We start from the raw sequence: 55,758 nt of genomic DNA on the forward strand, positions 1-55,758 counted from the left end.
CCTGGCGGTACACCCACTTCTCCGGCAGGAAGTTGCGCAGGAAGTTGGAGATCGGGTCCTTCGCCGGCAGGGTGATCACGTAGGACGGCGAGCGCTGCAGCATGGTGACATGGGCAGCCTTGTCGGTCAGCGAGGGGATCAGCGTGACGGCGGTGGCGCCGCTGCCGATCACCACGATGCGCTTGCCGCTGTAGTCGAAGTTTTCCGGCCACAGCTGCGGGTGGATGACCTGCCCGGTGAAGCTCTCGCGCCCGGCGAAGTCCGGGGTGTAGCCAGCGTCGTAGCGGTAGTAGCCAGTGCACATGAAGAGGAACTGCGCGCTCATGCGCACCGGTTGTTCCTCATCACCGCGCTGCACAAGCAGGTTCCAGCGCGCGCTGGCGCTGTCCCAGTCGGCCTTGAGCACGCGGTGGTGGTAGCGGACCTTGTCCTCGACGCGGTACTCGCGGGCGGTCTCGCGGATGTAGTTGAGGATCGACGGGCCGTCGGCGATGGCCTTGGGGTCGGTCCAGGGCTTGAAGTTGTAGCCCAGGGTGTACATGTCCGAGTCGGAGCGGATGCCCGGATAGCGGAACAGGTCCCAGGTGCCGCCCATGGCCGCGCGGCCCTCAAGGATGGCGTAGGACTTGCCAGGGCACTGCTTCTGCAGGTGACAGGCTGCGCCGATGCCGGACAGGCCGGCGCCGATGATCAGTACATCCAGATGCTCGGTGGACATGTTAGGGGCTCCTTGTTGCCGCGCCCTGAGAGTCTAGGCGGGAATGCGTCCCGACACCCTACAAGGAGCCCCGCTGGCGCCACGCCGACCTTTAGTCGTGCGTGGCGCCGATGCGGTTACAGCTGCCCTTGCACCCAGTCACGGACCTGGGCGTAGGGGTAGTCTTCCAGCGTCGCGTAGCCCGGCAGCGTGCGCGCGCGCATGCGGGTGAAGGTGGGCACGCTGATGCCGCAGAGGAAACGCGTCACGCAGTCGGCGCTGGGCTCCATGCCCCGGGCGCTGCGGTATTTCTCCAGGAAGGCGGCGCAGCGACTGTGGAGCGACTGGCCGTCCAGCGGCGGCAATGCGGGCGGTTCCGGCAACCGGGCGACGCGGCCGGCGCAGACCGAGCAGTGCCCGCACTGGCGCGGCGCCTGCTGGTCGCCGAAGTACTGGGCCAGGCGCCAGCTCAGGCACTCCGAGCTGCCCAGCAGCTCGAGCATGGCGCCGATACGGGCGATCTCGCTTTCCTCGTGGCGCTTGAAGTAGCGGTGCAGCTCCTCGCTCAGGTTATCTACAGAGAAGGACGCATCGCGCACCGAGTAGACCTCGGTCATCTGCTTGCTCTCCAGCTCGGCCCAGCCGCGCTCCTGGAAGTAGTCCAGCGCCTTCACCACCCGCGCGCGTTCGGCGCCGTGGCGGCTGTAGAGGGTGTCGAAATCCAGGGTCGCCCAGGTGCGAGCGCGGGCCGAAGTGGTGAGGATGGCGTCGACGAACTGCCGCCGCTCGCCCTGGAAATGATTCAGAAGCTCAGCGGCATCTATCAGCAGCTTGTAGCGATATTCGGCGAAATAGGCGAAACGCGGGGCGATGATGCCGCGCAGCTCCAGCTGCACCAGCAGCGTCTTCAACGGCAGCTGACGGATATTGGACTGGTCCGACAGCGGCACCAGCATGGTTTCCCACTGACCACCCCCCTGATCTCCAGCCGCCTGGCGAATCTCTTCCAGCACGGTGCGAATGCCCTCGCGCTCAGGCGTGTCGCCGTAGACGAAATTCTCCAGCACGTTGAGGCTGTCGCGGTTGGCCAGCACCAGGCACTCCGAACGCTGGCCGTCACGCCCGGCGCGGCCGATCTCCTGGCTGTAGTTCTCCAGCGACTTGGGCAGGTCGTAGTGCACCACCTGGCGGATGTTGCTCTTGTCGATGCCCATGCCGAAGGCAATGGTCGCGACGATACAGTTCAACCGGCCTTCCATGAAGCGGCGCTGGATGCCCTCGCGCTCCGGGTGTTCCATCCCGGCGTGGTAGGCGCAGGCGGGAATGCCACGCTCGGCCAGGTGCGCGGCGACTTCCTCGGCGGTCTTCTGCTGGGTGACGTAGACGATGGCCGGCTGCCCGGTGCGCTCGCCCAACCACTGCACCAGCCGTGTGCGGCGGGCGGAACTGGCCACCGGCTCCACCTGCAGGTCGAGATTGGCGCGGTAGAAGCCGGTGGTGACCACGTCGGCTTCGGCGATGGCGAACTTGCTGCGCATGTCGGCGATTACCGCTGGCGTCGCCGTGGCGGTGAGCAGCAGCACCTGGGGAATGCGGAACTGCTTCTGGTAGTCCGGCAGCTTCAGGTAGTCGGGGCGGAAGTTGTGGCCCCATTCGGAAATGCAGTGCGCCTCGTCCACCACCAACAGGGAAATCGGCACCTCGCCGATGAAGTTACGGAAGCGCTCGTTCTTCAGCCGTTCCACCGAGATCATCAGCACCTTCAGCTCGCCGCTGCGCGCGCGGGCCATGGTTTGCGCGGTCTGCTCGCGGCTCTGCGCGGAGTCGATGCTGGCGGCGGCGATGCCGTGGCGGGCGAGGAAGGCGAGCTGGTCCTGCATCAGCGCCAGCAGTGGCGAGACCACCAGGGTCAGGTGCGGCAGCAGCAGCGCCGGCAGCTGGTAGCACAGCGACTTGCCCGAGCCCGTCGGGAAGATCGCCGCCGCCGAGCGCCCGGCCAGCACCGCGCTGACCGCTGCCTCCTGGCCGGGGCGGAACTGGCGGAAGCCGAAGATGCGTTCGAGGGTGTCGTGCATGGGGATAACTCCGTTGCCTGTCATGGACGATCCCGTGAGCCTAGGAGCGACCATTGTAGGAGCGAGCTTGCTCGCGAACAGCCCAACTCCGGTTCGCGAGCAAGCTCGCTCCTACGAAGAGCACCTCGGAGCAGGACCGTTCCCAGGCACCAATGAAAAAGCCGCCCGAAGGCGGCTCTTTTGAAGCACGGGCTCGCTTACAGCTGCGGGCCGGCGTTCTTGATGGCGTCGCTCACGTCGAACTTCTGGAAGTTGTCGATGAACTTGCTGGCCAGGCCCTTGGCGGCTTCGTCATAGGCGGCCTTGTCTTCCCAGGTGTTGCGCGGGTTGAGCAGGACGGTGTCGACGCCCGGAACGGCCTTGGGCACGTCCAGGTTGATGATGTCCAGATGCTCGGTCTCGGCACCGATCAGAGCACCGCTCTGGATGGCGGCGATCACGCCACGGGTGGTCGGGATGTTGAAGCGCTTGCCGACGCCGTAGCCACCGCCGGTCCAGCCGGTGTTGACCAGGTAGACCTTGGAACCGAAGGCCTTGATGCGCTTGATCAGCAGCTCGGCGTAGACGCCAGCCGGGCGCGGGAAGAACGGTGCGCCGAAGCAGGTGGAGAAGGTCGACTTGATGCCGCCGCCAGAACCCATTTCGGTGGAACCGACCAGCGCGGTGTAGCCGGACAGGAAGTGGTAAGCCGCCTGCTCGTTGTTCAGGATCGACACCGGCGGCAAAACGCCAGTCAGGTCGCAGGTCAGGAAGATCACGGCGTTCGGTTCGCCGCCGAGGTTCTGCTCGGAACGCTTCTCGACGTTTTCCAGCGGGTAGGCCGCGCGGGAGTTCTGGGTCAGGCTGTCATCGGCGTAGTCCGGAGTGCGGTTTTCGTCGAGGACGACGTTTTCCAGCACGGCGCCGAACTTGATGGCTTTCCAGATGACCGGCTCGTTCTTCTCGGACAGGTCGATGCACTTGGCATAGCAACCGCCTTCGATGTTGAAGACAACGCCTTCGCCCCAGCCGTGCTCGTCGTCGCCGATCAGGTAGCGGCTTTCGTCGGCGGACAGGGTGGTCTTGCCGGTGCCCGACAGACCGAAGAACAGGGTTACGTCGCCTTCTTCGCCGATGTTGGCGGCGCAGTGCATCGGCAGCACGTCTTTTTCCGGCAGCAGGTAGTTCTGCACGCCGAACATGGCCTTCTTCATTTCACCGGCATAGCGCATGCCGGCGATCAGCACTTTCTTCTGGGCGAAGTTGAGGATCACGCAGCCATCGGAGTTGGTGCCATCACGCTCGGGCACGCACTCGAAGTTGGCGACGTTGAGGACCTGCCACTCTTCGCGGCCGGCCGGGTTGTACTGCTCGGGCTCGATGAACAGCGCACGGCCGAACAGGTTCTGCCAGGCAGTAGCGGTGGTCATCTTCACGGCCAGGTAGTGGTCGTGGGCCGAACCTACATGGACGTGGGAAACGAAATGGTCCTGGGCGTCATTGAAGGCCTGGACACGGTCCCACAGGGCATCGAACTTGTCGGCCGGGAACGGACGGTTGATGGCGCCCCATGCGATGGAATCCTTGCTGCCCGGCTCTTCGACGATGAAACGGTCGGCAGGCGAGCGGCCGGTGCGGTGGCCGGTTTTCACCACGAGCGAGCCGTTGTCGGCGAGTTCGCCTTCGCCGCGGCGAATGGCTTCTTCCACCAGTTGGGCAACGCTGATATCGGTGTAAACGGCTTTATTGGCTTGCGTCATGTGGGTCCCCGTCGGCCGAAGCCGAGTCCTCCAAACATTGCGTAGTGACTTCTGATTCCCACTACCGCGGAAAAAAGTCGCGGGATTATGCCAGAAAAGAACTGTTCTCGTGCAGCCTCTGATCTGGCAAGAGCGCCATTGGTTCGGCTATCGGACAAGTCGATGCGGTCAATGGCGGGTTTCTGACGGTGTCTGGCTTCCGCCGCCCGAGAACAGCTGGGCCACGTCCGAACCGTCGAACTGGTAGCGCTGGTTGCAGAACTGGCAGTCGATGACGATCTCGCCATCCTCTTCGGCCAGCAGACGCTGCGCATCCTCCAGACCAAGACTGACCAGTGCGTTGGCCGAGCGTTCCCGCGAGCAACTGCAGCGGAACACCAGCGGCTGCGGGTCGAACAGGCGCACGTCGTCCTCGTGGTACAGGCGATGCAGCACGGTGGCGTTGTCCAGGCCCAGCAGCTCCTCGGCGGTGAGAGTGTCGGCCAGGGTGCTGACGTGCTGCCAGCTGGCTTCCCGCGACTCGGCGTCGCGCTGACGGTCAGCCGGCAACTGCTGCAGCAGCAGGCCACGGGCGCGACGGCTGTCGGCGTTCAGCCAGAATCGAGTCGGCAGTTGCTCGGAGGTCGCGAAGTAGGTCGAGAGGCAATCGGCCAGGGTTACACCTTCCAGCGGCACGATGCCCTGGTAGCGCTTGCCGTTCTTCGGATCGACGGTAAGGGTCAGTACGCCCTCTGGCATCAGCTCGGGCAGGCCGGCGGTATCGCCGATGGCGTCCGCGTCGTAGCGGGCCAGGCCACGCACTTCGCGGTTGCTGGAGCATTCCACCATCAACAGCGGTACAGCGCCGTTGGAGCGTGCCTGCAGCACCAGCAGGCCGTCGAACTTGAGGGTGCCGCACAGCAGCGCGGCGGCGGCTAGCATTTCTCCCAGCAACTGGGCGACCGGCTGCGGGTAGGGGTGCTTGGCCAGCACTTCGGCGAAGCTGCGGTCGAGCTCTACCAGCTCACCACGGACATCGGTGTTGTCGAACAGGAAACGCTGACTTTGATCGATCTGGGACATGCTTGGCACAACGCTGCGATAGGCACAAATAAATGACAAGTTGATGGCAAAGGCCTATAAAGCGCGCTTTGCAGCACCCACCCATGTTCGGGGGGTTCCGTAAGGGGGTATCGATTTTATGGACAAAACCACGCCGTTCCAAGCCACCTGGTCCTGGAAGCCCTTCATCGCCTGCCACCTGCTGGCGGCAGCCCTGCTCCTGCTGTGGATCTGGGAGCCCGCTCGCAGCGCGATGGACCTGTTCGATTTCAGCCTGTTCAGCCTGCTCAACCAGCCGCTGGCGACCAACGAAGCCTGGCGCCTGACCTGGGCCGTGGCGAGCACCCGGCCGTTCGACCTGCTGGTGGGGGTGATCCTGCTGCTGCTGATGATCCGTGGCGACTGGATCTTCAAGGCCACGCAGGTCCGCGCGGCGACCTTCGGCTTTTTATGCGCAGCCGTCGTGCTGGTGGTCGTGCGCATCCTCTACGCCAAGGTCGCCCACAAGCTGGGCTGGCAGCACGCGAGCATTTCCAGCATCGCGCCGGATGCCGTACGCCTGGAACACTTCTTCCCGCAATGGGAAGACACGCCCTTCGAGGTGAAGGACGAATCCGCCCGCAGCTTCCCCGGCGACCACGCCTCGGTGCTGCTGATCTGGGCGCTGTTCCTCACCCTGTTCGCCCGCAACGCCCTGCAGTGGATGGTGATCTGGGGCCTGGCGCTGCTGTTCATGCTGCCGCGCCTGGTGGCCGGCGCGCATTGGGGCCAGGACGACTACATCGGCGGCGTGCAGATGGCGCTGGTGGCCCTGGCCTGGAGCTGCTTCACTCCCTTCGCCGCCAAGGGCAGCGCCGCCCTGGTTCGCTGGACCGACCCGCTGTTCCGCCTGGCCGCGAGGATTCCACTGGTCAACCGCTTGAGCGTCATCACGGCCTGACGGCTACCTGATCCCGGCGAGGGCCCGTCGCCCTCTCCGGTCGATCATTCCTGATCGCGGAAGCTGAACAACTGGCGGCGCTGCTTCTTGGTCGGCCGCCCGTCGGTCTGCACGCCCAGCGCTCCGGCCTTGCGCATTGCCGAAGCGTCCTCGCGGCGTTTCAGGCTGTCAGCGGTCTCTTCATAGAGCAACTGCGCTTCGGGCGCGCCACGGCGCACCATGGACAACGCCTTCACCACCACGGTGCGCTCGTCGAAGCCGGTGCGGATCACATACTCCTCGCCGACCTTCGGCTCCTTGCCCGGCTTGCAGCGCTCGCCCCGGCAATGCACCTTGCCACCGTCGATGGCTTCCTTGGCCAGGGAGCGGGTCTTGTAGAAGCGCGCCGCCCACAGCCACTTGTCCAGGCGGACCTTGTCGTCGTCTTTTTCGCTCACTTCACAACCTCGTCATGCGGGTCTGAGAGTGTACCCCGCGCCCCGCTGGCGGGGCACAAGCGGCCTGACTAGAATGCCGGCAAACGCCGGGGACACCAGCCTTGAAGACTTTCGACCAGCTGTCGGTAATTGGTCTGCGCGAATGGATCGCCCTGCCCGAACTAGGCATGGTCGGCCTGCGCGCGAAGATCGACACCGGCGCCAGCACCTCCAGCCTGCATGCCAGCGACATCGTGCCCTTCGAGCGCGACGGCCAGAGCTGGGTGCGTTTCGTCGCCCACCTGGGCACCCAGGTGCAGCGCCGCCACCGCTGCGAAGCTCCGGTGGTGACGATGAAGACGATCAAGAGTTCCAACGGCCAGGCCCAGACCCGTTACGTGATCCGCACCCTGCTAGCCCTGGGCGACCGCGCCTGGTCGGTGGAATTCACCCTGGCCTGCCGCAAGACCATGCGCTACCGCGTACTGCTAGGCTCCAAGGCTCTCGTGCAGGGCCAACTGGTGGTCAACCCCGGCGTCACCTACGTACAAGACAAACCCCTCATCATGGTTCCCGCCACCCTTCCAGGTGATCAATGAAAATTGCTGTGCTGTCGCGCAATCCGCGCCTGTATTCCACCCGTCGGCTGGTGGAGGCCGGGCAGCAACGCGGCCACGAGATGGTGGTGATCGACACCCTCCGCGCCTACATGAACATCGCCAGCCATAAGCCGCAGATCCACTATCGCGGCAAGCCGCTGGAAGGTTTCGACGCGGTGATCCCGCGCATCGGCGCCTCGGTGACTTTCTATGGCTGCGCCGTGCTGCGCCAGTTCGAGATGATGGGTGTCTTCCCACTCAACGAGTCGGTGGCCATCGCCCGCTCCCGCGACAAGCTGCGCTCGCTGCAGTTGCTGTCGCGCAAGGGCATCGGCCTGCCGGTGACCGGCTTCGCACACTCCCCCGATGACGTGCCGGACCTGATCGAGATGGTCGGTGGCGCGCCACTGGTCATCAAGCTGCTGGAAGGCACCCAGGGTATCGGCGTGGTGCTCTGCGAGACAGAGAAGGCCGCCGAATCCGTGCTGGAGGCTTTCATGGGGCTCAAGCACAACATCATGGTGCAGGAGTACATCAAGGAAGCCGGCGGCGCCGACATCCGCTGCTTCGTGGTCGGCGATAAGGTGATCGCCTCGATGAAGCGCCAGGCCGCGGCCGGCGAGTTCCGCTCCAACCTGCACCGTGGCGGCAGCGCCAGCCTGATCAAGATCACCCCGGAGGAGCGCATGACCGCCATCCGCGCCGCCAAGGTGATGGGCCTGCACGTCGCCGGCGTCGACATCCTGCGCTCCAACCACGGCCCGCTGGTGATGGAGGTAAACTCCTCGCCGGGGCTGGAAGGCATCGAGACCACCACCGGCAAGGACATCGCCGGGGTGATCATCGAGTACCTGGAGAAGAATGGCGGGCCGCATCTGGCGCGGACCAAAGGCAAGGGATGAGCCGGGCTTTCGCGACGCATGCGTCGCGCCGGCGAACGCCAGGCCACGGATGGCCTGGCAGGGGTCTCAGAGAGGCACGTGGTCACGACAGGGATGTCAGGATTGCCCTCTCAGAAAGCGCTCTCCAGCCAAACGGCGGATAAGCGTCCCGCTTTATTCGCCCTACCGGAGCGCACCTCCTGCCTGCGTTGCCAGGCTGAACCCTTCGCGAGCAAGCTCGCTCCTACAGGCTCCTCCCACCGCTATCGGATGTACTCATGCCCGCTCCCCGCCCCCACGCCGAACTCACCTGGTCGCCCATCGAGGGCCGCGTCGCGCTGGTTGCGCCGGCCTCGGCGATTGCCGAAGAGGTGCTGGAAGCCACCCTGCGCCAGCTGGAGGTGCAGGGCATCGACTACCACCTGGGCGAGCACGCCGACGCCCGCTACCGCTACCTGGCCGGCACGCCGGAGCAACGCCTGGAAGACTTCCACGCCGCCTTCGAGCGAGAAGACGTCAGCGCCGTCTGGTGCCTGCGTGGCGGCTACGGCTGTGGACAACTCATCCCGCAGCTGGACTGGCAGCGCCTCAAGGCCGCCTCGCCGCGCCCGCTGATCGGCTTCTCGGACATCTCCATCCTGCTCAGCGCCTTCCACCGCCAGGGCCTGCCGGCGATCCATGGCATGGTCGCCACCGGCCTCGGTCTGCAGCCGTTGAGCGCACCCAGCGAGCAGCGTGAACGCCTGGCCTCGCTGGCCTCGATCAGCCACGTACTGGCCGGCGGCCCCGGCAAGCTGGCGGTGCAGCACCTGGCAGGGCCGAAGGCGGCTGTAGAAGGCGAACTGATCGGCGGCAACCTCACCGCACTGGCCTGCATGGCTGGCACAGCAGGCGCGCTGTACGTGCCGGACGGCGCGATCCTTATCCTCGAAGACGTCGGCGAACCCTACTACCGCCTGGAGCGCAGCCTCTGGCAACTGCTGAACAGCCTGGACGGCGCACGCCTGGGCGCGATCTGCCTCGGCACCTTCACCGATTGCCCGCGCAAGGGCGTGGCCCACAGCCTGGAAGAAATCTTCGCCGAGTACGCCGCGCAGCTGGGCGTGCCGCTCTACCACGGACTGCCCAGCGGCCACGGCGCGCACAACCGCGCCTGGCCCTATGGGCGCCAGGCGGTGCTGGAAGGCAAATCCCTGCGCTGGGATTAGTGCGCGTCGCGCGGCAGCAGCAACCCCAACGGCAGGCAGACTCGCGCTTCCACACCACCGCCCTCGCGGTTGCGCAGCTCGATGCTGCCGCCGTGCTGTTCGGCGATACGTTTGACGATAGCCAGACCGAGGCCGGTGCCCTTGCCGCCGCGCGCTTTGTCGCCACGGAAGAAGGGGTTGAAGATGTTTTCCAGCTCCTGCGGATCGACCCCCGCGCCACGGTCCAGCACGCTGAGCACCACGTAGGGCGCGCCGCCACCGCCCGCCACGTGGGCTGCCACTTCGACCTTGCCGCCGCCGTGGTTCAGGCCGTTCTCGATCAGGTTGCCAAGCAGGCGCTTGATCGATACCCGGCGGAAGCGGAACAGCGGCAGCGTCTCCAGGCACAGGCGCACGCGGTTGCCGCTCTGGTTGAAGGCGTCGGCCACCTCGCGGATCAGGTCGGCGAGGTCGCCCTCTTCCACCGACTCGTCGCGGCCATCGCGGATGAAGGCGAGGAACTGGTCGAGGATGGCGTCCATGTCCTCGATGTCACGGACCATGTCCTCGACCATTTCGCGGTCGCTGTCGGGCATCAGTTCCAGTGACAGGCGCAGGCGCGTCAGCGGCGTGCGCAGGTCGTGGGAAACCCCCGCCAGCATCAGCTCGCGCTCGCGACCGGCCTGCTCGACATCGTCGGCCATCTGGTTGAACGCGCGGTACACCTCGGCCATCTCGCTGGGCGTTTCCGGCCCCAGCGGCAGGCGCACGCTGCGCCCCTTGCCGAACTCGCGGGAGGCGAAGACCAGGCGCTTGAGCGGCTGGCTGAGCAGGCGCACGAAGATCCAGGCGGCAGCGGTGGACAGCAGGCCGATGCCGAGGAACCAGCCCAGCACGCTCCAGATCTGCTGGCCGCGCAGCGGGTGCGGGTAGAGCGGCACGCCGATCCAGCCGTCACCCAGGGTCGGCGCGCGAACCCAGAGCATCGATGGATGGTGGATACGCAGGCGGGTCTCGGTGTCGATGCCCAGCTCCATGCGCATCTGCCGCTGGAAGATTTCCGTGTAAGGCCAGTGCACTTCCTCCGGCTGCCCCTGTTCGTGGGGCGCCCACTTCAACCCGGCGGACTGGGCGATGGCCTCGCGCGACTTCTCGTCCGCCGCCCAGTAGGCGCGCACGGTCAGCGCCGCGCCATGGCTGTACTGGCGGTCGACCAGCATGTCTTCGTTCATCAGCAGGTACACCAGGGTCAGCGCCTTGGAGAACAGCACGACGATGAGCACCAGCCAGAGGGTGCGGGCGAAGAAGCTTTGCGGGAACCAGAGGGGTGTTTTCAAGAGGGCGTTACCAGCGGAACACGAACGGCCGGGGCGAAGGACTCCGCCCCGGCGGGGTCAATCACTTGCGGGCGGCGCCGTCCGGCACGAATACGTAACCCACGCCCCAGACGGTCTGGATGTAGCGCGGCTTCGACGGATCGGGCTCGATCAGCCGGCGCAGGCGGGAAATCTGTACGTCGATGGAGCGCTCCAGGGCGTCCCACTCGCGGCCGCGAGCCAGGTTCATCAGCTTGTCGCGGGTCAGCGGCTCGCGCGCATGCTGCACCAGGGCCTTGAGCACGGCGAACTCACCGGTGGTGAGCATGTGCACTTCCTCGCCCTTCTTCAGCTCGCGGGTAGCCAGGTGCAGCTCGTAGTCGCCGAAAGTGACGACCTCGTCCTCGCCCGCCGGCGCGCCCGGCACCAGCGGCGCCTGGCGGCGCAGCACGGCCTTGATCCGCGCCAGCAGTTCGCGCGGGTTGAAGGGCTTGGCCAGGTAGTCGTCGGCGCCCTGCTCAAGGCCTGAGATACGGCTGGACTCGTCGCCCTTGGCGGTGAGCATGATGATCGGGATCTGGTTGTTCGACTCGCGCAGGCGCTTGCACGCGGAGAGGCCATCCTCGCCGGGCATCATCAGGTCCAGCACCACCAGCTGGAACAGCTCGCGGGCCAGCAGGCGGTCCATCTGCTCGGTGTTTTCGACGGCGCGGACACGGTAACCCTGCTCATCGAGGAAGCGTTCCAGCAGACGGCGCAGGCGGGCGTCGTCATCGACCACGAGGATCTTTTCGCCTTCCGGCAGGGTGGCAGCGTTGGTCATGGAAACTCCCAGAATCTGATTCGACGGGCATTATCGCCCAGCCGCCGCGCATCACGGCCTGTCCATTGTTAGCAGATTTTTCCCCGACCAGTCGCCCACCCGGTGAAATTGTCGTGGGTATAATGCGGCGCTTTTGCGGCGGGGCGTTGTCACAGAGCCTGTCGAATGACCGGGAAGCCCGGCATTGGCGCTCTGTTATGGGCCTTTCGATGATCCTGCGAGCTAGCGCAGCAGATCATGCGCCCCGTTTTCGATTGTCTTGTCAGGTGGATTCATGGACAGCATCAACACCCGTATCGCCGAAGAGCTTTCCGCACTGCCCTCCGGCCGCGTTCAACCGCAGCAAGTCGCCGCTGCCGTCGCCCTGCTCGATGAGGGCTCCACCGTCCCCTTCATCGCCCGTTACCGCAAGGAAGTCACCGGCAGCCTGGACGACACCCAGCTGCGCATGCTCGAAGAGCGCCTGCGTTACCTGCGCGAACTGGAAGACCGCCGTGGCGCGATCCTCGCCAGCATCGAGGAACAGGGCAAGCTGACCCCGGAACTGGCCCGCGAGATCAAGCTCGCCGACACCAAGACCCGCCTCGAAGACCTCTACCTGCCCTATAAGCAGAAGCGCCGCACCAAGGGCCAGATCGCCCTGGAAGCCGGCCTCGGCGAGCTGGCCGACGCGCTGTTCAACGACCCGAGCCTGTCGCCGGAAACCGAAGCCGCGCGCTTCGTCGATGCCGAGAAGGGCTTCGCCGACACCCGTGCCGTGCTCGAAGGCGCCAAGTACATCCTGATGGAGCGCTTCGCCGAGGACGCCACTCTGCTGGACCGCCTGCGCGGCTTCCTCAAGGACAACGCCACCCTCACCGCACGCATGGTGCCGGGCAAGGAAACCGAAGGCGCCAAGTTCAGCGATTACTTCGAGCACGACGAGCCGCTCAAGAGCGCCCCGTCGCACCGCGCCCTGGCGATCTTCCGTGGGCGCAACGAAGGCATCCTCAGCGTCGCGCTGAAGGTCGGCGAAGAGCTGCCGGGCACTTCGCACCCCTGCGAGATCATGATCGGCGAGCGTTTCGGCGTCTCCAACCAGGGCCGCGCCGCTGACAAGTGGCTGTCCGAAGTGGTGCGCTGGACCTGGAAGGTCAAGCTCTACACCCACCTGGAAACCGACCTGCTGGGCGAGCTGCGCGACGGCGCCGACGCCGAGGCGATCAACGTCTTCGCGCGCAACCTGCACGACCTGCTGCTGGCCGCCCCGGCCGGCCCGCGCGCCACCCTGGGCCTGGACCCGGGCCTGCGCACCGGCGTGAAGGTCGCCGTGGTCGATGCCACCGGCAAGCTGCTGGACACCGCCACCGTCTACCCGCACGTGCCGAAGAACCAGTGGGACCAGACCATCGCCGTGCTCGCCGCGCTGTGCGCCAAGCACCAGGTGGAACTGATCGCCATCGGCAACGGCACCGCCAGCCGCGAGACCGACAAGCTGGCCGCCGAACTGATCAAGAAATACCCGGCGCTCAAGTGCACCAAGATCATGGTCAGCGAAGCCGGCGCCTCGGTGTACTCGGCTTCCGAACTGGCCGCGAAGGAATTCCCGGAGCTGGACGTATCGCTGCGCGGCGCCGTCTCCATCGCCCGCCGCCTGCAGGACCCGCTGGCCGAGCTGGTGAAGATCGAGCCCAAATCCATCGGCGTCGGCCAGTACCAGCACGACGTGTCCCAGCTGCAGCTCGCGCGCAGCCTGGACGCGGTGGTGGAAGACTGCGTGAACGCCGTGGGCGTGGACGTGAACACCGCCTCCGCCGCCCTGCTGGCGCGCATTTCCGGCCTCAACAGCACCCTGGCGCAGAACATCGTCGCGCACCGTGACGCCAATGGCGCGTTCCGCACCCGCGACGACCTGCGCAAGGTCAGCCGCCTGGGCGACAAGACCTTCGAGCAGGCCGCCGGCTTCCTCCGCGTGATGAACGGCGACAACCCTCTAGACGCCTCCGCGGTGCACCCGGAGACCTACCCGCTGGTGCAGCGCATCGCCGCCGACACCGGCCGCGACGTGCGCTCGCTGATCGGCGACTCGGGCTTCCTCAAGCGCCTGGACCCGAAGAAGTTCACCGACGAGCAGTTCGGCCTGCCCACCGTCACCGACATCCTCAAGGAACTCGACAAGCCTGGCCGCGACCCGCGCCCGGAGTTCAAGACCGCCGAGTTCCAGGACGGCGTCGAGAGCCTGAAGGACCTTACGCCCGGCATGGTGCTCGAAGGCGTAGTGACCAACGTCACCAACTTCGGCGCCTTCGTCGACATCGGCGTCCACCAGGACGGCTTGGTGCACATCTCCGCGCTGTCGGAGAAGTTCGTCAAGGACCCGTACGAAGTGGTCAAGGCCGGCGACATCGTCAAGGTGAAGGTCATGGAAGTGGACATCCCGCGCAACCGCGTGGGCCTGTCCATGCGCATGGGCGACACCCCGGGCGAGAAGGTCGACGGCCCGCGTGGCGGCGGCCGTCCCGGCAACGGCGCGCCGCGTGGCGAGCGCAGCGCGGCCCCGCGCCAGCAGGAGCAGGCCCCGGCGAACAACGCCATGGCCTCGCTGTTCGCCAATGCCAAGCAACTGAAGAAGAAGTAAGGAAAGTCCATGAGCGAAATGCCCGCCCGCGAGCTGATGATCAGTCGCTTCAGCGAAACCATCGGCGTGCAGCCGATCCGTGTCGCTGACGGCGAAGCCGAGGTGCTGCTGCCGATGGCAGAGCACCTGCGCAACCGCGGCAACGTCATGCACGGCGGCGCACTTTTCACGCTGATGGACATGACCATGGGCCTGGCCTGCTCCAGCGCCCATGGTTTCGACCGGCAGAGCGTCACCCTGGAATGCAAGATCAACTACATCCGCGCGGTCGCCGAAGGCGAAGTGCGCTGTGTGGCGAAAGTCCTGCACGCCGGGCGCCGTTCGCTGGTGGTCGAGGCCGACATCCACCAGGGCGACAAGCTGGTCGCCAAGGGACAAGGCACCTTCGCCCAGCTGTAAATAGCGTCAGCGCAACTGACCTATGCTGTAGTCCGGAGCCCGCGAAAGGCGGGCGCCGGCGCGGCGTCTTCCCGAGCCAGGCGACCACGCCGGTTGTGTTCTCCCCTTGTAGACCGCCCAGTCCACCCCCATAGTGGGGCGATTGCCGTGTGAAGGACTTCCAACTTGAGCGACCAACTCTCCCGCCGCCTGGCCCTGCTTGGCGATGCCGCCAACCTGTCCCTGCTCACCCAGTGCCTGCACGGTATCGAGCGCGAATGCCTACGCATTGATGAGCGCGGCAAGCTCGCCCTGACCCCGCACCCGCGAGCGCTGGGCTCGGCGCTGACCAACCCGCAGATCACTACGGACTACTCCGAGTCACTGCTGGAGTTCATCACCCCGACGTCTACCAGCGTCGAGGAGACCCTGGATGAACTGGGTGAAATCCACCGTTTCGCCAGCGGCAAGCTCGACGGCGAATACCTGTGGAGCCCGTCCATGCCCTGCGAGCTGCCGGATGAAGACACCATCCCGATCGCCCGCTACGGCAGCTCGCACATCGGCCGCCTGAAGTACGTCTACCGCAAGGGCCTCGCCCTGCGCTACGGCAAGACCATGCAGTGCATCGCCGGCATCCACTACAACTTCTCCCTGCCCGAGGGCATCTGGGAGCTGCTGCGCCAGGAAGAAGGCAGCGAGAAGAGCGCGCGGGATTTCCAGTCGCACCGCTACATCGCGATGATCCGCAACTTCCGCCGCTACAGCTGGTTGCTGATGTACCTGTTCGGCGCCTCGCCTGCCCTGGACGCCGGGTTCCTGCGTGGCCGTCCGCACGGCCTGGAAGCCTTCGACGAGCACACCCTCTACCTGCCCTACGCCACCAGCCTGCGCATGAGCGACCTGGGTTACCAGAACAACGCCCAGGCCGGCCTGACACCCTGCTACAACGACCTGGACAGCTACATCGACAGCCTGCGCCGCGCGGTCAGCACGCCGTACGCGCCGTACGAGAAGGTCGGCACCAAGGTCGACGGCGAGTGGGTGCAGCTCAATACCAACATCCTGCAGATCGAGAACGAGTACTACTCGAGCATCCGCCCCAAGCGCGTCACCTACACCGGCGAGCGCCCGATCCAGGCGCTGATGGCCCGTGGCGTGCAGTACGTCGAGGCGCGCTGCCTGGACATCAACCCCTTCCTGCCGCTGGGCATCGACGTCACCGAGGCCCGCTTCCTCGACGCCTTCCTGCTCTACTGCGCGCTCTCCGACAGCCCACCGCTGGGCGGTTGCGAGTGCGGCTCGGCCACCAGCAACTTCCTCAAGGTGGTCAAGGAAGGTCGTCGCCCGGGCTTGAAGCTGGAACGCGGCGGCCAGCAGGTCGAGATGAAGGAGTGGGCGGGAGCCCTGCTCGACGGCATCGCGCCGATCATCGAGTTGCTCGACCGCGCCAATGGCAGCGACCTGCACGCGCAGAGCCTGGCCGAGCAGCGCGCCAAGGTGGCTGACGCCGACCTGACGCCTTCGGCGAAGGTCCTGGCGGAGATGCGCGAACGGGGCGAGAGCTTCGAAGCCTTTGCCCTGCGCTACAGCCGCCAGCACGCCGAAACGCTGCGGAGCGAACCGCTGTCGGCTGAAGAGCAGGCACGCTTCGAAGACATGGCCAATCAATCGCTGGCTGAACAGGCGGAGCTGGAAAAACAGCCCGAGGGTGATTTCGACACCTTCGTCGCCGCCTATCAGGCGAGCATCCTGGGCTTGATCAGCGTCTGAAGTGGCAAGAAGTCTCTGACGCGGAGCTCATAGAGTTCTGATCGGCAACCTGCCAGTGGGGAGGGAGAATTCCCTTCCTTCCGAAGCGCGCCCGGCTCAGTCGGCGTGCCTCGGACACCACTGCGCAGGAAAGCCTCCCTATGCTCCCCCTTTCTCCGCCCTGGACCCTCCATCAGCTGGAGACGGCCTACCGCCAGGGCTATCTGGAGGCGCTGCTTGAGCGCCAACCGCGCCGCCCTAGGCACGACATCCTCGCTGCCGGCTGGGAAGCGGGCTGGCGCGACGGGACCGAACGGTTGCACCAGCAGCAAGCGCGCGCCGGGGCTAAGCCCCGCAAGACGCTGCGCCTAACGGTGCAGATCAGGCATTCGGTATCCTCGAAAAACCGCCTCTGATCAGAGCGTCTTCTCGAACACCTGCGAATTGCGCTGGTAGTTGTACAGCGACGCCCGCGCCGCCGGTAAGCGTTCCACGCTGCTGGGCTGGAAGCCGCGCTCGCGGAACCAGTGGGCAGTCCGCGTGGTGAGGACATAGAGGGTCTTCAGGCCAAGGTTGCGCGCGCGCTGTTCGATGCGCTCCAGCAGGTCGTCGCCGCGTCCGCCGTGGCGATATTCCGGGTTCACCGCCAGGCAGGCCAGCTCGCCGGAATCCGAATCGGCGATGGGATAGAGCGCCGCACAGGCGATGATCAGCCCTTCGCGTTCGACGATGCTGAACTGCTCGATCTCGCGCTCCAGCACCTCGCGGGAGCGACGCACCAGGATGCCCTGCTCTTCCAGCGGGCGAATCAGCTCCAGCAGTCCGCCAACGTCCTCGATGCCCGCTTCGCGCAGTTGCTCGAACTGTTCCTGGGCGACCAGGGTGCCATTGCCGGTGCGTGTGAAGAGTTCGCTGAGCAGCGAGCCGTCTTCGGTAAAGCTGACGATGTGGCTGCGCCGCACGCCCGCCCTACAAGCCTGCGCGGCGGCGTCCAGCAACTCGCCCTGGTAACTCGCGCCGAGGCGTTCCAGATGAGCCGGCACCTGCTGCGGGCGCAGCTCGCGCACCAGCTTGCCGGCGTCGTCCATCAGGCCGCGCTCGGCTCCGTAGAGGATCAGCTTGTCCGCGCCCAGGTCGATGGCCGCGCGCATGGCCACATCCTCGCAGGCGAGGTTGAAGATTTCCCCGGTAGGCGAATAGCCCAGCGGCGAGAGAAGCACGATGCTGCGCTCATCGAGCTGGCGGTTGATGCCCTTGCGGTCGATCCGCCGCACTTCGCCGGTGTGGTGGTAGTCGATGCCGTCAACCACACCGATCGGCCGCGCGGTGACGAAGTTGCCGGCGGTCACGCGCAGGCGAGAGCCCTGCATCGGCGAGGCGGCCATGTCCATGGACAGGCGCGCTTCGATGGAAATGCGCAGGCTGCCGACGGCGTCGATCACGCAGTCCAGGGTCGGCGCGTCGGTGACCCGCAGGCCACGGTGGAAGCGCGGCGCCAGCCCGTGGGAGGCCAGGCGCGCCTCGATCTGCGGGCGCGAACCATGCACCAGCACCAGGCGCACACCGAGGCTGTGCAGCAGCACCAGGTCGTGGACGATATTGCCGAAATTGGGGTCTTCGACGCCCTCGCCGGGGAGCATCACCACGAAGGTGCAGTCCCGGTGCGAATTGATATAGGGCGAGGCATGGCGAAGCCAGTTGACGTAGTCGTGCATTGCTTGAAAAGCCTGTCGTTCGAGTGGGCGGAAATCTGTCGGATGCGGCCGGAGTTAGGCCAGGGCGGCGCGGTTATCGTCGTCGCATGCACATCGACAGGTTTCTCCTCTTGGATAGGTTGGGCCCTTTGTCGGGCACTCTACAGGCAACTCTTCATCAACAGTTTTGTGGCCCGTTGTACGGACTGGTCTTCATCGACTGCCTTTTATAGGCAGTAATGACGGATCAGTCCGCGCAGCAGATCCACGCATGGCTCGATGCGGTCGAGCTCGAGGTGTTCGTCCGGCTGGTGGGCGCAGGCGATGTCGCCAGGGCCCAGAACCAGGGTCTGGCAGCCGAGCTGCTGAAGATACGGTGCTTCGGTGCCAAAGGCTACCGCTTCCGCCGGATGCCCGGTCAGACTTTCGGCCAACCGCACCAGCTCGCTCTGCGCCGGTTCCTCGAAGGGCGGAACGGCGGGGAACAGCGGCGCGTAGTCGATCTTCACGGCATGGCGTTCGGCGACCGGTTTGAGCCGCTCGCGGATGGCCTGGCGCAGGGTTTCGGGCTGCATGCCAGGCAGCGGTCGCAGGTCGAATTCCAGCGCGCACTGGCCGCAGATGCGGTTGGGGTTGTCGCCGCCGTGGATGCAGCCCAGGTTCAGGGTCGGCTGCGGCACGCTGAATTGCGGGTTGTTGAACTCCTGCTGCCACTGGCTGCGCAGGCCCTGCAGCTCACCCATCACCGCCAGCATCGCCTCCAGCGCGCTGCGCCCCAGGCTCGGGTCGGAGGAATGGCCGCTCTGCCCGAGGATATCGATGCGCTCCATCATCACGCCCTTATGCAGGCGGATCGGCCTGAGGTTGGTCGGCTCGCCGATCACCGCCGCGCGGCCCAGCGGCCGCCCGGCCTCGGCCAGGGCGCGGGCGCCGGCCATGGAGCTTTCCTCGTCGCAGGTGGCGAGGATGATCAGCGGCTGTTTGAAAGGCTGCTCCAGCAGCGGCAGCAATGCCTCGATGGCCAGGGCGAAGAAGCCTTTCATGTCGCAGGAACCCAGGCCGAACCAGCGCCCATCACGCTCGGTCAGACCCAGCGGGTCGCTTTTCCACAAGGCTTCGTCGTAGGGCACGGTATCGGTGTGCCCGGCCAGCACCAGGCCGCCGGGGCCGCTGCCCAGGGTCGCGACCAGGTTGAACTTGCCCTGCGACACCGGCTGCATCTCGCAGGCAAAGCCCAGGTCGACCAGCCAGTTACCCAGCAACTCGACCACCGGGCGGTTGGACTGGTCCAGTGCGGGCTGGGTGCAGCTGACCGAGGGGATTGAGATCAGCTCGGCGAAGCGTTGTTTGAGCGGCGGCAACAGCATGGCTTTCTCCAGAAGATGGACTCCACTATGGACCATGCGGCGGTGCGGTAAAACCTCGCGGCGCCCGGCAGGAACCCCGAAGTCCTGTAAACTGCATGACTTTGAAGTCTTTTTCGCGCCCGTCGTTCCGTCCCTCCTCCAACAGGTCGGAAATTCGGGCGCGGCCGCTCTGACCCGGACCCCCGCCATGCAGAAAGAAACCGAAATCAAATTGCGCGCCAGCCGCGAGACCCTCGAAGCCCTGCGCGACCACCCTGCACTGAAGAAGCGCAACAAATCCGGCTGGGAGCCCCGCGAGCTGTTCAATCAGTACTACGACACTCCCGCCCGCGACCTGGCCCGCGCCCGCGTGGCGCTGCGCGTGCGCAAGGATGGCGAGCAGTTCATCCAGACCCTGAAGACCCGCGGCCAGAGCGTGGCCGGCTTGTCCGAGCGCAACGAATGGGATTGGTACCTGGAGAAGAACAAGCTCGACCTGAAGAAGCTCGACGACCAGTGCTGGCCGGCCGCGCTGGCGGATTTGGACAAGAAGTCCCTGAAACCGATCTTCAGCACCGACTTCACCCGCCAGCGCGCCGAGATCGCCTGGGGCCGCGGCAAGGCCAAGGTGGTGATCGAGGCCGCGCTGGACCTGGGCAAGGTCATCGCCGGCAAGCAGGAAGAGGAAATCTGCGAGCTGGAACTGGAGCTGCGCCAGGGCGAGCCCGAGGCGCTGCTGGAGCTGGCCATCGAACTGGCCGCGGACCTGGCGCTGATGCCCTGCGACATCAGCAAGGCCGAGCGCGGCTACCGCCTGTTCGACCCGGCCAGCTACAACATCCAGCCCGATACCCAGAAGCTGCTGCATGAAACCCCACTGGATGGCGCCTTCGCCGCACTGTCCTGGTCGCTGCTGGGCAGCAGCCAGCGCCTCGCCGAGCAATACCGTTTCAACGGCCACTGGAGCCTGCTGGAAAGCTGGCTGCAGCAGTTGGTCGACCTCCGCGCCCTGCTCGGCAGCCTTGGCCAGGCCGTGCCGCGCGCCAGCACCCGCGAGCTGCGCGCCGCCCTCGACGCGCTGATCGCCGACTGGCAGCCGCGCATCGAACAGGGTCACCATGACGAATCCGTGCGCCAGCAGATGCCGGCGGCCTTTCGTGAGGAACTGGCCAACGTGCGCTGGGGTCAGTTCTCCCTGAGCACTTCGCGCTGGCTGCTGGGCAAGGCCTGGACCCTTGAGCGCAACGAACGCGCCAATCGCCTGGGCGGCTCCGCCGTCGGCAAGTGGCTGCAGCGCACCCTGGCCGAAGAGGCCCAGGCCATGCCGCTGCAACGCGCCCAGCAACTGCCCGAGGTACTCGCCGACCAACTGCCGCGCCTGCAGCGCATGCTGGTCTGGCTGCGCCTGGCGCGCGGCGTGCTGGAGCTGCCGGAAACCGATCGCCTGTACGGCGAGCTGGCCAAGCTGCAGGAGCTGCTCGTCACTCCCGACGCCGAGGGGCGCCTGGATGCCCTCGCGGCCCAGGCCCATACTGTGCTGACCCTCAAGCCGTGGAAGGCGCTTTTGAAATAAGCTGGCCCGGCATTGCTGCGGGCCTGTGACCCGCCACTGGAAGTAGGGAGTCCGCATGTCCGTCTTTGCCTCATCCGCCCAGGACCGCCCGCTCGACCTGGGCGACATCCTGCGCGAGCTGGTCACCCAGGGCCGCGTTGCCCAGGATGACGCCGAGCAGTGCCTGGCGATCCGCCGCAGCGCCGTGAAGAACCAGCAGCACCCGCTGGAGTTCCTCGCGGCGCAGCAGGTCGCGGACCGCCAGCGGCCGGGGCACAAGCTGGACCTGGACACCCTGGTGAGGTGGCTGGCGGACTTTTCCGGGCAGCCCTACCTGCGCATCGACCCACTGAAGATCGACGTCGCCGCGGTCACCCCGCTGATGTCCTACGCCTTCGCCCAGCGCCACCAGATCCTCGCGGTCGCGGTCGCGCCGGATGAAGTCACCATCGCCAGCGCCCAGCCGTTCGTGCATGCCTGGGAAAGCAACCTCACCCACGTGCTCAAGCGCCCGATCAAGCGCGTGGTCGCCAACCCGGTGGATATCCAGCGCTTCACCGTGGAGTTCTACCGCCTGGCCAAGTCGGTGACCGGCGCCAGCTCCGGTGACCAGAAAATCAGCGGAGTCGGCAACTTCGAGCAGTTGCTCAACCTGGGCGCCAGCGACCAGGAGCCTGATGCCAACGACGCGCACATCGTCACCATCGTCGACTGGCTGTTCCAGTACGCCTTCCAGCAACGCGCCAGCGATATCCACATCGAGCCGCGCCGCGAGCAGGGCACCGTGCGCTTCCGCATCGACGGCGTGCTGCACAATGTCTACCAGTTCCCGCCGCAGGTCAGCATGGCGGTGGTCAGCCGCCTTAAGTCCCTGGGCCGGATGAACGTCGCCGAGAAGCGCAAGCCGCAGGACGGCCGGGTCAAGACCAAGACCCCGGACGGCGCCGAAGTGGAGCTGCGCCTGTCGACCCTGCCCACGGCTTTCGGCGAAAAGATGGTGATGCGGATCTTCGACCCCGAAGTACTGCTCAAGTCCTTCGACCAGCTTGGCTTCTCCCCCGACGACCTGCGCCGCTGGGAGAGCATGACCAGCCAGCCCAACGGCATCATCCTGGTCACCGGACCGACCGGTTCGGGCAAGACCACCACGCTCTACACCACGCTCAAGCAGCTTGCCACGGATGAAGTGAACCTCTGCACCATCGAGGACCCGATCGAGATGATCGAGCCTTCGTTCAACCAGATGCAGGTGCAGCACAACATCGACCTGACCTTCGCCAGCGGCGTGCGCGCCCTGCTGCGTCAGGACCCGGACATCATCATGGTCGGCGAGATCCGAGACCTGGAGACCGCCGAGATGGCGATTCAGGCGGCACTCACCGGCCACCTGGTGCTCTCCACCCTGCACACCAACGACTCGCCCACCGCCATCACCCGCCTGCTGGAATTGGGCGTGCCCTACTACCTGATCCGCGCCACCGTGCTCGGCGTCATGGCCCAGCGCCTGGTGCGCACCCTGTGCCCGCACTGCAAGGCGCCGATGGAGCTGCACGAGGAAGACTGGCAGGAAGTCACCCGCCCGTGGAACGCCCCGCTGCCCACCGGCGCGCACCAGGCGGTCGGCTGCCTGGAATGCCGCGACACCGGCTACCGCGGGCGCGCCGGCGTCTACGAGATCATGCTGCTGAGCGAGTCGCTGAAGGAATTGATCACTGCCGACACCGACCTCATCCCGCTGCGTCGCCAAGCCTTCAAGGAAGGTATGCGCAGCTTGCGGCTATCCGGTGCGCAGAAGGTTGCCGCCGGCCTGACGACCATCGAGGAAGTCATGCGGGTCACCCCGCAGAGCGAGCAGAAGTAAGCCGCCGGTCAGCCGCCTGAGGAAAACTCCGCGGGCGCCTGCCGGACTTTCCGGCGTTGCCAGCCCGGCGCGCCGGTTCGGTTACACTCGATCTTCATCCTCCACGCCAGACAAGGAGTCTTTTGCATGGAAATCGGCAGCGTCGCCCTGCTCTTCGTCATCCTCGCCATCGTCATCGTCCTCATGGGGTTCAAGGTCGTGCCCCAGGGCTACGAATGGACCATCGAGCGCTTCGGCCGTTATACCGTCACCTTGAAGCCGGGCCTGAGCATCATCATTCCTGTGGTGGACCGTGTCGGGCAGAAGATCAACATGATGGAGCGCGTGCTCGACGTGCCGCCGCAGGAGGCCATCAGCGCCGATAATGCCATCGTGCAGATCGACGCCGTGTGCTTCTTCCAGGTGGTCGACGCGGCGCAGGCGGCCTATGAAGTGAGCGGGCTGGAAAACGCCGTGCGCAACCTGGTGATGACCAATATCCGCACCGTGCTCGGCTCCATGGAACTGGACCACATGCTCAGCCAGCGCGACGCGATCAACGAGCGCCTGTTGCGTACCGTCGACGAGGCCACCGCGCCCTGGGGCCTGAAGGTCACCCGTATCGAGATCAAGGACATCAGCCCGCCGGCCGACCTGGTGGAAGCCATGGCCAGCCAGATGAAGGCCGAGCGCTTGAAGCGCGCGCAGATCCTCGAAGCCGAAGGCCGCCGCGCCGCGGAAATCCTCACCGCCGAGGGCAAGAAGCAGGCACAGATCCTCGAAGCCGAGGGCCTGCGCCAGGCGGCGTTCCTCGAATCCGAAGCCCGCGAGCGTCAGGCCGAGGCGGAAGCCAAGGCGACCGAGGTAGTCTCCGCGGCCATTGCCAACGGCAACGTGCAGGCGGTGAACTACTTCGTCGCACAGAAGTACGTCGACGCCCTCGGCCAGTTGGCCAGTTCGAACAACAGCAAGATCGTGCTGATGCCGCTGGAGGCCAGCCAGGTGATCGGCGCCGTCGGCGGCATCGGCGAGATCGTCAAGGCCACCTTCGGCGAAACCAAGGGCCGTAGCTGATGGCCGCCTTTCTCCAGAACCTCGGCTTCTGGGACTGGCTGGGCCTGGGCATCGTCCTGCTGATCCTGGAAATCTTCGGTGCCGGCGGCTACCTGCTGTGGATCGGCATCGCTGCGGCGCTGACCGGCGTGCTGTCGTTCCTGCTGCCGGGGCTGGACTGGGTCTGGCAGTGCCTGGCCTTCGGCGTGCTGGCGATCCTCACCGCGCTGTACTGGTGGAACCACCAGCGCGTCAACAAGCGCCAGGCCGTGCCCTCCAGCCTCAACCGCCGCGGCAGCGAGCTGGTCGGCCGGCAGTTCGCCCTGCACGACGCCATCGTCGGCGGTCGCGGCAAGATCCGCGTCGGCGACAGCGTCTGGCTGGTCAGCGGGCCGGACCTGCCGGTGGGCGCGCAGGTGCGCGTGACCGGGCAGGATGGTGTGCTGCTGCTCGTCGAGCCAATCTGAGCGCCGATCAAACCGGTATCTGTAGGAGCGAGCTTGCTCGCGAACCTGCCCCCGCTGCGGAGTTCGGTTCGAGCAAGGACCAGGCGCCCCTTTCGGTCCTACGAAAAGCAAAAAAGCCGCCCCAGGGCGGCTTTTTTCATTCAGGCGAAACTCAGCTCGCGGTCGGCTGCGCCGGGGCGCGGCGGTAAGCCCAGACCATCAGCGCGATGCCGCCCAGGACCATCGGTACGCACAGCACCTGGCCCATGGTCAGCCAACCCCACGCCAGGTAGCCCAGCTGGGCATCCGGCACACGGACGAACTCGACGATGAAGCGGAAGATGCCGTAGCACAGCACGAACAGGCCGGATACCGAGGCGGTCGGGCGCGGCTTGCGGGTGAACAGCCAGAGCACGACGAACAGCGCGACGCCTTCCAGCGCGAACTGGTACAGCTGCGACGGGTGGCGCGGCTCCGGGCCGCCGGTGGGGAAGATCATCGCCCAAGGCACGTCGGTCACCTTGCCCCACAGCTCGCCATTGATGAAGTTGCCAATGCGCCCGGCGCCGAGGCCGATCGGCACCAGCGGCGCAATCAGGTCCATCAGCTGGAAGAAGCTCTTGTTGTTGCGCTTGCCGAACCACCAGGTGGCCAGCATCACGCCGATCAACCCGCCGTGGAACGACATGCCGCCCTTCCACACCTCGAAGATCAGCGTCGGGTTGGCGATGTACTCGTCCAGGTTGTAGAACAGCACGTAGCCCAGGCGACCGCCCAGGACCACACCGCACGCCACCCAGAAGACCAGGTCGGAGAGTTTCTCCTTGGTCCAGGTCGGATCGAAATCCTTCAGTTTGCGCGACGCCAGCAGCCAGGCGCCACCGATGCCGATCAGGTACATCAGGCCGTACCAGTGGATTTTCAGCGGCCCGAGCGCTACGGCAACCGGGTCGATCTGTGGATAAGGCAGCATCCGCTACTCCTGTGGATTGGAACTCAGATCAGGAAACTCAAGCCCACGCCGAACAGCAGCAGGGCGAACAAACGCTTGAGCACCAGGGGTGGCAGGCGATGGGCCAGCCGTGCCCCGATGCGGGCGAAGAACATGCTGGTAACGGCAATGCCCACCAGCGCCGGGAGGTAGACGAAGCCCAGGCTCATCTCCGGCAGCTGGTCGTTGTGCCAGCCGACAGCAATGAAGGATATCGCGCCGGCGATGGCGATCGGCAGACCGCAGGCCGAGGAAGTCGCAACCGCCTGTTGCATGGAGACGCCACGCCAGGCCAGGAAAGGCACGGTCAGCGAGCCGCCGCCAATACCGAAAATGGCCGAAGCCCAGCCCACCACGCCGCCCGCCATGCCCAGCCCGAAGCGTCCCGGCAGGGCGCGACCGCCTTTGGGCTGCAGGCCCAACGCCATCTGGATAGACACCAGCACGGCGAAGGTGCCGATGATCTTCTGCAGCACCGGGCCCTGGATCTTCGACGCGGTGATCGCCCCCAGTGCGCTGCCGACCAGGATGCCGACGGTCATCCAGGCGAACACCGGCCAGCGCACCGCGCCGCGACGATGGTGTTCGAGGATTGAATTGATCGAAGTGAAGACGATGGTCGCCAGAGAAGTGCCGACCGCCATCTGCGTCAGCACATCCGGCGAAAAACCGTGGGCGCCGAAGCTGAACACCAGGGCCGGGACGATGATCAACCCGCCGCCGACGCCGAACAGGCCGGCTAGCACGCCAGCGCAGGCGCCAAGCACCAGGTAGAGCACGAACTCCATGGGCAACCTCGGGCAACAAAGCGGGCATGGTAGCCGAAGGCTCCCGGGCGCTCCAGCCACTCCGGGACATCGGCGGATGTTGATAGACTGCCGGAACACCACGGAGTTCGACCCATGTGCCTGATCGTCTTCGCCTGGCGTCCCGGCCACGCCACGCCCCTGATCGTCGCGGCCAACCGCGATGAGTTCTACGCCCGACCCACCCTGCCGCTGGCAGCCTGGGAGGGATTCCCCGGCGTCTACGCCGGCCGCGATCTGGAGGCCGGTGGTACCTGGCTGGGCGTGGCGCCGGACGGCCGCTTCGCCGCCCTGACCAACGTGCGCGATCCCGGTCAGCCGGTGGGCCCGCGCTCCCGGGGCGAGCTGGTGGCGGCCTTCCTGCAGGGCCGGCAGGCGCCGCTTGAGTACCTGCAGCAGGTCGCCCGGCGCGCGACGGATTACAGCGGTTTCAACCTGCTGGTAGGCGACGGCACGCAGCTCTGCTACTTCAATCCCCGCGTCGGCCCGCCGGTGGCGGTCGCGCCTGGCGTCCACGGGCTGTCCAACGCCGCGCTGGATACGCCCTGGCCGAAGCTGCTCAGCGCCCGCCAAGGGCTGGAGGCGGTACTGGACGCACCCGACACCAGCTCACTTGTCGCCCTGCTGCGCGACAACCGCCAGCCCGCCGATGCCGAACTGCCGGAAACCGGCGTCGGCCTGGCCACGGAGCGCCTGCTGTCGAGCGTGTTCATCGCCAGCCCGACCTACGGCACTCGCGCCAGCACCGCGCTGATCGTTCATGTGGACGGCCGCCGCGAGTTGCTGGAGCACAGCTTCGGCCCCAGTGGCGCGCGCCTGGGCGAAGTTGCCCTGATGGTCTAGCAGGTGACGATGCAGTCGCGCTGGGCCTTGGCGCGATAGAGCCCGTCGTCCAGCCGACGCAGCATCACCGACAGGTTCTCCCCTGGCTGCATCGCCGTCACAGAGAAGCTGGCGGTGAGCTGGGTCGGCAGCGAGACGTCGGCCCGGCGCAGGCTCAGGCGCAGCCGCTCGGCCAATTCGCGCGCCGCTTCGCAGGTGGTTTCCGGCAGCAGCACAATGAACTCCTCGCCGCCCCAGCGGGCGAAACAGTCCTCTTCGCGCAGACGCCGCCGCACCACTTCGGCGACAGCCACCAGCACCCGATCCCCTGCCGGGTGGCCGAGGCTGTCGTTGATGCGCTTGAAGTGGTCGAGGTCGAACATCATCAGCGAGCAGCCGTGATGGTGCCGTTGCAAGCGCTGCCATTCGGCATGCAGCTGTTGTTCGAAGCGCCGCCGATTGGCGATCTGCGTCAACGGATCGATCTCGGAAAGGCGTTGGGCGACGGCGGCCTGTTCGGCGAGCGCCTGGTTGGCCTGGCGCAAGGCCTCTGTGCGTTGCAGCACCAGGTATTCCAGGCTCAGGTTGAGCTGGTGTAGTTCCTGGTTCTTTTCCTGCAGCGCCAGCTCCGCGAGCTTGCGCTCATGGATATTGCGGTGTGCGCCGATCATTCGTGTCGGCTTGCCATCGCTATCGAACTCGAAGAAGCGCCCGTGATCGCTGACCCACAGGTAGTTGCCGTCCAGGCAACGGCAGCGATATTCCTCGCGGTAGACGCCGCTGCGCCCCTGCACATAGGCATCGAAGGCGAACATGACCCGCTCGAAATCATCGGGATGGATGATCTCGTGCCATGTGGCGACGTTTTCCGGGAGGCTGTCAGGGTCATAGCCAAGCATTGCGTACCACCCCGGACTGCGGGTGACATGGTTGGTGCGGATGTCCCAGTCCCAGATGCCATCGCTGACGATGCTCAGGGCATAACGCAGGGTGCGGGCGCTGGCGCTGGCGCTGGTTTCCGTGCAGGGGCTTTGGTCGAGCTCTTCCATAAGCTGCGTCCCGGCCGGAGAGCCGGCCTTGTCTCTTCATCCGCCCTGCAGTAATGCACGGTTCCGCGGGGCTCTTTCGCCAGGGGCTGCTGGAGCGTCAGGCCTGGATGGTCGCGGCCGGGTTGATCACACGCCCCAACCCAAGGTTGCGCAGGGCCAGGTGCAGCGAGCTGTGGATAACTTGCGGGTTGTCGAAGGTCATCAACTGGCTGAGCAGTTCGCGAGCCCTGGACAAGGTCATCTGGCGCAACAGCCATTTCACCTTGGGCAAGTTCGTGGCGTTCATCGACAGGGAATCGAAGCCCATGGCCATCAGCAGCACGGCGGCCGCCGGATCACCGGCCATTTCACCGCAGATGCTCACCGGCTTGCCTTCAGCGTGGGAGTCATCGACCACCTTCTTCAGCGCCTGCAGCACGGCCGGGTGCAAGTAATCGTAAAGGTCGGCGACGCGCGGGTTGTTGCGGTCCACGGCCAGCAGGTACTGGGTCAGGTCGTTGGAGCCGACCGAGAGGAAATCCACCTGGCGCGCCAGTTCGCGGGTCTGGTACACGGCCGCGGGGATCTCCACCATCATGCCGATTGGCGGCATGGGGATGTCGACGCCTTCGTCGCGCACTTCGCCCCAGGCACGGTGGATCAGGTGCAGCGCCTCTTCCAGCTCGTGGGTGCCGGAGATCATCGGCAGCAGGATGCGCAGGTTGTCCAGGCCTTCACTGGCCTTGAGCATGGCGCGGGTCTGCACCAGGAAGATTTCCGGGTGGTCGAGGGTAACGCGGATACCGCGCCAGCCGAGGAAGGGGTTGTCTTCCTTGATCGGGAAGTAAGACAGCGCCTTGTCGCCACCGATGTCCAGGGTGCGCATGGTCACCGGCAGCGGATGGAAGGCGGAGAGCTGCTCGCGGTAAATGGCGAGCTGTTCCTTCTCGCTGGGGAAGCGGTCGTTGATCATGAACGGGACTTCGGTGCGATACAGACCGACACCTTCAGCGCCGCGCTCCTGGGCGCGCGCCACGTCCGCCAGCAGGCCGGTGTTGACCCACAGCGGCATGCGATGGCCGTCCAGCGTCTCACAGGGCAGCTCGCGCAGCGCGGCCAGGCCCTTGCTCAGTTCCTTCTCTTCGGCGACCACTTCGCCGTACTGCTTGACCAGCTGCGGCGACGGGTTGGTGTAGATCTCGCCGTGGTAGCCGTCGACGATCAGGTCGATGCCGTCAACCTTGGAATACGGCAGGTCAACCGCGCCCATGACGGTCGGGATGCCCATGGCGCGGGCGAGGATAGCGACGTGGGAGTTGCCCGAGCCGAGTACCGAAATCAGGCCCACCAGTTTGCCTTCCGGCACTTCACCAAGCATGGCCGGCGACAGTTCCTCGCTGACGATGATGGTCTGGTCGGGGTAGGTCAGTGACTGCTTACGCTCTTCCTGGAGGTACGCCAGGATGCGCCGGCCGATGTCCTTCACGTCCGATGCACGCTCGCGCAGGTAGGCGTCGTCCATCAGTTCGAAGCGCTGCACGTGCTCCATGACCACCTGGCGCAGGGCGCCCTGTGCCCACTGACCGGTGCGGATGATGCGCTTGACCTCGAGGCCGATGGAGGCATCGTCGAGCATCATCAGGTAGACGTCGAACAGAGCGCGCTCTTCCTTGCGCAGCTGGGTAGCCAGCTTGCTGGAGAGATTGCGCATGTCCTCGCGGACCGATTCCAGCGCCTGCTTGAAGCGCTCGACCTCGGCCTCGACGTCGTCGATGGGTTTGTCCGGGACTACTTCAAGGTCGGCCGGCGGCAGCACCACCACCGCCTTGCCCACGGCCACGCCGGGGGCGCCGGGGACGCCGACGAACTTGGCTTCGCTGATGCCCTTGCCCATCTTGCCCAGGCCGCGGATCGAACCGGTGGCTTCGGCGTGGGCGATAACACCGGCGAGCTGAGCGCTCATGGTGACGAGGAAGGCTTCCTCGCCCTCGTCGAACTGGCGCTTTTCCTTCTGCTGCACGACCAGAACGCCCATCACCCGACGGTGGTGGATGATTGGCGCGCCGAGGAAGGAGGCATAGCGTTCCTCGCCGGTCTCGGCGAAGTAGCGGTAACGGGGGTGTTCGGAGGCGTTCTCGAGGTTCAGCGGCTCTTCGCGGGTGCCGACCAGGCCGACCAGGCCCTCGTTCGGCGCCATGCTGACCTTGCCGATGGAGCGCTTGTTCAGACCCTCGGTGGCCATCAGCACGAAGCGGTTGCTCTCCGGGTCGAGCAGGTAGACCGAGCACACCTGGCTGCCCATGGCCTCCTTGACCCGCAGCACAATGATGCCCAGCGCCGCCTTGAGGTCCTTGGCGGAGTTCACTTCCTGGACGATCTTACGCAGCGTGTTGAGCATGGCGTGGGGGTCTAACTCCTTGAACTTCGTGCTAGTCGCGCGCCAGCAGGCGCGGTGCCAATTCCTTCAGAGCCCGGCGGTAGACCTCGCGCTTGAAGGTCACGACCTGGCCCAGCGGGTACCAGTAGCTCACCCATTTCCAGCCGTCGAATTCGGGCTTACCGGTCACATCCATGCGCACCCGGCTTTCCTCGCCGGTCAGGCGCAGAAGGAACCACTTCTGTTTCTGCCCGATACACAGCGGCTGGCTGTTGGTACGCACCAGGCGTTGCGGCAGGCGGTAACGCAGCCAGCCCCGGGTACAGGCGAGGATCTTGACGTCCTGCTCTTCCAGGCCGACTTCTTCGTTCAGTTCGCGGTACAGCGCTTCCTCAGGGGTTTCTCGGGCGTTGATGCCGCCCTGGGGAAATTGCCAGGCTTCCTGGTTGATGCGCCGTGCCCACAGTACCTGTCCGACATCGTTGCAAAGGATGATGCCGACATTGGGGCGAAAACCATCGGGATCGATCACGGCGGTACATCCTCGAAATCGCGTGTGCCCGCATTGTTCCACAAAGCTTGTGACAGCGGCAACGCGGGCTGCGGCGTCCTGTGCCGGGTGCGCAAAAGCCGTTACTCTAGGCGACTTTTCCGTATTGGCAACTGGCGGTAACTCATCGTGCGACTGGCTCTCTTCGATCTCGACAACACCCTTCTGGCCGGCGACAGCGACCACAGCTGGGGCGAATGGCTGTGCCAGCGCGGGCTGGTGGACGCCGGCGAGTACCAGGCGCGCAATGATGCCTTCTATGCCGACTACATGGCCGGCACCCTCGACGTGTTCGCCTACCAGGCCTTCACCCAGGCGATCCTGGGCCGCAACAGCCTCGACCAGCTGGACACCTGGCACCGCCAGTTCATGCAGGACGTCATCGAGCCCATCGTCCTGGCCAAGGGCGAGGCCCTGCTGGCCGAGCACCGCGCCGCGGGCGACAAGCTGGTGATCATCACCGCCACCAACCGCTTCGTCACCGGCCCGATTGCTGCGCGCCTGGGCGTGGAGACCCTGATCGCCACCGAATGCGAGATGCTCGATGGCCTCTACACCGGTCGTACCTGTGACGTGCCCTGCTTCCAGGGCGGCAAGGTGACCCGCCTCAATCGCTGGCTCGACGAGACCGGCCTGAAGCTGGACGACGCCTACTTCTACAGCGACTCGCGCAACGACCTGCCGCTGCTGGAGCTGGTGGCAAACCCGGTGGCCGTCGACCCAGACGACACCCTGCGCGCCGTCGCCCTTGAGCGCGGCTGGCCGGTGATCAGCCTGCGCGGCTGAGCGCTCGTCAACGTGCGCTGAGGGCCCACCAACCCGCGCTGAGGGCTCAGAAGTCCTTGTTCACCATCAGGTAGAAGATCGCCAGAAAGGCCAGGAACGCCGGCCAGCCCAGGGCGAACCACCAGCGCATATAGAGGAAGGCCCTGGGCGGCAGCGCTGCACCACCGCAGTGCGCCGCCTCGGCCATGTCGCGCACGCGGATCTGCAGCCAGACCACCGGCAGCCAGCAGACACCGGCGAACACATAGAGCGCCAGGCTCCACAGCAGCCAGCCCGAATCCAGCGGCCAGCCCGCCATGTGCGCCAGAGCGATGCCGCTCAGCGGCTGGAATACCGCGGTGGTGGCGATGAACAGCCAGTCGGCGGTGACCAGATGGCGGAAGGTGATGCGGATGGCTTCCAGGTTGCCGCTGCGCCAGGCACGCCAGCTGTAGTAGGCCGAGCCCAGCCCGGTGCCGAACAGCAGCGTGGAAGACAGGATATGAAGGGTCTTGAGCAGCAGGTAGAGGTTCACGCGGTGGGCATCACACCGGTTTGCTGATCATCAGCACCAGGATGGCGATCACGCACAGCAGCGCGAGCGCGAAGAAGCCCAGGCCGAACTTCCACTGCCGCGCGGCGCCAGCGGAGATCGGCTCGCCACTGCTCTGCGCCACCAGCGCCAGGTCGCGGATGCGCCACAGGCGGGTGGTGAACAGCAGCCAGAAGATAGTCGCGACGATCAGCAGGCAGGCGCTGCCCAGCAGCCAGGTCTGCCCCAGCGGCCAGCCGACGGTCTGCACCATGCGATAGCCGGTGACCGGCAGGCTGGCGACGCTGCCGGCCACCAGCACCCAACCGATCAGGCCGATGCGCTGCAATGCCTTGGCGATCACCCCGGCGTCGCCGCCACGCCAGCTGCGCCAGCCGTACCAGGCCAGGCCGATGATGGCCAGGAACGGCAGCACCGCGGCGATGCCGTGGAGGATGCGGAAGGTCTGCAGGCTTTCCATTTCAATTCCCTGTGAAGAAGGCGGCGTTCCGACAAGCCTAGCAGCAGTCGCGCCGCCCCTGCCCGATCCTCAGCCGAGGAACAGGCGGTAGGCCGGGTTGTCCGTCTCGTCCCAGTAGGGGTAGCCGATCTCTTCCAGCGCGGCCGCCACCAGGTGACGCTCGTCTTCCGGCACCTGCAGGCCCGCGACCACGCGACCATCGGCCGCGCCGTGGTTGCGGTAGTGGAACAGGGTGATGTTCCAGCGCCCGCCCAGGCGGTTGAGGAAGTTGAACAGCGCGCCGGGCCGCTCGGGGAACTCGAAGCGGAACACCTGCTCGCCGGAGACGCGCGGCGAATGGCCGCCGACCATGTGGCGGATGTGCAGCTTGGCCAGTTCGTTGTCGGTCAGGTCCAGTACCGGGAAGCCCTGCTCCTGCAACTGCTGCACCAGTGCGGCGCGCGGGTCGTTCTCCGGGTGCGTCTGCACGCCGACGAAGATGTGCGCTTCGCTGTCGGTGTTGTAGCGGTAGTTGAACTCGGTGATCTGGCGCTTGCCAATAGCCTCGCAGAAGGCCTTGAAGCTGCCCGGACGCTCGGGGATGGTCACCGCGATGATCGCTTCGCGCTTCTCGCCCAGCTCCGCACGCTCGGCCACGTGGCGCAGGCGATCGAAGTTGATGTTGGCGCCCGAATCGATGGCGACCAGGGTCTCGCCCTTCACGCCTTCGCGCTCGACGTACCGCTTGATCCCGGCCACCGCCAGCGCGCCGGCGGGCTCGGTGATCGAACGGGTGTCGTCGTAGATGTCCTTGATCGCAGCGCAGATCTCGTCGGTGCTGACGGTGATCACTTCATCGACATGGTCCTTGCACAGCTCGAAGTTGTGCTTGCCGATCTGCGCCACGGCCACGCCGTCGGCGAACAGCCCGACCTGGCCTAGCACCACGCGCTCGCCGGCGGCCATGGCGGCCTGCAGGCAGTTGGAGTCGTCCGGCTCGACGCCGATGACTTTGATTTCCGGGCGCAGGTATTTGACGTACGCTGCGATGCCGGAGATCAAGCCGCCGCCGCCGACCGGCACGAAGATCGCGTCGATGCGGCCGGGGTTCTGGCGGAGGATTTCCATGGCGACGGTGCCCTGGCCGGCGATCACGTCCGGATCGTCATAGGGGTGGATGTAGACGTAGCCCTTTTCTTCCACCAGCTTCAGCGAGTGCGCCAGCGCGTCGGGGAAGGCGTCACCGTGCAGCACGGCCTTGCCGCCACGGGCGCGTACGCCCTGGACCTTCAGCTCTGGCGTGGTGCGCGGCATCACGATGGTGGCCTTGATGCCCAGCTCGCGGGCGGCCAGCGCCACGCCCTGGGCATGGTTGCCGGCGGAGGCAGTGACCACGCCGCGGGCGAGTTCTTCCGGGCTCAACTGCGCCAGCTTGTTGTAGGCGCCGCGAATCTTGAAGGAGAACACCGGCTGCAGGTCTTCGCGTTTCAGCAGAATCTGGTTGCCCAGCCGCTCGGAGAGTTGGCGGGCGGGCTGCAGGGGCGTTTCCACGGCAACGTCGTAGACACGCGAGGTGAGGATCTTCTTGACGTAGTGTTCGAGCATCGGAAGGGCTATATCGGCGGCTTTTCGAGGAACCGCGAGTCTACTCCAGCCGGCGCGGCGCGGGCCACCGAACAATCCGCGCGCAGATGACCATAACAGTTGCCCGGCGGCGCAACACCGGCGTGCCGTCGACCGCTATAATCCGCCCTTTCGACCACTCTCCGGCGCCGTTGCGCCCACCCAGGTAAGAAGACTCCCGCCATGAACCAGGATCAGCTCAAGCAGGCTGTGGCCCAGGCCGCCGTCGACCACATCCTTCCGCACCTCGACAGCAAGAGCATCGTCGGCGTGGGCACCGGCTCCACCGCCAACTTCTTCATCGACCTGCTGGCCAAGCACAAGGCCGAGTTCGACGGTGCCGTGGCCAGCTCCGAAGCCACCGCCCAGCGCCTGAAAGGCCACGGCATCCCGGTCTACGACCTGAACACCGTCAGCGAGCTGGAGTTCTACGTGGACGGCGCCGACGAGACCAACGAGCGCCTGGAACTGATCAAGGGCGGCGGCGCCGCGCTGACCCGCGAAAAGATCGTCGCCGCGGTGGCCAAGGAATTCATCTGCATCGCCGACGCCAGCAAGCTGGTACCGATGCTCGGCGGCTTCCCGCTGCCGGTGGAAGTCATCCCCATGGCCCGCAGCCACGTGGCGCGCCAGCTGGTGAAGTTGGGCGGCGACCCGGTGTACCGCGAGGGCGTGCTGACCGACAACGGCAACATCATCCTCGACGTGCACAACCTGCGCATCGACAGCCCGGTACAACTGGAAGCGGCGATCAACAACATCGTCGGCGTGGTCACCAACGGCCTGTTCGCCGCGCGCCCGGCCGACCTGCTGCTGCTGGGCACCGCCGAAGGTGTGAAGACCCTCAAGGTCTGATGCCCTCATGCGCCATCCGCCGGATGGCGCCTTCCAGAGCGCCCGCTGCCGTCTACGCTGGGATGACCCAACCCTCCCGGAAGGAGATGCAGCATGGCCGCCAAGTACCATCTGAAGAAGGCCAGTGATGGCCAGTTCCACTTCAACCTGCACGCCAGCAACGGCGAGATCGTCCTGACCAGCGAGCTGTACAAGGCCAAGACCTCGGCCATCGACGGCATCGAGTCGGTGCGCAAGAACTCCCAGCGCGAAGGCGCCTTCGAGGTCAATGTCGCGACCAACGGCAAGCATTATTTCGTGCTCAAGGCCACCAACGGCCAGGTCGTCGGGCAGAGCCAGATGTACGCCAGCAAGGCCACCGCCGATGCCGGCGTGGCGGCGGTCAAGCGTTACGCGCCGGAAGCCCCGATCAGCGACGACACCTGATCCGCGCACCATTTCGGTGAGCGCTCCCTCACGCTCGCTCAGCACGGCCGGCCTTGCCGTCGGCCGTGTATCAGCATTGTTACAGTGTCGCGACACCCTCGGTCACTGACGCGTCAAATTCCGCCCATCTCCGGCGAACCGGTCCACATCCTGCTTTCCTCCGGCCCACGCATCGAAGACCGATGCGATTCCAATCGACACAGAGGAAAGTGCCGTGTTCAGACCCTTAGCCGTTGCGCTCAGCCTGGGCTGCGCTGCGCTGGCAACCGACGCCAACGCCTACGAATACGGGGAATATGCCGGGGACACCCTCGACACCCTGATCAACGATTACCCCGGCCGCTACCGCGGCACCGCCAGCTTCGCCGGCGCCACCGCGCTGATGCAGTCGCGCCTGGGCTTCGGCTACCAGACGCAGGTTCAGGACTTCACCTGGGCCGGCAACCGCAGCTCGCAGAACGTCATCGCCAGTGCTCCGGGCAGCAGCGGCCAGTACGTGGTCCTCGGTGCGCACTACGACACCTATTACGGCCGTCCGACCCTGCAGGGTCTGGACGACAACGGCTCGGGCGCCGCCGTACTGACTGAGATCGCCCGCAACCTGGGCGGCGTCGCCCTGGAAAACGGCCTGGAAGTGGTCGGCTTCGGCGCCGAGGAGGAAGGCCTGCGCGGTTCGCGCGCCTATGTCGCCTCACTCAGCGACGAGCAGCGTAGCAACCTGCTGGGCATGATCAACCTAGACAGCCTGATCACCGGCGACAAGATGTACGCCCACGCCGGCTTCAACAGCGTCGACAATCCCGCGCTGGGCGCCTACCGCGACCAGCTCCTGCGCATCGCCCAGGAACTGAAGATCCCGCTGTTCACCAACCCCGGCCTCAACGAGGAATACCCTGCCGGCACCGGTTGCTGCAGTGACGGCGAAAGCTTCGAGGGCCTGAACGTCCCTGTCCTATTCATCGAGGCCACCAACTGGGAGCTGGGCGATCTCGACGGCTACGAACAAACCGACAACCCCGCCATCCCTGGCGGCGCCACCTGGCACAACCCGGCGCTGGACAACGAGCAGGTGCTCGCCGGCGCCTTCGGCCAGGAGCGCATCGACCAGCGCCTGCGCGACTTTTCGCGCCTGCTCACGCGCCTGGTGCTGGAGCTGACCAACGCCGACCTGCTTGCCTCCACCGCTTCCGGCGGTGCCATGGCCCGGCAGATGGAAGACCAGCTGCAACGCCAGCACCTGGCCCTGACCCGCCTGCATGACCGCCGCTGGCTGACCCTGCTGGGCAGCTCGCGCGCCGTCGGCAGCTTCGACGGCGCCATCGGTGTAGAAGGTGAAACCACCCCGGAAAGCGGCTTCGACATGCCCGGCGACCCGCGCTCGCACCGTGCCGGGGTGAACCTGCTGGGCGACTACCGCGCCAGCGAGGCAGTGACCGTTGGCGGCAGCCTGAGCTTCCAGCGCAGCCGCGACAACCTCGATCACAGCGCCCGCCTGGAAGCGGAAACCTGGCAACTGGGGCTCTATGGCCTGCTCAACGATGGCGGCCCGGCCTGGCTGGGCGGCGAACTGAGCGCCGGCTACGCCGACTTCGACACCAAGCGCTCGGTATACCTGAAGGCGAATAACGGCCCGGTGCTGCTCGACCAGCGTATCGACGGCGACAACAACGCCTGGTTCTGGGGCGCGCGGGTCGACGGCGGCTACGACTTCGACATCGCCGGCATCAAGACCGGGCCGCAGGGCGGGCTGGACTTCGTGCACTACCGCATCGACGACTTCAATGAGGACGACGACCTGCGTACCGCGCTGGGCTACGAGAAGCAGGACTACGACTCGGTGGAAGCCAGTCTCGGCTGGGGCCTGCGCGGCGAGCTGCCGTTGGGCAACCGCATGGCCGTGCAGCCCTACGCCAGCGTGCGCTGGGTGAAAGAGCTGGCCGACGGGCGCCTGGACGACATCGCGCTGACCGCCCTGGGCGATGGCCGCACCCGCGTCGCCGACCTGGGCGACGTGGACAAGGACTTCGGCCGCGCCCAGGCCGGCGCCCTGCTGGCAGTCACCGAGCAGTTGGGCGTGTTCGCCGAGGCCAACTCGCGCTTCGCCCACAGCGAAGGCAGCCAGGCGTCCTATTCCCTCGGCGTGCAGTGGCAGTTCTGATCGCCTGAGTGCGAGGCGCCTTCAGTGCGCCTCGCGCTTCTTGAACACGTAGAAGAGATTGGGCTCGCTGACCAGGTACAGCGTGCCCTGGTCGTCCATGGCGATGCCCTCGGCCTGCGGCACGCTGCGCCGCAGGCCCTGCATGCCGCGCAGCAGCGACAGCGAGCTGATCGGCTTGCCATTGGCGCTCAGCTCCAGCACCAACCGGGATTCGTCGGACAGCGCCAGCAGGTGCCCGCTGCGCTCGTCGTACTGCAGGCTGGAAAGGTCGCGGACGAACAGGTTGCGGTTGTGCTCAAGGTCTTCCACCACATGCACCGCGATGGGTTGCTCCGACTGCTCGTAGGGGAAGCCGCGCACCTCGTAAATGTGCACCGGGTTGCGCTCCTTGGCGACGAACAGGCGCTTGCCCTGCGAGTCGTAGGCCAGCCCCTCGAACCCGCTATTGCCGCCGCGCCCCAGAGCCAGGGCGAGCTGTTGGGCGCCTTCGGCGTGCAGTTCCTTCGTGTCGTCGCGCAATTCCACTCGCAGCAGACGCTGGTGGGTCTCGTCGGTGATCACATAGACGTTGCGGCTGATGTACTCGATGGCCTCGGTGTCGCCGAAGCCGTGCAACGCGATCCTGCGCAGCACCTTGCCTTCCAGCGACAGCTCGACCAACTCGTTCTGCTTGTTGGTGACGGTGAACAGGGTCTGTCGATCCGGGTCGTAGGTCAGCGCCGAGACGTTGTCTTTGAGCCCTTCGATGGGTTGCGCCTCCAGCACCACGCGGTAGTCGGGCAGCCAGAGGGACTGCTCCTGCCACTGTGCGGCGTGGCGCCACTCATTGAACTTGAACCAGACGCGCTCGTAGACCCGGACGCTCTGGCCCAGCGCAATCAACGCGGCCAGGGCGAACAGCGCCATTAGCAGGAACAGGCGACGGGGTTTGAGCAAACGGCGCATGGAGGACTCGGGGAGGGGATGGCGTGGCAGAGTGACAGCAGCGCCTGAAGCCAAACTTAAAGGCCATCATCCGCTGCGGGCAGGCTAGAGTCAGGTTAGCGCAAGACTGTCCTGTGTTTCTTTTGCAAGCGACTGCAAGAGGCGTATCGATGGCCCAGCACCTGCTTCCTGAACAACGCCAGCAGGCGACCCTGCACACCGTGGTACTGGCCACCGAGGTGCTACACCACGCCGGCGTGCCGCGCCCGAAGCTATTGGAGGGCAGCGGCATCGACGAGGCGGACCTGCTGACGCCGGAGAAGCTGATCACCCACGCGCAGGAACTGCGGGTCTTCGCCAACGCCCTGAACTGCCACCACGATCCGGCGCTGGGCCTCTACCTCGGCCTGCGGATGCATGTCTCGGCTTATGGCATCCTCGGTTACAGCATGCTCGCCAGCCGCACCCTGCGCGACGCGCTGCAACTGGCGCTGTCGTTCCCCGAGCTACTCGGCACCTACTTCCGCCTGGCGCTGACGCCGCAGGGCGACGAGGTCCACCTGACCGCCGACGGCTACCGCTACGCGCCGGAACTGACGGTGTTCAACACCGAGCTGTGCCTGACTTCGCTCCTGACGGTGATCCGCGACCTGCTCGGCGAGTCGGTGCGGCCTCGTCGGCTGCTGCTGGCGTATCGGCCGCCACTGCACGCAGAGACCTACACCGAGCGCCTGGGCTGCCCGGTGGATTTCGGCGCGCCCACCAGCGCGCTGTGCTTCAGCCCGGCACTGCTGGACCGGCCGTTGCCGCTGGCCGACCCGGTCAGCTGCCACAATGGCGTGCAGCAATGCCTGCGCATGAGCGGGATGCTCAGCGCCCGTGGCGACGTGCTCGACCAGTTGCGCCAGCATCTGGCAAGCCACCTGCAGGACACCGCCAGCCTGGACACCGTGGCGCGGCATCTGCACCGCTCCACCCGCACCCTGCGGCGCCACCTGCAGCAGCAGAACACCAGTTATCAACAGGTACTCGACGAGGTTCGCTTCGACCGCGCGCGGCAGCTGCTCAAGGACACCGACCTGCCGATCTACCTGATCGCCGAGCAGCTGGGCTACAGCGAGACGGCCAGCTTCCGGCATGCCTTCCAGCGCTGGAGCGGGGCGAGTCCGAGTTTGTATAGGGGCTGAGGATTCGGCCGGGAACACCCTCTCCCCCAGCTCTCTCCCTGAAGGGAGAGGGAGTGTCCGAGTGACTTTCGCGAGCAAGCTCGCTCCAACGAAAAGCTTGAGAAACGACATCCCGCTGACGCCCGAAATCCAGCATGGCAGATCGCATTTTCAACTTGGCCTGATTTATCCCTTATTGGCCTGATCTATCGTTCTGCGCATCCCGGCGCTTGGTCATTATCAATCCGCAGCTAGGTGAAACGGTCCTAGAAACCGTAAAACCTCAACAATAACAACTGCTTAACTGCATGGTACCAGCATGACCAGCGCGATCACCATCGAGCGGATATGCATGGAGTTCGGTACACCCGGACAAGGCCTCAAGGCCTTGGACGATGTGTCACTGGAAATCCGCGCCAACGAATTCTTCACCCTCCTCGGCCCATCGGGATGCGGCAAGACCACCTTGCTGCGACTGATCGCCGGCTTCGAACAACCCTCCTCCGGCAGCATTCGCCTTTACGGCGATGCGATGGAAGGCCTTCCCCCCTTCAAGCGCCCGGTCAATACCGTCTTCCAGAGCTACGCCCTGTTCCCCCACATGACCGTGGCCGAGAACATTGCCTTCGGCCTGGAAATGCAGGGCAAGCAACGCAGCGACATCGACGCCACGGTGCAGAAGATGCTCGACCTCGTGCGCCTGCCGGATGTCGGCAAGCGCCGCGCCGACCAGCTCTCCGGCGGCCAGCAACAGCGCATCGCCCTGGCCCGCGCTCTGGCCAGCCGGCCCAAGGTACTGCTGCTCGACGAATCGCTGTCCGCGCTGGACCTCAAGCTGCGCAAGGAAATGCAGATCGAGCTCAAGCGCCTGCAGCACGAAACCGGCATCACCTTCATCTTCGTCACCCACGACCAGGAAGAAGCGCTGACCATGTCCGACCGCATCGCGGTGATGAGCCGCGGCAAGGTCATGCAGATCGGCACGCCCACCGAAATCTACGAGGCACCGGTCAACCGACTGGTGGCCGACTTCATCGGCGAGACCAACTTCCTCGAGGGCGAATCCAGCGGCGACAGCGTGCGCCTGGCTGACGGCCAGCTGCTGCCGGCCGCCACCACCCTGCCCGGCAAGGTCACCCTGGCGATCCGCCCGGAGCGCACCGAGCTCGCGCAGGACGGCCAGCTCGAAGGCGTGGTGGAGAACATCGTCTACGTTGGCACCGACACCGTGTACCACCTCAATGTCGCCGGTCAGGGCGGCTTCCGGGTCCGTCAGCAGAACCGCGACGGCGCCCTTTCCACCCACGCGCCCGGCGCGCGGGTGCGGGTCCGCATTCCCGCCACCGCCATCCGGGTGCTGGCCGAATGAGTACACTGCGCGCACAAGCGGAACGAAAGTCGCTGTTCAATCGCCTGGCCCTGACCAGCCCGGCGATGATCATGCTGATCGTCTTCCTCGTCCTGCCGCTGGGCATCATGTTCGCCGTGTCGATCCAGGCACCGGGCGACTATGGCGGCGTGAAGTGGGGCCAGCACACCGTCGAGGCCTACATCAACTTCCTCTGGGAACGCGACCTGGACGACAGCCTGTCGTTCAACGCCGACTACCTGGGCATCTTCCAGCGCTCGTTCTGGCTGTCGATCCTGACCACCCTGGGCTGCGTGCTGATCGGCTTCCCCACCGCGCTGTACCTGGCGCTGCAGGACGAACGCCGGCGCAACCTGCTGCTGTTCCTGGTCACGGTGCCGTTCTGGACCAACCTGCTGGTGCGGGTCTACGCCTGGATGCTGCTGCTGCGCAACGGCGGGCTGATCGATGAGGGCCTGCACGGGCTGGGCTTCTCGGACGCCTCCCTAGGCATCCTCTACACCGATAACGCGGTGATCATCGGCCTGCTCTACACCTACCTGCCGTTCATGGTCCTGCCCATCTACACCAGCCTGGAGAAGATGGACTGGCGTCTGGTGGAAGCGGCCTTCGACCTGGGCGCCAACCGCTGGAAGGCCCTCAAGCGGATCATCATCCCGCTGGCCATGCCCGGCATCGTCGCCGGCTGCATCCTGGTGTTCATCCCTTCGCTGGGCAGTTACATCATTCCCGAGCTGCTCGGGGGCGGTAAGTCGCTGATGATCGGCAACCTGATCCAGCTGCAGTTCGGCACGGCGCACAACTGGCCATTCGGCGCGGCGCTGTCCTTCGCCCTGCTGGCCTTCGTGCTGCTGGCGATGATGATCTACAGCATGCGATTCAAACAGGGCGCGTCGGGAGGTCATCCATGAAGTCGGCCAACCCGCTCTGGCGGTTCACCGGGGTGCGGCCTGCCGCCTGGCTGTTCTTCGCCTTCCTCTATATCCCGATCTTCGTGCTGGTGGTGCTGAGCTTCAACAGCGGCCAGTCGGCCACGCTGTGGGAAAGCTTCAGCCTGAAGTGGTACTCGGTGGTGGCGGACGACCCGGAGATCCTTCGCGCCGCGAAGAACTCGCTGATCGTCGCGACCCTCGCCACCGTCGTCGCCACCACCCTGGCCACGCTCGCCGCACTGGGCATGCGCGGTCGCTCGTTCCGCGGGCAGACGCTGATGAGTGGCGTGCTGGGCCTGCCGCTGCTGGTGCCGGAGATCGTCACTGCCGTGGCGACCCTGATGTTCTTCGCCTTCATCGGCCTGAAGCTGTCGCTGTTCACCATCCTGCTGGCGCACATCGTGTTCTGCATACCCTTCGCCTACCTGCCGATCCGCGCCCGTCTCGAAGGCATGGACCCGCGGCTGGCGGAAGCGGCGGCGGACCTCTATGCCTCGCCGTGGAAGACCTTCTGGAAGGTGACCTTCCCCCTGCTGACGCCGGGGATCGTGTCGGGGGCGATGCTGGCGTTCATCATCTCGATGGACGACTTCGTCATCACCTACTTCGTCGCCGGCGCCGGGGCCACCACCCTGCCGGTGTACATCTTCAGCTCCATCCGAATGGGGATTTCCCCGAAGATCAACGCCATATCTTCAATAATACTGTTGATTTCCATCGCGTTCGTTGCGTTGTCGTACTACGTCGGCCAGCGTCGCCGCTGACCTCCTGCCGCCAATCAAAACAACATTGCAAGGAGCTTCACCGATGAAATTCCGCCGTACCCCCATCGCCCGCGCGCTCGTCGCCGCCAGCCTGTTGCTGGCCGGTAGCGCCCACGCCGACGGCACCCTGCACTTCGCCAACTGGTCCGACTACTTCCCGCCGGAACTCTTGAAGAAGTTCGAGAAGGACACCGGCATCCACGCCACCCTGGACTCCTACGACAGCAACGAAACCCTGCTGGCCAAGCTCAAGGCCGGCGGCGGCGCCTACGACGTGGTCGTGCCGTCGGACAGCTTCATCGAGATCTTCGTCAAGGAAGGCCTGCTGCAGAAGCTCGACAAGTCGCAGCTGCCGAACCTGGCGAACCTGAAAGACAAGTTCAAGACCCTGACCTACGACCCGGGCCACGACTACTCCGTGCCCTACCTGTGGGGCACCACCGGCTACAGCTACGACAGCGCCAAGGTGCCCGGCGGCAAGCTGGATGAAAGCTGGAAGCCGTTCTTCGAGCCGCCGGCCGAGCTGAAAGGCAAGGTGGTGGCGCTCAACTCCATCGAAGAACTGTACGCCCCGGCGTCCTACTACCTGGGCATCGACGAGTGCACCGAGGACCCGAAAGAGGCGGCGAAGATCCAGGACCTGCTGCTCAAGCAGAAACCGATGCTGGCCATGTACAACAGCGACGGCACCATCGAGCGCATGGCCGCCGGCGAAGTCTCCATGCACCAGCAATGGAACGGCGCCTTCCACCGCGCCCACGCCCAGCGCGCCAGCCTGGTCTACGTCTATCCCAAGGAAGGCGTGCGCCTGTTCATCGACAACCTGACCATTCCCAAGGACGCCACCAACATCAAGGAGGCCCACGCCTTCCTGAACTGGATGATGCAGCCTGAGAACATCGCCCTGGCCTCCAACTTCGCCAAGTACAACAACGCGATCGAAGGCTCGGACAAGTACATGGACAAGGAGCTGTTCGACGACCCGGCGATCAACACCCCGGCGGACAAGCTGGATCGCCTGAAGCCCTTCAAGCTGTGCTCGCCCAAGGCCCTGCAGCTGCGTTCCAAGGTCTGGACCAAGCTGAAGAAATGACCCGCAGGTCACCCGGCGCGGCGGTGCGCGCCGGGTGGTTCTGACAGCCAATTTGGCCATTTCGATCCCTTTTTGACCCTTTGCAGGGTTCTGCCCGGCACCCCCGGTTGCTAGAGTCGGGCGGCTCGCGCAGGGAGCGGCTGGAAAGGCGGCCAGCCCTTGCACCATCGCAGATGGCGCAGGGATTTCCCGAGGGAACGCGAGCGCGTTATCCACAAGAACAAATGCCCCGAGAACGCCCATGACCAGCTTTTGCGTCACCCTGCAGCAAACACCCTCATTCCTCGCGCGTCGTCAGCGCTGCGGCTGAGCCGCAACCCGACGACATCAGGACGGCCACCGAACGCCGCCCGCCCGCAAGCCATCATAAAAATCGCGAGGATTCCCCCATGGCCAGCCAACACAGCGCCAGCACTGCACACGCACAACAGAACACTCAACAAGGCTCCCCGGCCAACGCCGACGCCCGCCTGAAACGCGTCCTGGGCCTACCCGCCCTGGTCTTCTTCGGTCTGGTCTACATGGTCCCGCTGACCATGTTCACCACCTACGGCGTGGTCACCGAGATGACCGGCGGCCGCACAGCCACCGCCTACCTGATCACCCTGCTGGCGATGCTGTTCACCGCAGCCTCCTACAGCTTCATGGTGCGCAAGTACCCGATTTCCGGCTCTGCATACTCCTACACCAGCCTGAGCTTCGGCCCGGTGGTCGGCTTCCTGTCCGGCTGGTCGCTGCTGCTCGACTACCTGTTCCTGCCGATGATCAATTACCTGCTCATCGGCCTGTTCATGAACATCGCCTTCCCGGAAATCCCGGCATGGATGTTCGTGGTCGCCTCCATCGCCCTGGTCACCGTGCTCAACGTGGTCGGCATCAGCCAGGTCGCCGGCATGAGCAACGTGATCGTCGGCGCGCAGCTGGTGTTCATCGTGGTGTTCGTGATCATGTCGATCAAGAGCCTGGCCGGTGGCGCCGCCATCGACTTCAGCCTGCCCTTCGTCGGTGACGGTACCCAGCCCGGCTTCGCCCCGCTGATGGCCGGCGCCGCGGTGCTGTGCCTGTCGTTCCTGGGCTTCGACGCGGTCTCGACCATGGCCGAGGAAACCCGTGACGCCCGCCGCGACATCCCCCGCGCGATCATCATCACCACCGTCATCGCCGGCCTGATGTTCACCCTGCTGGCGATCATCAGCCAGCTGGTATTCCCCGGCAGCGTGTTCCAGAACGCCGACTCGGCAGCCAACGAAGTGATGCTCAAGGCCGGCGGCCAGTTCCTCGGCAACTTCTTCACCTCCGCCTACATCGCCGGCTGCATCGGCTCGGCGCTGGCGTCCCAGGCCTCGGTGTCGCGCATCATCTTCACCATGGGCCGTGACGGCATCCTGCCGCGCAGCCTGTTCGGTGTTCTGCACGCGCGCTTCCAGACCCCGGTCGTGGCGATCCTGGTGGTCTCCGCCGTGTCCCTGCTGGCGGTCGTGCTGGACCTGACCACCCTCGCCTCGATGATCAGCTTCGGCGCTCTGGTGGCCTTCTCCGTGGTCAACCTGGCGGTGATCCGCACCTACCTGGGCGTCGAGCGCCGCCGCGGGGCGAAGAACGTCCTGCTGTACGGGGCGATTCCGTTCATCGGCCTGTGCCTGACCCTGTGGCTGTGGACCAGCCTCTCGCAGCTGACGCTGGTCGTCGGCCTGAGCTGGTTCGCAGTCGGCTTCGCTTACCTGGCGGTGCATACCGGCGGCTTCCGTCGCAAGGCACCGAGCGTGAATTTCGAGGAAAACGCCTGACGGCAGAGCTACTAGAACCCAACGGGCGCCCGGAGGCGCCCTCAGGAGCGCGTGATGTTGACGATCTATACCGACGACCATCGCTTGCACCACGGTCAGCACGAGCTGATCGGCGGCCAGTTCACCCCCTGCTTCGAAAAGCCCAGCCGCGCCGACATGGTGCTGGACCGGGCCAAGGCGGTGAAGCTGGGCGACATCCAGGCCCCGCGTGACTTCGGCCTGGAACCCATCCTGAGGGTGCACAGCGAAGGCTTCGTGCGGTTCTTGCAGCACGCCTGGCGTGACTGGCTGGCCACCGGCCGGACCCACGACATGCTGCCGATCTGCTGGCCTACCCGCCGCCTGCGGCAGAAGGAACCGGACAGCATCGACGGCCGGCTGGGTTACTACAGCCTGGACGCCGGCGCTCCGATCACCGCCGGCACCTGGCAGGCGGTGCTCAGCTCGGTGAACGTGGCGATGACCGGCCAGGCCGAACTGGCCAAGGGCGCGCGCTCGGTGTTCTCGCTGTGCCGCCCGCCGGGTCACCACGCCTCGGCGGACTTCATGGGCGGCTACTGCTTCTTCAACAACGCGGCCATCGCCGCCCAGTCGATCCTCGACCAGGGCGCCAACCGCGTGGCCATCCTCGACGTCGACTACCACCACGGCAACGGCACCCAGGACATCTTCTACGACCGCGCCGACGTGCTGTTCACCTCGATCCACGGCGACCCGCGCTTCGAGTACCCCTACTTCCTCGGCTATGCCGACGAAAAGGGCCAGGGCGTGGGCGAAGGCTTCAACTTCAACTATCCGCTGGCCTCGGGCAGCGACTGGTCGGTGTGGAGCCTGGCGCTGCAGGCGGCGATCCGGCAGATCTCGGCGTACAAGCCGGACGTGCTGATCGTCTCCCTGGGCGTGGACACCTACAAGGAAGACCCGATCTCCCAGTTCAAGCTGGACAGCCCGGACTACCTGCGCATGGGCGAAGCCATCGGCAAGCTCGGCCTGCCGACCCTGTTCGTGATGGAGGGCGGTTACGCGGTGGAAGAGATCGGCATCAACGCGATCAACGTGCTGCAGGGCTTCGAAAGCATCGGTTGACGCCGCTCCTGCGGAACGCTGAAGACAAGAAAGCCGCACCGGGGTCCCCGGCGCGGCTTTTTTTGTGGCATTGGATTACTGAAGGATTTCCACGCGGTCCACGTCGATATCGGTGGCCTTCTGCTTGTGGTGGTCGACCTCACCGGTCAGGCGCACCTTGGTGTTCTCGGAGACCGAGGCACCGGCTGGCCAGTCGTCGTGGTCGATCTCGACCTGGATGCTGCCGGTGGCGTCCTTGAACTCGTAGTGCTCACCACCGATGCGCTTGGTGATCACGCCTTCCAGGACCACCGGGGTGTCATCAGCGGCAGACTGCGCCTGCTTGACGGTGGTGATCTGCGCGGCGGCGGCAACGGGCTTGGCGTCGCTGCCCGGACCGGTGTAGCCGGCAGCCAGGGTGATGGTGGAGAACAGGCCAGCGGCAGCGATCAGGGGGAGATGAGTTAGTTTCATGGATGAGCCTCCTGCGGCGTTTTCGATGGGTTCAGCTTAGGACCGGTGGCTGAAACCAGCCTGAATCCGGACTTAACCCAACCTTAAAGCCATCCGACCCGCACTCCCCCGCTCTGGATCAATCTGTTTTGACGGTCGCCTCGCGCTTGAACACGTAGAACAGGTCCGGCTCGCTGACCATGTAGATGGTGCCCTGCTCGTCGATGGCCACGCCCTCGGCGCGCGGGATACGATCGTCCAGGCCATTGAGCCCACCGAGCAGGCTGATGAAGCTGATCGGCTCGCCCTTCTCGTCCAGCTCCAGCAGCAGGTGCGACTCCGCCGACAGCACCAGGGTATGGCCGGTGCGCGGGTCGATGCTCAGCGCCGACACGTTGGTCATCAGCAGGTCACTGGGCAGGGGCTGCAGCGCACCGCTCAGGCTGGCCCCACCGTCGCTGGCGAGGCTGAACAGCGCCAGCGGATCACGCTCTTGCCCGAGCACCAGGCGATGCTGGCGAGGATCCCAGGCAATCCCCTCGATGCCCTTGTTCTTCTTGCCGCGCGGGCCGAGGTCGAAACTGGACAGTTTGGCGGTGCTCAGCTCGCGGGTCTGCGGGTCGACATGGAAGATGGTCAGGGAATTCTTGCGTTCGTCGGTCACGGCGATATTGCCGTTCTCCAGCACCGCAACGCCCTCGGGGTTCGACATGCCCAGCAACGGGATCACCCGCAGCACATCACCGGTAAGCGACAGCTCGGCCAGCAGCGGCTTCTTGCCGGTAACGGTGAACAGGGTGCGGGTCACCGGGTTGTAGGCCAGGTCGGAGGTTTCCTGCCCCTCGAGGCCACCCTTGAGCGGCTTGGCCTGAATCACTGCACGGTATCCGGGCAGCCAGACACTTTCCGAGCGCGCTTGGGCGCTGGTGTCCTGCTCGCGCAACCACAGGCGTGCACGATCATCCCAGTGGAAGCGGGACGTCAGGTAGCCGAGCACGATGAGAACGAACACAAGGGCCAGCAGCAGCCAGCGGGGGCGAAGGATGGACATGGTCATGACGACTCTTGTTGGTCAGCACGGCAAGGCATCCCGCAAGACGCGAAGGCCGCACAAACGGCGGCCTTCGGCGGGACAACGGTGTTAAAGCACGCGGCTTTCGAATCGGCTGGCGCCAGGAAGTTCCAGCACCACCTCACTGCCGCTCGTGAGCGGGCCGACGCCGACCGGGGTGCCGGTGGAGACCACGTCGCCCGGCTGCAGCGAGAAGTGCCCGCAGATGTGCTGGATCAGCGGCACGATAGGGTTGAGCATGTCGCGGCTGTTACCGTCCTGGCGGACTTCGCCGTCGATCACCAGGCGGATGCCGATGTCGGTCGGGTCCGGGAAATGGTCGGCGCTGACGAAGGGCGCCAGCACGAAGGCACCGTCGAAGGACTTGGCCAGCTCCCACGGCAGGCCCTTTTCCTTCAGCTTGGCCTGCACGTCGCGAAGGGTCAGGTCCAGCGCCGGGGCATAGCCGGAAATGGCGTCCAGCACTTCCTCGGTGCTCGGCTTGCGCGACAGCGGCTTACCGATCAGCACGGCGATTTCCGCCTCGTAGTGCACCGAGCCACGATCCTCCGGGATGGCAAAGCCACCGGCCTGCGACACGGTGCAGGAACCGGGCTTGATGAACAGCAGCGGCTCGGTCGGTACCGGGTTGTTCAGCTCCTTGGCATGCTCCGCGTAGTTGCGGCCGACGCAGACCACCTTGCCCAGGGTGAAATGGATCGGGGTGCCATCGACGTACTGATGCTGGTAACTCATGACCGACTCCTGAACGCATGGAAGAGATGTTCCGCGCGGGGCTCGTGATCCCGCGCAGTTGCCCGCATCCTGCCGGCGCACGCGCCACTTCCCGTGACGCTGACGTGCGAAGGGCCGGCCCCTCTATCCAAAGAACCGGCCCCTCTCTAATGCAGCGACTTAATCGGCGAAGATCTTGCCGGGGTTCATGATCCCGTTGGGATCGAACACCGCCTTGACCGCCTTCATGTAGCCGATTTCAGCCTCGGAGCGAGAGTAACCCAGGTAATCGCGCTTGGTCATGCCCACGCCGTGCTCGGCCGAGATGGAGCCGTTGTACTTCTGCACGGTCTCGAAGACCCACTTGTTGACGGTCGCGCACTTGGCGAAGAACTCGTCCTTGGTCAGGTTCTCGGGCTTGAGGATATTCAGGTGCAGGTTGCCGTCGCCGATGTGGCCGAACCAGACGACTTCGAAGTCGGGATAGTTGGCCGCGACGATATCGTCGATGTCCTTGAGGAAGGCCGGGACCTTGCCGACGGTGACGGAGATGTCGTTCTTGTAGGGCGTCCAGTGGGAGATGGTCTCGGAGATGTACTCGCGCAGCTTCCACAGGTTCTGCAGCTGCTGCTCGCTCTGGCTCATCACGCCATCGAGGACCCAGCCCTGCTCTACACAATGTTCGAAAGTCGCCAGCGCCTCGTTGGCCACTTCCTCGGTGCTCGCCTCGAATTCCAGCAGGGCATAGAACGGGCAGTCGGTCTCGAAGGCCGGCGGCACGTCGCCACGGGCCATGATCTTGGCCAGGGCCTTGTCGGAGAAGAACTCGAAGGCGGTCAGGTCCAGCTTGTTCTGGAAGGCGTGCAGCACCGGCATGATCGAATCGAAGTCCGGGGTGCCGAGGACCATCGCGGTGAGGTTCTTCGGCTGGCGCTCCAGGCGCATGGTGGCCTCGACCACGAAGCCCAGGGTGCCTTCGGCACCAATGAATAGCTGGCGCAAGTCATAGCCGGTGGCGTTCTTGATCAGGTCCTTGTTCAGTTCGAGCAGGTCGCCCTTGCCGGTGACGACCTTCATGCCGGCCACCCAATTGCGAGTCATGCCGTAGCGAATGACCTTGATACCGCCGGCATTGGTGCCGATGTTGCCGCCAATCTGGCTGGAACCCGACGACGCGAAGTCCACCGGATAATACAGGCCGTGCTCTTCGGCGAAGGTCTGCAGCTGCTTGGTGATCACGCCCGGCTGGCAGACCACGGTGCGGTCGAATTCGTTGAATTCCAGCACCTTGTTCATGTAGTCGAAGGCCACGACCACCTCGCCATTGGCGGCGACAGCGGCGGCGGATAGACCGGTGCGGCCGCCCGAGGGAACCAGCGCGATCTTGTGCTCATTGGCCCAGCGGACGATGGCCTGAACCTGCTCGGTGCTTTTGGGGAAGGCGATCGCCAGGGGCGCCGGGGCGAAATGCTTGGTCCAATCCTTGCCATAGGTGTCGAGGGAATCGGCGTCTGTCAGCAGCTTCCCAGCATCCAGCAGGGGCTTGAGCGATTCGATCAGGGCGTCGCGGGTCATTGGAGGAACTCTCAAATGGTTCATGGTCGTCCTGAGAACAGCTCAGGTCGCAACCGGGCAAGGAAAAGGGAGAACATGCTAGCATACGCACCCCACGCAGATCGCCACCTGGCGCCAAGCCTGGCACCGGCCGGTCCGGCCTGAGCTGTTCAATTTCTCGCCACATCCCGGGACTACAGGTTCAAAGCAGATGAGCAAGACTTCTCTCGACAAGAGCAAGATCAAATTCCTTCTCCTTGAAGGCGTGCACCAGAACGCCGTCGACACCCTCAAGGCGGCCGGCTACTCCAACATCGAGTACCTCAAGACCGCACTGTCCGGTGACGAGCTGAAGGAAAAGATTGCCGATGCCCACTTCATCGGTATCCGCTCCCGCACCCAGCTGACCGAAGAAGTCTTCGACGCTGCCAAGAAGCTGATCGCCGTCGGCTGCTTCTGCATCGGCACCAACCAGGTCGACCTGAACGCGGCCCGCGAGCGCGGCATCGCCGTGTTCAATGCGCCCTACTCCAACACCCGTTCGGTTGCCGAACTGGTGCTGGCCGAGGCCATCCTGCTGCTGCGCGGCATTCCGGAGAAGAACGCCTCCTGCCACCGCGGCGGCTGGATCAAGTCCGCTGCCAACTCCTTCGAGATCCGCGGCAAGAAGCTGGGCATCGTCGGCTACGGCTCGATCGGCACCCAGCTCTCGGTCCTGGCCGAAGCACTGGGCATGCAGGTGTTCTTCTACGACACCGTGACCAAGCTGCCGCTGGGTAACGCCCAGCAGGTCGGCAACCTGCACGAGCTGCTCGGCATGTCCGACATCGTCTCGCTGCACGTGCCGGAACTGCCGTCCACCCAGTGGATGATCGGCGAGAAGGAAATCCGCGCCATCAAGAAAGGCGGCATCCTGATCAACGCCGCCCGTGGCACCGTGGTCGAGCTGGACCACCTGGCCGCCGCGATCAAGGACGAGCACCTGATCGGCGCTGCCATCGACGTGTTCCCGGTCGAGCCCAAGTCCAACGACGACGAGTTCGAAAGCCCGCTGCGCGGCCTGGATCGCGTGATCCTGACCCCGCACATCGGCGGCTCCACCGCCGAAGCCCAGGCCAACATCGGCCTGGAAGTGGCCGAGAAGCTGGTCAAGTACAGCGACAACGGCACCTCGGTTTCTTCCGTCAACTTCCCGGAAGTGGCCCTGCCGTCGCACCCGGGCAAGCATCGCCTGCTGCACATCCACGAGAACATCCCGGGTGTGATGAGCGAGATCAACAAGGTGTTCGCCGACAACGGCATCAACATCTCCGGCCAGTACCTGCAGACCAACGACAAGGTCGGCTACGTGGTGATCGACGTCGACGCCGAGTACTCGGACCTGGCGCTGGAGAAGCTGCAGCACGTGAACGGCACCATCCGCAGCCGCGTCCTGTTCTAAGCGCTGCCGGTGACAAGAAAAAAGGAGGCCTTGGCCTCCTTTTTTCGTTTCTGTCTCCCAGCAACTCGATCCAGGGCCAAAGCCCCTCACCCCAGCCCTCTCCCAGAGGGAGAGGGAGCCGCTCGGATTTCCGGGGCAGTCTCGGCGTCAGCCGGCGAACACCAGAACATCAGCACACTCAGGACAGTCCCCTCTCCCTCCGGGAGAGGGTTAGGGTGAGGGCAAGCCCCCACGCCCAAGCCAATCGTCACTTCACATTGATGGTGATCTGCTGCGACTCCACCGGCGGGTCGAACGGCACGTGGTTCTTGTCGCCCACCAGCAGCTGCAGGGTGTGCTTGCCCGGCGGCAGGGTCACCTGGGTCTCGGTCTGGCCCTTGCCGAAGTGCTTGATCTGGTCGGTCATCGGCAGCGGCATGTTCATCGCCGGCTGCTCCTTGAGGTCGATCAGCAGGTGGTGGTGCCCGGTGGCCGGCGAATCCACGCCCGCCGGCGCGACGCCCATGCCCTTGAGGCCGAATTTGACGGTGAAGGTCTTGTCCACCGTGGCACCGTCGGCCGGCTCGATGAAGTACACCTTGGCGCCTTCCGGGGCCGGGGTGCGCGGGATTTCCGCGGCGATGGCGGAAGTACCGGCAAGCAGCGCGGCAAGACCGAGGCAAGGCAGCAGGGTTCTCATGTTCTTCTCCTTCTACGTGGAAATCGAAAAGGCGAAGGATCCGCTCAAGCCGGCCCGCGCCTTTACGCATGGAACGCACAAGCATAGGCGCCAGGGCGGCAGGCTCAAGGAAAATAGTGCGTCTTCGAGTGTCGGAAAGCGCTCTAGCCTCCGGCTTCCAGCCCGGCCAGGCAGACGGCGGCGGCGTCCAGTTCTTCCTCGCTGAACACCAACACGCCCATGCGCTTGAGCGCGGCGGCGGTAACGCCTTCGCCAGCAACCTTCTGGCCGCTGAAGCTGCCGTCGTAGTTCTCGCGGTTGCCACAGGAAGGGCTGCGCGCCTTGAGTACCGCCAGACGGATGTCGTGGCGGCGCACCAGCGCCATGGCCTCTTCGGCACCAAGCAGGAAGGCATCGCTGACGTCCTCGCCCTCCACCGTCATCACCGGGCGGGCGCGCTCCAGCACCGCCATGCCCTGACCGCCGGGGATCTCCGCCGGGGCGCGAGGCGTCGGCAAGCCGCCGGCGACTTCCGGGCACAACGCGACCACCCGCCCCTGGTCGAGCCAGCGTGACAGCAGGTCGAACGGCCCGTGCGCGCCGCCGTCGTAGCGGACGCGATGGCCAAGCAGGCAGCGGCTGACGAGAACCTTCTGCATAGGCGAATCACTCCCTTTTGGAAGGGGACAGACTAGCCGCTCACCGTTTGCCGGTCACGCCAGGTAACGCAACTTTCATCGGAGCGTCTGTCGCAACAGGTTTCCTGCCCGCCGAAAGTCGGGTCCTTGAGCGGCGTGCCGGTCGTCGGCGCACGCTCAGACCCGAGCCAAGCACAACCTTCGACGGGAACAGCCATCCGGCACTGGCTGCCAGGCAGGCCGCCACCCAGACTCGCGCATCGGCCAATCGCCATGGAGCCTCCGTCATGCCGCGTCTCTTGCTCTGCACCGCCACCTTCGCCGCGCTCTCCTGCCTGCCGCTGGCCTTCGCCGAACTCCGGGCGCTGGACAACGAGCACCTGGGCGCCGTCACCGGCCAGGACGGCATCAGCATCCGCGCCGACGTGCTCGCGCACATGGACAGCGTGGCGTGGAAAGACGACGGCGGCAGCGTCTCGCTGCGCAACGTGTTCATCGACAACGGATGCGTGGGTGCCGGCGATTGCCCCGACGGGCGTGGCGGCAGCCTGCCCTACGGGCCCGCGCAGTTGGGCCTGAGCCTACCGATCTTCGGCATTGAACAGCCGACCCTGCAGGTGGACGTAGTGCAGGGCGCTGGCGGGCAGCAGCAACTGGCGCTGACCCTGCCCGACCTGACCACCATCAACCAGCAGCTCAATGCCAGCGGGCTGCCGTCGCAGACCATCCGTTTGCGCGTGGCCGGCGATCTCTATGTGGGTGGAGGCAAGCTGGGGAGCATCGAAGTGCGCGACATCCAGGACATCAGCGGTACCCTGAAGATCTGGGGCCACTGACGCATTCGGCGTTCAGCGCGCGGCATCGCCACGGCGGCGGAACCAGCCGGTGAGCGACAGGCGCTCACGGGTGGCCGGCAGCACCTCGTGGGGAAAGTCGCCGGAGAGGAACACCACCAGCCGGCCGGCCAGCGGCGGCAGATCCAGTATCCGTTCGTCGGGGAGGTACATCCGCAGCTCGCCGCCCTGCGTCACCGGCCAGTCGCGGTTGAGGTAGAACACGGCGGAGAGGGTGCGGCGGTCGTCGTCGCGGAAGCGGTCCAGGTGCTTCTGGTAGAACGCCCCAGGCGGATAGAGCGCGAAGTGCCCCTCGAAGTCTTCCAGGCCCAGGTACAGCGAGCGATTGATCTGCTGGCGCAGCGCGTCCAGTGCACCCAGGTAAAGGTCGCAGGCCTCGGACTGGCCGGGCTCCAGCCACTGGATACGATCGCCGCGAATGCCCTCGCGCACGGCCTGCCCGTCGCCCCGGCCGATGGCGGCGGAGGCCAGCTTGCCGGCCGCGTCGCGGGCACGGCATTCCGTCGCCAGCTGGGCAACCAGGGCATCGGGAAGGAAGGCGTCCTGCTGCGACCAGCCCTTCTCGGCGAGGTCGTCAACGATGCTTTGCAGGAGGGGAGAGACGGCGTCGAAGCACATCGCGCATTGTAACGTCCGGCGCTAGTGTCTCGACAAGCGGGGCAAGCCTTGCCGACAATAGCCCCCGGCGAGCGAACCCTGCCGCCCAAAAGGAGTTGCAATGCGCGTACTGCTGGCCCTCACCCTTCTTGTACTGGGCATGCCTGCCCTGGCCGACAACTACCAGCGCCTGTACCAGGCCGCCGGCTGGCCGGAACAGCGAGCGCACTTCAATGACGCCCTGCATGCCGCGCAGAAGCGCTACCAGGGCAACCTGCCGCCAGCGCTGTACCAGACGCTGGTGGACAACAGCAACCAGCGTTTCGCCCCCGCCGACATCGATCAGCGCGCTCTCAACGGCCTACGCCAGAACCTGCCCGACAGCACGGCGGCGGTGAACTTCTTCGAGTCGCCACTGGGCCGCAAGGTGGCCGGTGCCGAGACCCTGGCCACGCGCAGCGACCAATTGCAGAAATACGCCAATGGCCTGCCACGCCAGCAGGCCAGCGATGCGCGCAAGCAGATCATCCATCGCCTGAGCCAGATCCTGCCGGCCCGCGAAGCTGGCGCCGAAGTCAGCCTGGCGCTGGCCAGCGTGGCCGCCGACAGCCTCAGCCAGATGCTTCCCGGCCTGCTCGGTGGCGGCAGCGCCCAGGGCATGCTCGAAGGCCAGCGGCAGAAGCTGATGAGCCAGATCGGCGCCGATCTCGACAACACACTGCTGTACGTCTATCGCGGCCTTAGCGACGCCGAGCTGGGCCAGTTCGCCGACTTCAGCGAGTCGCCGGCAGGCCGCGATTACTACCGCGCCGCCCTGGCTGCCCTTAAGGCTGGATTAGCGGTGTCGTCCAACGGACAGTGATCGGAAATCACCTACGGACCTTGCGGACCA

General features: G+C 65.6%; 52 protein-coding genes (1 of these 52 cut by a window edge). 27 read left to right on the forward strand and 25 right to left on the reverse strand.

Annotation, left to right across the window (positions count from 1 at the left end; all coding sequences use genetic code 11):
* The 4 genes from IB274_RS17380 to hslO all read right to left on the reverse strand — a co-directional run.
* A protein-coding gene (locus IB274_RS17380; protein ID WP_192433170.1) for a flavin-containing monooxygenase crosses the window boundary here: on the reverse strand, positions 1-718 show its 5' end (the start). It extends 782 nt beyond the left edge of the window; 718 of the gene's 1,500 nt are visible here — the first part of the coding sequence; it begins with the start codon at positions 716-718; its stop codon lies off the left edge, out of view.
* A 116-nt stretch (positions 719-834) separates the two neighbouring features.
* Positions 835-2,772, reverse strand: coding sequence for an ATP-dependent DNA helicase RecQ (locus tag IB274_RS17385; protein WP_192433172.1), 1,938 nt, complete (start codon positions 2,770-2,772; stop codon positions 835-837).
* Positions 2,773-2,969: 197 nt separating this feature from the next.
* Positions 2,970-4,511: a phosphoenolpyruvate carboxykinase gene (locus tag IB274_RS17390; protein WP_192433174.1), complete on the reverse strand. Its 1,542-nt coding sequence runs from the start codon at positions 4,509-4,511 to the stop codon at positions 2,970-2,972.
* 168 nt (positions 4,512-4,679) lie between these two features.
* The gene (hslO, locus tag IB274_RS17395) at positions 4,680-5,573 is read right to left on the reverse strand and encodes an Hsp33 family molecular chaperone HslO (protein WP_192433176.1); all 894 of its coding nucleotides are present in this window, start codon (positions 5,571-5,573) and stop codon (positions 4,680-4,682) included.
* Positions 5,574-5,691: 118 nt separating this feature from the next.
* Here hslO and IB274_RS17400 point away from each other — a divergent pair, with 118 nt between their 5' ends.
* Positions 5,692-6,492: a phosphatase PAP2 family protein gene (locus tag IB274_RS17400; RefSeq protein ID WP_192433178.1), complete on the forward strand. Its 801-nt coding sequence runs from the start codon at positions 5,692-5,694 to the stop codon at positions 6,490-6,492.
* A 44-nt stretch (positions 6,493-6,536) separates the two neighbouring features.
* Here the strand turns inward: IB274_RS17400 and IB274_RS17405 are convergent, their stop codons facing one another.
* Positions 6,537-6,929 carry an RNA-binding S4 domain-containing protein gene (locus tag IB274_RS17405; protein WP_192433180.1) on the reverse strand — a complete coding sequence of 131 codons (393 nt, stop codon included), beginning with the start codon at positions 6,927-6,929 and terminating at the stop codon, positions 6,537-6,539.
* 134 nt (positions 6,930-7,063) lie between these two features.
* On the opposite strand from IB274_RS17405, the gene IB274_RS17410 reads away from it, so the two are divergent.
* From IB274_RS17410 to IB274_RS17420, 3 genes are all read left to right on the forward strand, one after another.
* Entirely contained in the window at positions 7,064-7,507 is a 444-nt protein-coding gene (locus IB274_RS17410) for an ATP-dependent zinc protease (protein ID WP_263866458.1), read from the forward strand.
* Positions 7,504-8,409 (forward strand): 30S ribosomal protein S6--L-glutamate ligase, encoded by a 906-nt coding sequence (rimK, locus tag IB274_RS17415; protein WP_038803545.1) that lies wholly within the window; start codon positions 7,504-7,506, stop codon positions 8,407-8,409. Before IB274_RS17410 ends, rimK begins: the two co-directional genes overlap by 4 nt.
* Before the next feature lie 257 nt (positions 8,410-8,666).
* Positions 8,667-9,596 (forward strand): S66 peptidase family protein, encoded by a 930-nt coding sequence (locus IB274_RS17420; RefSeq protein WP_192225121.1) that lies wholly within the window; start codon positions 8,667-8,669, stop codon positions 9,594-9,596.
* Here IB274_RS17420 and IB274_RS17425 read toward each other — a convergent pair.
* A complete protein-coding gene (locus IB274_RS17425; protein ID WP_081515287.1) occupies positions 9,593-10,912 on the reverse strand; it encodes an ATP-binding protein in 1,320 nt (439 codons plus the stop codon). The genes IB274_RS17420 and IB274_RS17425 overlap by 4 nt on opposite strands.
* A 61-nt stretch (positions 10,913-10,973) precedes the next feature.
* A complete protein-coding gene (gene ompR, locus IB274_RS17430) occupies positions 10,974-11,714 on the reverse strand; it encodes a two-component system response regulator OmpR (protein WP_081515286.1) in 741 nt (246 codons plus the stop codon).
* A gap of 274 nt (positions 11,715-11,988) precedes the next feature.
* On the opposite strand from ompR, the gene IB274_RS17435 reads away from it, so the two are divergent.
* The 4 genes from IB274_RS17435 (at position 11,989) to IB274_RS17450 (ending at position 16,877) form a co-directional block, all read left to right on the forward strand.
* Positions 11,989-14,331 carry a Tex family protein gene (locus IB274_RS17435; protein ID WP_192433184.1) on the forward strand — a complete coding sequence of 781 codons (2,343 nt, stop codon included), beginning with the start codon at positions 11,989-11,991 and terminating at the stop codon, positions 14,329-14,331.
* Between the two features lie 36 nt (positions 14,332-14,367).
* Complete coding sequence (locus IB274_RS17440) at positions 14,368-14,730, forward strand: PaaI family thioesterase (RefSeq protein WP_405307451.1); 363 nt, start codon at positions 14,368-14,370, stop codon at positions 14,728-14,730.
* A gap of 165 nt (positions 14,731-14,895) precedes the next feature.
* Positions 14,896-16,482, forward strand: a complete 1,587-nt coding sequence (gshA, locus tag IB274_RS17445) for a glutamate--cysteine ligase (protein WP_192433186.1) — start codon at positions 14,896-14,898, stop codon at positions 16,480-16,482.
* A gap of 140 nt (positions 16,483-16,622) precedes the next feature.
* Positions 16,623-16,877, forward strand: a complete 255-nt coding sequence (locus IB274_RS17450; RefSeq protein WP_192433188.1) for a hypothetical protein — start codon at positions 16,623-16,625, stop codon at positions 16,875-16,877.
* Here IB274_RS17450 and argA read toward each other — a convergent pair whose 3' ends face one another.
* Positions 16,878-18,176 carry an amino-acid N-acetyltransferase gene (gene argA / locus IB274_RS17455; RefSeq protein WP_192433190.1) on the reverse strand — a complete coding sequence of 433 codons (1,299 nt, stop codon included), beginning with the start codon at positions 18,174-18,176 and terminating at the stop codon, positions 16,878-16,880.
* Positions 18,177-18,382: 206 nt separating this feature from the next.
* Positions 18,383-19,522 (reverse strand): acetylornithine deacetylase, encoded by a 1,140-nt coding sequence (gene argE / locus IB274_RS17460; RefSeq protein WP_192433192.1) that lies wholly within the window; start codon positions 19,520-19,522, stop codon positions 18,383-18,385.
* Between the two features lie 187 nt (positions 19,523-19,709).
* On the opposite strand from argE, the gene IB274_RS17465 reads away from it, so the two are divergent.
* The 4 genes from IB274_RS17465 to IB274_RS17480 all read left to right on the forward strand — a co-directional run bounded on the left by IB274_RS17465 (position 19,710) and on the right by IB274_RS17480 (position 24,413).
* Positions 19,710-21,074, forward strand: a complete 1,365-nt coding sequence (locus IB274_RS17465; RefSeq protein ID WP_192433193.1) for an inorganic triphosphatase — start codon at positions 19,710-19,712, stop codon at positions 21,072-21,074.
* 55 nt (positions 21,075-21,129) lie between these two features.
* A complete protein-coding gene (locus tag IB274_RS17470) occupies positions 21,130-22,914 on the forward strand; it encodes a GspE/PulE family protein (protein ID WP_192433195.1) in 1,785 nt (594 codons plus the stop codon).
* Between the two features lie 126 nt (positions 22,915-23,040).
* Positions 23,041-23,967 (forward strand): SPFH domain-containing protein, encoded by a 927-nt coding sequence (locus IB274_RS17475; protein ID WP_192433196.1) that lies wholly within the window; start codon positions 23,041-23,043, stop codon positions 23,965-23,967.
* Complete coding sequence (locus IB274_RS17480) at positions 23,967-24,413, forward strand: NfeD family protein (RefSeq protein ID WP_192433198.1); 447 nt, start codon at positions 23,967-23,969, stop codon at positions 24,411-24,413. The genes IB274_RS17475 and IB274_RS17480 overlap by 1 nt, the downstream gene beginning before the upstream one ends.
* 151 nt (positions 24,414-24,564) lie before the next feature.
* Here IB274_RS17480 and lgt read toward each other — a convergent pair whose 3' ends face one another.
* A complete protein-coding gene (lgt, locus tag IB274_RS17485; RefSeq protein WP_192433200.1) occupies positions 24,565-25,365 on the reverse strand; it encodes a prolipoprotein diacylglyceryl transferase in 801 nt (266 codons plus the stop codon).
* Positions 25,366-25,388: 23 nt separating this feature from the next.
* A complete protein-coding gene (locus IB274_RS17490) occupies positions 25,389-26,171 on the reverse strand; it encodes a sulfite exporter TauE/SafE family protein (RefSeq protein WP_192433203.1) in 783 nt (260 codons plus the stop codon).
* A 114-nt stretch (positions 26,172-26,285) separates the two neighbouring features.
* Here IB274_RS17490 and IB274_RS17495 point away from each other — a divergent pair, with 114 nt between their 5' ends.
* The gene (locus IB274_RS17495) at positions 26,286-27,032 is read left to right on the forward strand and encodes an NRDE family protein (RefSeq protein WP_192433205.1); all 747 of its coding nucleotides are present in this window, start codon (positions 26,286-26,288) and stop codon (positions 27,030-27,032) included.
* On the opposite strand, the gene IB274_RS17500 is transcribed toward IB274_RS17495, so the two are convergent.
* From IB274_RS17500 to IB274_RS17510, 3 genes are all read right to left on the reverse strand, one after another.
* Positions 27,029-28,060, reverse strand: coding sequence for a sensor domain-containing diguanylate cyclase (locus tag IB274_RS17500; RefSeq protein WP_192433207.1), 1,032 nt, complete (start codon positions 28,058-28,060; stop codon positions 27,029-27,031). The genes IB274_RS17495 and IB274_RS17500 overlap by 4 nt on opposite strands.
* 97 nt (positions 28,061-28,157) lie before the next feature.
* On the reverse strand, positions 28,158-30,437 hold the full coding sequence (ptsP, locus tag IB274_RS17505) for a phosphoenolpyruvate--protein phosphotransferase (protein WP_081515272.1): 2,280 nt from the start codon (positions 30,435-30,437) through the stop codon (positions 28,158-28,160).
* 31 nt (positions 30,438-30,468) lie between these two features.
* Positions 30,469-30,948, reverse strand: a complete 480-nt coding sequence (locus IB274_RS17510; RefSeq protein WP_017520843.1) for an RNA pyrophosphohydrolase — start codon at positions 30,946-30,948, stop codon at positions 30,469-30,471.
* A 147-nt stretch (positions 30,949-31,095) separates the two neighbouring features.
* Between IB274_RS17510 and IB274_RS17515 the strand changes: the two genes are divergently transcribed.
* The gene (locus IB274_RS17515; protein WP_192433208.1) at positions 31,096-31,752 is read left to right on the forward strand and encodes an HAD family hydrolase; all 657 of its coding nucleotides are present in this window, start codon (positions 31,096-31,098) and stop codon (positions 31,750-31,752) included.
* Between the two features lie 46 nt (positions 31,753-31,798).
* Here IB274_RS17515 and IB274_RS17520 read toward each other — a convergent pair whose 3' ends face one another.
* The 3 genes from IB274_RS17520 to ilvA all read right to left on the reverse strand — a co-directional run bounded on the left by IB274_RS17520 (position 31,799) and on the right by ilvA (position 34,340).
* Positions 31,799-32,266 (reverse strand): DUF2269 family protein, encoded by a 468-nt coding sequence (locus IB274_RS17520; RefSeq protein ID WP_192433210.1) that lies wholly within the window; start codon positions 32,264-32,266, stop codon positions 31,799-31,801.
* 10 nt (positions 32,267-32,276) lie between these two features.
* On the reverse strand, positions 32,277-32,744 hold the full coding sequence (locus IB274_RS17525; RefSeq protein WP_192433212.1) for a DUF2269 domain-containing protein: 468 nt from the start codon (positions 32,742-32,744) through the stop codon (positions 32,277-32,279).
* A 69-nt stretch (positions 32,745-32,813) separates the two neighbouring features.
* A complete protein-coding gene (ilvA, locus tag IB274_RS17530; protein WP_192433456.1) occupies positions 32,814-34,340 on the reverse strand; it encodes a threonine ammonia-lyase, biosynthetic in 1,527 nt (508 codons plus the stop codon).
* Between the two features lie 189 nt (positions 34,341-34,529).
* On the opposite strand from ilvA, the gene rpiA reads away from it, so the two are divergent.
* The 3 genes from rpiA (at position 34,530) to IB274_RS17545 (ending at position 37,785) form a co-directional block, all read left to right on the forward strand.
* The gene (rpiA, locus tag IB274_RS17535) at positions 34,530-35,201 is read left to right on the forward strand and encodes a ribose-5-phosphate isomerase RpiA (RefSeq protein ID WP_192433214.1); all 672 of its coding nucleotides are present in this window, start codon (positions 34,530-34,532) and stop codon (positions 35,199-35,201) included.
* Positions 35,202-35,294: 93 nt separating this feature from the next.
* The gene (locus tag IB274_RS17540) at positions 35,295-35,627 is read left to right on the forward strand and encodes a YegP family protein (RefSeq protein WP_192433216.1); all 333 of its coding nucleotides are present in this window, start codon (positions 35,295-35,297) and stop codon (positions 35,625-35,627) included.
* Positions 35,628-35,841: 214 nt separating this feature from the next.
* Positions 35,842-37,785 (forward strand): autotransporter outer membrane beta-barrel domain-containing protein, encoded by a 1,944-nt coding sequence (locus tag IB274_RS17545; RefSeq protein WP_192433218.1) that lies wholly within the window; start codon positions 35,842-35,844, stop codon positions 37,783-37,785.
* A 21-nt stretch (positions 37,786-37,806) separates the two neighbouring features.
* On the opposite strand, the gene IB274_RS17550 is transcribed toward IB274_RS17545, so the two are convergent.
* Positions 37,807-38,730 (reverse strand): SdiA-regulated domain-containing protein, encoded by a 924-nt coding sequence (locus IB274_RS17550; RefSeq protein WP_192433220.1) that lies wholly within the window; start codon positions 38,728-38,730, stop codon positions 37,807-37,809.
* Between the two features lie 149 nt (positions 38,731-38,879).
* On the opposite strand from IB274_RS17550, the gene IB274_RS17555 reads away from it, so the two are divergent.
* The 7 genes from IB274_RS17555 to IB274_RS17585 all read left to right on the forward strand — a co-directional run bounded on the left by IB274_RS17555 (position 38,880) and on the right by IB274_RS17585 (position 46,906).
* Complete coding sequence (locus IB274_RS17555) at positions 38,880-39,896, forward strand: AraC family transcriptional regulator (protein ID WP_192433222.1); 1,017 nt, start codon at positions 38,880-38,882, stop codon at positions 39,894-39,896.
* Between the two features lie 298 nt (positions 39,897-40,194).
* Positions 40,195-41,244: an ABC transporter ATP-binding protein gene (locus tag IB274_RS17560; protein WP_192433224.1), complete on the forward strand. Its 1,050-nt coding sequence runs from the start codon at positions 40,195-40,197 to the stop codon at positions 41,242-41,244.
* Positions 41,241-42,155: an ABC transporter permease gene (locus tag IB274_RS17565; RefSeq protein WP_192433226.1), complete on the forward strand. Its 915-nt coding sequence runs from the start codon at positions 41,241-41,243 to the stop codon at positions 42,153-42,155. Before IB274_RS17560 ends, IB274_RS17565 begins: the two co-directional genes overlap by 4 nt.
* Positions 42,152-42,940, forward strand: a complete 789-nt coding sequence (locus tag IB274_RS17570; protein ID WP_045215587.1) for an ABC transporter permease — start codon at positions 42,152-42,154, stop codon at positions 42,938-42,940. Before IB274_RS17565 ends, IB274_RS17570 begins: the two co-directional genes overlap by 4 nt.
* 43 nt (positions 42,941-42,983) lie before the next feature.
* A complete protein-coding gene (locus IB274_RS17575) occupies positions 42,984-44,033 on the forward strand; it encodes an extracellular solute-binding protein (protein WP_081515260.1) in 1,050 nt (349 codons plus the stop codon).
* 389 nt (positions 44,034-44,422) lie between these two features.
* On the forward strand, positions 44,423-45,820 hold the full coding sequence (locus IB274_RS17580) for an APC family permease (RefSeq protein ID WP_192433227.1): 1,398 nt from the start codon (positions 44,423-44,425) through the stop codon (positions 45,818-45,820).
* A 54-nt stretch (positions 45,821-45,874) separates the two neighbouring features.
* Positions 45,875-46,906 (forward strand): histone deacetylase family protein, encoded by a 1,032-nt coding sequence (locus IB274_RS17585; protein WP_017520827.1) that lies wholly within the window; start codon positions 45,875-45,877, stop codon positions 46,904-46,906.
* Positions 46,907-46,981: 75 nt separating this feature from the next.
* Here IB274_RS17585 and IB274_RS17590 read toward each other — a convergent pair whose 3' ends face one another.
* The 4 genes from IB274_RS17590 to IB274_RS17605 form a co-directional block, all read right to left on the reverse strand.
* Positions 46,982-47,359, reverse strand: coding sequence for a NirD/YgiW/YdeI family stress tolerance protein (locus tag IB274_RS17590; RefSeq protein ID WP_192433228.1), 378 nt, complete (start codon positions 47,357-47,359; stop codon positions 46,982-46,984).
* 118 nt (positions 47,360-47,477) lie between these two features.
* Entirely contained in the window at positions 47,478-48,395 is a 918-nt protein-coding gene (locus IB274_RS17595) for an SdiA-regulated domain-containing protein (protein WP_192433230.1), read from the reverse strand.
* Between the two features lie 84 nt (positions 48,396-48,479).
* Entirely contained in the window at positions 48,480-49,145 is a 666-nt protein-coding gene (locus IB274_RS17600) for a fumarylacetoacetate hydrolase family protein (RefSeq protein ID WP_081515255.1), read from the reverse strand.
* A gap of 159 nt (positions 49,146-49,304) precedes the next feature.
* Positions 49,305-50,699, reverse strand: a complete 1,395-nt coding sequence (locus tag IB274_RS17605; RefSeq protein ID WP_192433232.1) for an FAD-binding oxidoreductase — start codon at positions 50,697-50,699, stop codon at positions 49,305-49,307.
* A 190-nt stretch (positions 50,700-50,889) separates the two neighbouring features.
* Between IB274_RS17605 and serA the strand changes: the two genes are divergently transcribed.
* Positions 50,890-52,119, forward strand: a complete 1,230-nt coding sequence (serA, locus tag IB274_RS17610; RefSeq protein ID WP_045215566.1) for a phosphoglycerate dehydrogenase — start codon at positions 50,890-50,892, stop codon at positions 52,117-52,119.
* Positions 52,120-52,366: 247 nt separating this feature from the next.
* Here the strand turns inward: serA and IB274_RS17615 are convergent, their stop codons facing one another.
* The gene (locus tag IB274_RS17615) at positions 52,367-52,798 is read right to left on the reverse strand and encodes a DUF4399 domain-containing protein (RefSeq protein ID WP_192433234.1); all 432 of its coding nucleotides are present in this window, start codon (positions 52,796-52,798) and stop codon (positions 52,367-52,369) included.
* Positions 52,799-52,941: 143 nt separating this feature from the next.
* The gene (locus IB274_RS17620) at positions 52,942-53,436 is read right to left on the reverse strand and encodes a DUF523 domain-containing protein (RefSeq protein ID WP_045215561.1); all 495 of its coding nucleotides are present in this window, start codon (positions 53,434-53,436) and stop codon (positions 52,942-52,944) included.
* Positions 53,437-53,702: 266 nt separating this feature from the next.
* Between IB274_RS17620 and IB274_RS17625 the strand changes: the two genes are divergently transcribed.
* On the forward strand, positions 53,703-54,251 hold the full coding sequence (locus tag IB274_RS17625) for a DUF6160 family protein (RefSeq protein WP_192433236.1): 549 nt from the start codon (positions 53,703-53,705) through the stop codon (positions 54,249-54,251).
* Between the two features lie 12 nt (positions 54,252-54,263).
* Here IB274_RS17625 and IB274_RS17630 read toward each other — a convergent pair whose 3' ends face one another.
* Entirely contained in the window at positions 54,264-54,887 is a 624-nt protein-coding gene (locus IB274_RS17630) for a 2OG-Fe(II) oxygenase (RefSeq protein ID WP_192433238.1), read from the reverse strand.
* Between the two features lie 100 nt (positions 54,888-54,987).
* On the opposite strand from IB274_RS17630, the gene IB274_RS17635 reads away from it, so the two are divergent.
* On the forward strand, positions 54,988-55,728 hold the full coding sequence (locus IB274_RS17635) for a hypothetical protein (protein WP_192433240.1): 741 nt from the start codon (positions 54,988-54,990) through the stop codon (positions 55,726-55,728).
* The last annotated feature ends 30 nt before the right edge of the window (positions 55,729-55,758 follow it).

The organism is Pseudomonas sp. PDM18, assembly GCF_014852585.1.
Taxonomy (GTDB): domain Bacteria; phylum Pseudomonadota; class Gammaproteobacteria; order Pseudomonadales; family Pseudomonadaceae; genus Pseudomonas.

What these genes read in the sequence shown, in the direction of transcription:
- IB274_RS17465 (WP_192433193.1), top strand. Translation starts at nt 19,710, where the DNA reads ATGCAGAAAGAAACCGAAATCAAATTGCGCGCCAGCCGCGAGACCCTC.
- IB274_RS17435 (WP_192433184.1), top strand. Translation starts at nt 11,989, where the DNA reads ATGGACAGCATCAACACCCGTATCGCCGAAGAGCTTTCCGCACTGCCC.
- IB274_RS17630 (WP_192433238.1), bottom strand. Translation starts at nt 54,887, where the DNA reads ATGTGCTTCGACGCCGTCTCTCCCCTCCTGCAAAGCATCGTTGACGAC.
- ptsP (WP_081515272.1), bottom strand. Translation starts at nt 30,437, where the DNA reads ATGCTCAACACGCTGCGTAAGATCGTCCAGGAAGTGAACTCCGCCAAG.
- rimK (WP_038803545.1), top strand. Translation starts at nt 7,504, where the DNA reads ATGAAAATTGCTGTGCTGTCGCGCAATCCGCGCCTGTATTCCACCCGT.
- IB274_RS17635 (WP_192433240.1), top strand. Translation starts at nt 54,988, where the DNA reads ATGCGCGTACTGCTGGCCCTCACCCTTCTTGTACTGGGCATGCCTGCC.
- argA (WP_192433190.1), bottom strand. Translation starts at nt 18,176, where the DNA reads ATGCACGACTACGTCAACTGGCTTCGCCATGCCTCGCCCTATATCAAT.
- IB274_RS17525 (WP_192433212.1), bottom strand. Translation starts at nt 32,744, where the DNA reads ATGGAAAGCCTGCAGACCTTCCGCATCCTCCACGGCATCGCCGCGGTG.
- IB274_RS17620 (WP_045215561.1), bottom strand. Translation starts at nt 53,436, where the DNA reads ATGCAGAAGGTTCTCGTCAGCCGCTGCCTGCTTGGCCATCGCGTCCGC.
- IB274_RS17600 (WP_081515255.1), bottom strand. Translation starts at nt 49,145, where the DNA reads ATGAGTTACCAGCATCAGTACGTCGATGGCACCCCGATCCATTTCACC.
- IB274_RS17595 (WP_192433230.1), bottom strand. Translation starts at nt 48,395, where the DNA reads ATGACCATGTCCATCCTTCGCCCCCGCTGGCTGCTGCTGGCCCTTGTG.
- hslO (WP_192433176.1), bottom strand. Translation starts at nt 5,573, where the DNA reads ATGTCCCAGATCGATCAAAGTCAGCGTTTCCTGTTCGACAACACCGAT.
- IB274_RS17625 (WP_192433236.1), top strand. Translation starts at nt 53,703, where the DNA reads ATGCCGCGTCTCTTGCTCTGCACCGCCACCTTCGCCGCGCTCTCCTGC.
- IB274_RS17475 (WP_192433196.1), top strand. Translation starts at nt 23,041, where the DNA reads ATGGAAATCGGCAGCGTCGCCCTGCTCTTCGTCATCCTCGCCATCGTC.
- IB274_RS17400 (WP_192433178.1), top strand. Translation starts at nt 5,692, where the DNA reads ATGGACAAAACCACGCCGTTCCAAGCCACCTGGTCCTGGAAGCCCTTC.
- argE (WP_192433192.1), bottom strand. Translation starts at nt 19,522, where the DNA reads ATGCTGTTGCCGCCGCTCAAACAACGCTTCGCCGAGCTGATCTCAATC.
- lgt (WP_192433200.1), bottom strand. Translation starts at nt 25,365, where the DNA reads ATGCTGCCTTATCCACAGATCGACCCGGTTGCCGTAGCGCTCGGGCCG.
- IB274_RS17490 (WP_192433203.1), bottom strand. Translation starts at nt 26,171, where the DNA reads ATGGAGTTCGTGCTCTACCTGGTGCTTGGCGCCTGCGCTGGCGTGCTA.
- IB274_RS17570 (WP_045215587.1), top strand. Translation starts at nt 42,152, where the DNA reads ATGAAGTCGGCCAACCCGCTCTGGCGGTTCACCGGGGTGCGGCCTGCC.
- IB274_RS17605 (WP_192433232.1), bottom strand. Translation starts at nt 50,699, where the DNA reads ATGACCCGCGACGCCCTGATCGAATCGCTCAAGCCCCTGCTGGATGCT.
- IB274_RS17560 (WP_192433224.1), top strand. Translation starts at nt 40,195, where the DNA reads ATGACCAGCGCGATCACCATCGAGCGGATATGCATGGAGTTCGGTACA.
- IB274_RS17385 (WP_192433172.1), bottom strand. Translation starts at nt 2,772, where the DNA reads ATGCACGACACCCTCGAACGCATCTTCGGCTTCCGCCAGTTCCGCCCC.
- IB274_RS17555 (WP_192433222.1), top strand. Translation starts at nt 38,880, where the DNA reads ATGGCCCAGCACCTGCTTCCTGAACAACGCCAGCAGGCGACCCTGCAC.
- IB274_RS17590 (WP_192433228.1), bottom strand. Translation starts at nt 47,359, where the DNA reads ATGAAACTAACTCATCTCCCCCTGATCGCTGCCGCTGGCCTGTTCTCC.
- IB274_RS17500 (WP_192433207.1), bottom strand. Translation starts at nt 28,060, where the DNA reads ATGGAAGAGCTCGACCAAAGCCCCTGCACGGAAACCAGCGCCAGCGCC.
- IB274_RS17550 (WP_192433220.1), bottom strand. Translation starts at nt 38,730, where the DNA reads ATGCGCCGTTTGCTCAAACCCCGTCGCCTGTTCCTGCTAATGGCGCTG.
- IB274_RS17565 (WP_192433226.1), top strand. Translation starts at nt 41,241, where the DNA reads ATGAGTACACTGCGCGCACAAGCGGAACGAAAGTCGCTGTTCAATCGC.
- IB274_RS17390 (WP_192433174.1), bottom strand. Translation starts at nt 4,511, where the DNA reads ATGACGCAAGCCAATAAAGCCGTTTACACCGATATCAGCGTTGCCCAA.
- IB274_RS17440 (WP_405307451.1), top strand. Translation starts at nt 14,368, where the DNA reads ATGATCAGTCGCTTCAGCGAAACCATCGGCGTGCAGCCGATCCGTGTC.
- IB274_RS17480 (WP_192433198.1), top strand. Translation starts at nt 23,967, where the DNA reads ATGGCCGCCTTTCTCCAGAACCTCGGCTTCTGGGACTGGCTGGGCCTG.
- IB274_RS17450 (WP_192433188.1), top strand. Translation starts at nt 16,623, where the DNA reads ATGCTCCCCCTTTCTCCGCCCTGGACCCTCCATCAGCTGGAGACGGCC.
- IB274_RS17575 (WP_081515260.1), top strand. Translation starts at nt 42,984, where the DNA reads ATGAAATTCCGCCGTACCCCCATCGCCCGCGCGCTCGTCGCCGCCAGC.
- IB274_RS17420 (WP_192225121.1), top strand. Translation starts at nt 8,667, where the DNA reads ATGCCCGCTCCCCGCCCCCACGCCGAACTCACCTGGTCGCCCATCGAG.
- ompR (WP_081515286.1), bottom strand. Translation starts at nt 11,714, where the DNA reads ATGACCAACGCTGCCACCCTGCCGGAAGGCGAAAAGATCCTCGTGGTC.
- IB274_RS17615 (WP_192433234.1), bottom strand. Translation starts at nt 52,798, where the DNA reads ATGAGAACCCTGCTGCCTTGCCTCGGTCTTGCCGCGCTGCTTGCCGGT.
- rpiA (WP_192433214.1), top strand. Translation starts at nt 34,530, where the DNA reads ATGAACCAGGATCAGCTCAAGCAGGCTGTGGCCCAGGCCGCCGTCGAC.
- IB274_RS17580 (WP_192433227.1), top strand. Translation starts at nt 44,423, where the DNA reads ATGGCCAGCCAACACAGCGCCAGCACTGCACACGCACAACAGAACACT.
- IB274_RS17495 (WP_192433205.1), top strand. Translation starts at nt 26,286, where the DNA reads ATGTGCCTGATCGTCTTCGCCTGGCGTCCCGGCCACGCCACGCCCCTG.
- serA (WP_045215566.1), top strand. Translation starts at nt 50,890, where the DNA reads ATGAGCAAGACTTCTCTCGACAAGAGCAAGATCAAATTCCTTCTCCTT.
- IB274_RS17540 (WP_192433216.1), top strand. Translation starts at nt 35,295, where the DNA reads ATGGCCGCCAAGTACCATCTGAAGAAGGCCAGTGATGGCCAGTTCCAC.
- IB274_RS17585 (WP_017520827.1), top strand. Translation starts at nt 45,875, where the DNA reads ATGTTGACGATCTATACCGACGACCATCGCTTGCACCACGGTCAGCAC.
- IB274_RS17470 (WP_192433195.1), top strand. Translation starts at nt 21,130, where the DNA reads ATGTCCGTCTTTGCCTCATCCGCCCAGGACCGCCCGCTCGACCTGGGC.